The following is a 57,671-nucleotide window of genomic DNA, read 5'->3' on the forward strand; positions in this document are numbered from 1 at the left end:
TAGTTTCTCTGATTCAACGATTCAAGTTCTACTTAATCGGATGAAGTCTGCTGGACTCATTTGTCAAAGGACAGATGGAGAGGTTGACTTATTGTCTTCTTACAGACTAAATCGTCCGTTGTTTGATATAACTCTTTCAGATTTGATGATGGCTTTGGGTGAGGGATTACATCCGGTTTACGGCAACACAGAAACGATATACGACGAATATGGATTTGCAGCCAGAAGGTTAGGAGTGCTCAATGAAGTAGCCTGTGAGATGCTGGCCAAAATTCATCTTACCGATTTATAAAAGCAGATATCTGTCTTATTTTTCTTCTTTCACTTTAATATTTAAAGAAAAAACTCGTAATTTGTATTATCAAATGGCTAGGATATGGTATTGGTGCGAACTGATGCTGTGAAGTCTTTAATAATACGTATTTATGGAGCAACAAGGAAATAAATTTATCTCTCCCGGAGGATGGTTCTCTATGATTTATCCAAACGATTGGAGTGAGTTTGAAGATGGTGAAGGGAGTTTTCTGTTTTATAATCCCGAAAAGTGGACTGGTAATTTCCGTATTTCTGCTTATAAACCTAGTGGTAAGGAGGCGGGCAACATGGATTACGGTCGTGAGTTCGTGAAACTGGAACTGAAAGAAAATTCTGCTGCGTCACTTGTTACAGTGGGACGTCTGGAATGTGCCTATTCCAAAGAAATGTTTCTGGAGGAAGAGGCGTATTACGTTACGCATACATGGATTACCGGTATTCGTGATGTAGCTTTTGAATGCAGTTTTACAGTACCTAAGGGGGGAGATTGCACAGAGACCGAAGCGGTGATTGCTTCTCTTGAAGCTCGAAAAGAAGGAGAGAAGTATGAGGCAGAGCTGATACCAGTGCGTTTATCTGAGATATTTCTCATTAACGAGAGTTACGATTTTGTTGCCTCAGCTGTGAAAGATAAGCTAAAGAAGGATTTTCAAGGAATGGAAGATGACTTGGAAAACATACAGCAAATAATTACAATTGGCGATATTAAACAAAAGCAACGTGAGGTGTGGCTGTCTTTCGGGATGGTGGTGTGTACCATATTGTGCAATGAAATTGAGGGTTTTCAATGGAGAACGCTTATTGATGGTAATCGTGAGGCACCTGTGTTACTTCACTTGGAAAGCAATGTGCTGATTGACCCCATGAAACTTGTTTGGAGCAAGGTGAAGAATGGTGAACAACCCGATGTGATTGAGGAGTATAAACAGGTTATGGAACAGATTACAAAATAAAGTTTTCTTTATGGTGAGTTATTTGCAAGTTGACGGGTTAACCAAATCTTTTGGTGATCTGATACTTTTTAAAGATATATCTTTCGGCATTGCCGAGGGGCAACGGGTAGGATTAATAGCCAAGAATGGAGCGGGTAAGACTACTTTACTTAATATTCTTTCCGGTAAGGAGGGGTATGACGGAGGTAATATTGTGTACCGTCGTGATTTGAAAGTCGCTTATTTGGAGCAAGATCCCCACTATCCTGAGGAATTAACGGTTCTCGAAGCTTGTTTCCATCATGGAAACAGTACGGTAGAACTTATCAAGGAGTATGAAAAGTGCATGGAAACAGAAGGTCACCCGGGGTTGGAAGAACTTTTGATTCGCATGGAACACGAAAAAGCGTGGGACTATGAGCGTCAGGCAAAACAGATTCTATCACAGCTTAAGATTCGTGATTTCAATCAGAAGGTGAAGCATTTATCGGGTGGGCAACTAAAACGCGTTGCTTTGGCGAATACGCTTATCACTGAACCCGATTTACTCATACTCGATGAGCCCACTAACCATTTAGACCTCGATATGACGGAGTGGCTGGAGGAGTACCTGCAACGTGCCAATTTGAGTTTGCTCATGGTTACTCACGACCGTTATTTTCTGGATAGGGTATGCTCGGAGATATTGGAGATTGACAATCGTCAGGTTTATCAGTACAAAGGCAATTATACTTATTATCTTGAAAAGCGTGAGGAGAGAGTCAATGCTGTAACGGTTGAAATTGAACGGGCCAACAACTTATATCGTACGGAGCTTGAGTGGATGAGGCGTATGCCGCAGGCTCGCGGACATAAGGCTCGCTACCGTGAGGATGCTTTTTATGAATTGGAGAAAGTTGCTAAGCAGCGCTTCAATAATGACAATGTAAAACTCGACGTGAAGGCTTCTTACATTGGTTCCAAGATATTTGAAGCAGAGCATCTTTTCAAAAGTTTTGGCGACTTAAAGATTCTGGATGACTTTTCATACATCTTTTCGCGATATGAGAAGATGGGTATTGTGGGGAACAACGGTACGGGTAAATCGACTTTTATCAAAATGTTGATGGGCGAAGTACAACCCGATAGTGGTACCATTGATATTGGTGAAACGGTACGCTTCGGGTATTATTCTCAAGATGGCTTGCAGTTTGATGATCAGCTCAAGGTTATTGATGTGGTGCAAAACATAGCCGAAGTCATTGAGCTGGGCAATGGCAAGAAGCTTACAGCCAGTCAGTTCCTTCAACATTTTCTGTTTACGCCCGAAACTCAGCACAGCTATGTGTATAAATTGAGCGGCGGCGAAAGGCGCAGACTTTATTTGTGTACTGTGCTTATGCGCAATCCCAACTTTTTAGTACTCGACGAGCCTACCAATGATTTAGACATCGTAACACTTAACGTGCTTGAGGAGTATCTGCAAAACTTCAAAGGGTGTGTTATTGTGGTTTCGCATGATCGCTATTTCATGGACAAAGTGGTTGATCATTTGCTGGTATTCAATGGGCAAGGTGACATTCGCGATTTCCCCGGTAACTACAGCCATTACAGAGATTGGAAGGAAATGCGTGATTTGCGTCAGAAGGAGGAAGAAAAGCCCAAAGAGGAGAAGACAGATCGCGTTCGCTTGAATGATAAGCGAAAGATGAGCTACAAAGAAAAGCGTGAGTTTGAACAGTTGGAGAAAGATATTGCTGCTCTTGAGGGAGAAAAAGAACAAATAGAACTGGCCTTGTGCAGTGGGGCTTTGTCTGTCGACGAGCTGACTGAAAAATCCATTCGTTTGCCGGAGGTCAATAACCTGATTGAGGAAAAAACAATGCGTTGGCTCGAATTAAGTGAAATAGAATCATGAACCTAACCAATTACCATAGCCATTGTTCCTTTTGCGATGGACGTGCGCCGCTCGAGGAATTTGTCAAAGAAGCAATTAGTCAGGGCTTTTATTCTTACGGAGTGTCCTCGCACGCCCCGCTACCATTTCCAACACAATGGACAATGGAGTGGGAGCAGATGGAGGCATACCTTGATGAGTTCAAGAATCTTCGTAGTAAATATGCCGATGAAATAGAACTTTATGTTGGCTTGGAAATTGATTACTTAAACGAGGAGAGTAATCCGTCGGTTGCCCGTTTCACGGAACTACCTCTTGATTATCGTATCGGTTCGGTGCATTTATTATACGATGCCGCTGGTGAGGTGGTCGATATCGATTGCAGTCCGGCTGTGTTTAAGGAACGTGTTGACCGACGCTTTAACGGAGATGTTTTACGGGTTGTCCGCATGTATTTCGATCGCCTTTTCCGAATGGTTGAATTGGGTGGCTTCGATATTTTGGGACATGCTGATAAGATGCATTACAATGCATCCTGTTATCATCCCGGGTTACTCGATGAACCTTGGTACGAAGCCTTGATGAAAGATTATTTTTCTTTGGTTGCTTCTCGCGGTTATCTTGTTGAAATCAACACCAAGGCATATGATTCTTTGGGGACTTTTTACCCCAACAGCCGCTATTGGGAATTAATGAAAGAATATCAAATTAAGGTTCTTGTCAATAGCGATGCTCATTACCCTGAGCGCATTAATGCAGGCAGGATGGAAGCCCTGCGCTTATTACAAGCAAAAGGCTTCGCTGCCGTGGCTGAATTACATCAGGGAAGTTGGAGAGAGGTTCCCATTGTAGTTTAATTTACCTGTTTGCATCCGTAGGCTTGCAGAAACTCGTTGATCTCGTCTACATAATTGCCTTGAATAACCATGTGATGATTACCCAACGGATTCTTCAGGAAGTAAGACACATCAGTGTCGAGCTTTACTCTGATTTGCGTGCGACACATATTGATGTAATTAGTGTTTTCAACTAACCGGCCGGATGCAACAAAGTACTCGTCCAGACTTTCTCCGCCACATTTAACCACTGTTATATCTCCACTGGGCAGTATTCCCTGAATGCCAATTCCTTTTTCGGTTTCAAAGTGACTGCGGATAATGAATTTCTCCGTTAATTGAGTGCCAACGGTACAATGTGCCAATATTATTTCATTTTCTTTCGCATTGATAAGAGACGGATTGGCCATAAAGCCCGTTTTACCGGTTAGCTTCTTCAGAAAGATCAGGGTGAAAATAGATTGCAAGTCGCCTTCGCATCCGGCTATAATACCATCATCATTCAATAAGGATAAGGCAAGGCAACCCGTGGTGCCCGTTTTCTCTATCAGCTTAAAGCAGCTTAATGTTATAGCACTGAACTTTTCTTCATCACAAATCTCTTTGATGGCACGATACAGGCGCATTGCCTTCAGTAAATCTTCCGGTGAAGCTTCTCGGCAAGCCAATGCCCGTGAAGCAAATTGCGCACAAGCTTCGCCCACTTCATTATCAGTTATTCTGTTGTATTTCTCGTATACTTTTTCCAGCTGCACATCGATGTATTCAACTCCCCACCTGCGTTTGGCAAGCAGATAGTCAACACTACTTGCTATCAGCCACGAAGACGGAGTGCCTATGACACCAATCCGAGCACCGGATAATTGTTGCTGTGCTATGAAGTTCTTATGCAACTTCATAATGCGTGTGGCAATGTGGCCCGGTTCTCCGTGCAGTATTTCACTTTTCAGTCCCCGACCGCGTAACCAGCTTGATATTTCCAAGGCTGCGGCCAGTGAGTTTTGCATACCGTCGGCCAGCATAATAGTGGGGCGGGGGAGTTGCTCTATGCAGTGTGCCACTAGCTTTTCTACTCCACCGGTAGCAATAAACAATACACTGAGGTGATTTTTATCAACATTGTTTATTTGAGTATAATCAATAATGTTCAGTGAGAAATATCTCTCCAGCTCATTCACGATGGCCTCGTGCGAGTTGCGTATGTTTGCATCTTTATGGAGTACGGATGCAAATGTTATGAGGTTTATAGTCATTGATGCGAAATGTTTTCTACTAATTGTGCACAAATGTATATATTTCTATTGAATATGCAGCTCTGAGAACACAAAACTTCTATAAGGAATTTAATTGCAGCATTTTGTTAAGTATTTGTTTGTTTGGTTAGTCTCTAAACTCTATCTTTGCAGCTTCGAATATAGTATTTTGTTAATAGTCATTCGTAATATATAATAAAAAAACCATGCCAACAATTTCAATCCGCGGTATAGAGATGCCTGCATCTCCTATCAGAAAACTCGCTCCGCTGGCAGATGCTGCCAAACAACGTGGAGTGCATGTATTTCACCTGAACATAGGTCAACCCGATCTTCCAACTCCTCAGGCCGCGATTGATGCGATACGTAACATTGACCGCAAGGTGTTGGAATACAGTCCGAGTGCAGGTTATAGAAGCTATCGCGAAAAATTGACTCATTACTACAAGAAATTCAATATCAATCTTACTGCAGACGATATCATTGTTACCACAGGTGGATCGGAGGCTGTTCTTTTTGCTTTCCTGTCATGCTTGAATCCCGGTGATGAGATTATTGTTCCCGAGCCTGCTTATGCCAATTACATGGCGTTTGCCATCTCTGCGGGAGCCAAGATACGTACCATTGCAACCACTATTGAAGAAGGCTTTTCATTGCCAAAAGTCGAGAAGTTCGAGGAGTTGATCAATGAACGTACCAAAGGGATTTTAATTTGTAATCCTAACAATCCTACCGGTTATTTGTACACTCGTCGGGAAATGAACCAGATACGCGATTTGGTGAAGAAGTATGATTTGTTTCTATTCTCGGATGAGGTTTATCGTGAATTCATCTATACCGGTTCGCCTTATATTTCAGCTTGCCATCTGGAAGGCATTGAAAACAATGTAGTACTCATTGATTCGGTTTCCAAACGTTATTCGGAATGTGGAATCCGCATTGGTGCGTTGATTACAAAAAACAAAGAGGTGAGAGATGCCGTGATGAAGTTTTGCCAGGCACGTTTAAGTCCGCCCCTGATTGGTCAGATTGCTGCTGAGGCTTCACTTGATGCTCCCGAAGAATACTCACGCGAAACGTATGATGAGTATGTGGAACGACGTAAATGTTTGATTGACGGCTTGAACCGCATCCCCGGTGTTTATTCGCCCATCCCGATGGGGGCATTCTATACGGTGGCCAAGTTGCCGGTTGATGACTCCGATAAGTTTTGTGCTTGGTGTCTTTCTGATTTTGAGTACGAAGGGCAAACCGTATTTATGGCTCCGGCATCGGGCTTTTACACCACGCCGGGTTCTGGATATAACGAGGTGCGTATTGCCTATGTGCTGAAGAAAGAGGACTTGACTCGTGCACTTTTCATTTTGCAGAAAGCGTTGGAAGTATATCCGGGTAGGGTAGAGTAATCATTTTATGTACAGTTACGTTTCGTTAGCCAAGGGATTTGGAATTTTGTTGGTAATAGCCGGACACTTTACAACAGTGAAGTATGCCCCCGGTTTTTATAATGCATTCAGAGACTGGATTTATGCTTTCCACATGCCTTTGTTCATGAGCTTGTCGGGGTTTCTGTTTGCTTATTCGCTGAAGCGTTCTTCCGGGCAATTGCCTTTTTGGAGTTTTGTCCGTAAGAAGTTTACCCGACTCATGGTACCTTATTTCTTTGTGTCTGCCGTGATTGCACTCATTAAGTGGTACTTTCCCAAGGGACGAATTGTGAACTATAGATATCTCACTGATTTGCTGTACATGAATGTGGGGGGAGTAGCCGTATTTTTGTGGTTCTTATACGCCCTGTTTCTTATATTCCTCATTGCAGCGGTCTTTGTACAGTTTAAACGTGGACACATGGCCATGGGATTAGTGGCGTTACCCCTTTTCTTCATGACCCTGCCCGATACGTTTTTTCTGTCGTACGTCAAAGTCTATTTGCTTTATTTCTGGCTAGGCATGAGTTTGTTCATGGCTGCTGATAAAAAGGTCTTGCACCTTTCACTCAAGGAGATGTGGGTTGCACTGCTTTTATTTATACCCGTTTATGCTTGTCGCACGATGGGACACGATGGCTTTCTTCGTAATTTGGAGAACCTTTTATGTGGTACTTTATGCAGTTACGCCGTTATTTGCTTCTGTAATTACCTCAATCGTTATACTTCTATCATTCAAAAGAGTATCTTGCATGTGGGTAAACAGAGTGCAGCTATTTATCTGATGCACATGGCGGGAGTTTCGCTGGTTTGTGTATGGTATGAGAAGTTGGCTGTCTTTACTCCTCTAACTTATCTGGTTGCATTGATTGTGGCTGTGATTATGGGGGTGGGGCTCTCTTTGCTGGCAAACAAATACCTTGTTTCTTCAAACAAATATGTAAATTGGCTCATGGGAGGAAATTGATATGAATCTGCCTTTATTTTTGTCTAAACGAATATACAGAGATACATCGGATGGGAAACAGGTTTCCCGCCCGGCGGTTCTTATTGCCATGATTGGCATTGCCATCGGACTGGCTGTGATGATTATAGCTGTGTCTGTGGTTATCGGCTTCAAAACAGAGATACGCAACAAAGTGATTGGTTTCGGGTCACACATACAAATCAGTAATTTTGATGCGGTTCGTTCCTACGAAACTCGTCCCGTGCTGGTTAATGACAGCATGATGGCTGCGTTGTCTGACTATGAGGAGGTAAAACATGTGCAGCGTTACAGTACCAAACCCGGTATGATAAAGACCGACGACGCCTTTCAGGGAATGGTGCTCAAAGGGGTGGGACCCGAATTTGATGCTTCTTTCTTTCGTGAGCATTTGCTGGAGGGTGAAATTCCCATGTTCAGCGATTCGGCTTCGTCTAATCAGGTCGTTATTTCAAAAACGTTGGCCAATAAGTTGCACCTCAAGTTAGGTGATAAGATATACACTTATTATATTCAGGATGATGTGCGAGCCAGACGCCTTACTATTAAAGGCATTTATCAAACAAACTTCTCGGAATATGATAACCTGTTTCTGCTTACGGATATCTGCATGGTGAATCGTCTCAACGGATGGGAAAAGGGGCAGGTTAGCGGTGTGGAAATAGCGGTGAAGGATTATTCCAAGTTGGAAGAAACAACTTACCGGATTGCTGCCGATACGGATAATCAGTTGGATTATATGGGAGGGGTTTATTATGTTAGAAACATAGAGCAACTCAACCCTCAAATATTTGCCTGGCTTGGTTTGCTGGATCTCAATGTGTGGGTTATATTGATTTTGATGGTAGGTGTAGCCGGGTTTACCATGATATCCGGACTACTGATCTTAATCATTGAACGAACCAATATGATTGGGGTGTTAAAGGCTTTAGGGGCCAACGACCTTACTATTCGCAAAGTATTTCTCTGGTTTTCAGTGTTTCTTATCGGCAAAGGGATGCTGTGGGGAAACCTTATCGGACTGACTTTTTATTTCATACAGATGCAGTTTGGCGTTTTCAAACTTGATCCGGAAACCTATTATGTTGACACCGTGCCTGTTTCATTTAGCTTGCTGCACTTCGTCTTAATAAATGTAGGAACCTTACTGGCAGCCGTGCTGATGCTACTGGGTCCTTCATTCCTTATTACTAAGATCAATCCGGCAACATCTATGCGTTACGAATAAAGAAGGTAGTTTTATCTTCTCATAAAGTCGCTCTTACCTCTGTAAAGTCTGTACAACTTGACCTTGAAGTTTTGCAAGGGCAGCAAAAGGTCGAATAACGGGAGAGTCAGATAATACTTCCAGTCTTCACCTTGCTCTTTAGCCGTGCGGTTGATAATAACTGCTTGCATGACCTCGCGTATCATCCAGAGTAAAAAAGCCAAGCCGGCTACCAACCAATGGAAATTAAGTATAGCCAATAGGGTAGTGCCTAAAAACAAAGCATGAAAAAGCAGTCGGCTCATTGTTTCCAGTCCGTTCACGGCCTGTTGACTACCTTTGTAATATCTTGATGTAGCTATGTAGCTGATCTTTTCTTCTATCCAGTCCTTTCTCCACTCAACAGGCTCTAGTCTAACGGTGGCATCGAGGGCGGTTTCAACTTTGGTATTGAATCCCTTAGCAACTTGATTGATAAATAGATCATCGTCTCCACGTTGTAGGTTCAGGTGTGCCGAAAAGCCTTTTTGTTCAAAGAATAAGGATTTACGGTAAGCCATGTTGCGCCCTATTCCCATGTAAGGACTACCGGCCAGTGCCCAACCCAGATAACGAAGCGAATGAAATAGCGCGTCAAACGATACTAAACGGTTAAACCATCCTTTTGCATATTCATAGCCGTAATAACCTAACACTACATCGGTGCGCGGAGTGAAATTACGTGCCATTAATCGTAGCCACTGATTGCTCACAGGTTTGCAGTTGGCTTCGGTAAACACCAGCCATTCGTGTTTGCTGGCTTTGATTCCCAGCGTAAGGGCCAGCTTCTTTCGGCTGATGTATCGAGAATTCTCGGGTGTGAAGCTATGGTAAAGATGGTCGTATTTTTCTTCCAGGGCCGACAGTAAATCTTCGCTCTCATCGGTGGAACCGTCATTGATTACAATGACTTCATACTGCGGATAATCTTGCTCCAGAACCGCAGGAAGGAATTTCCTCAGATTCTCGGATTCGTTTTTGGCACAGATAATGACCGACAGGGGCGGAAGCTCTTGCGTAAAGTGTAACTCTCCGCTCTTCAAGGCTTTATTGCGTGCATGAATACGGTTGTACAAACCGAAATAATAAAAGGACTGAATAATCAGTACCAACAAGGTTGCCGAAAGCAGAATCACCTCGACACTATTGAATGCAAATGCTTCCATGTATATATGAACTGTTTTTTGTGTCGCAAAGGTACATGTTTTTTCCTTTTGCAGGAAATAAAAACATAAAGAGGTTTTCAGAAAACATAAAGAGGTTTTTAAAAAAGACAGTTATGTTTTCAAAAAACCTCATTTTAGCATAAACTGGCTATAATAATACCTAATTTGTGCTATATGGCGTTAGGTTCATTGATTGTATCTTTGCACCAGATAAAGGATAATAATAATGATTCGCATGAGAAAACTGTTTTTAGCATTGCTGTTTGCCTCGCCGTTTATGGCCTCAGCACAGAATAAAATTACATTAAAGCCCGGTAAATGGTATGCCGAGTTTGCTGCTCAGACAGCGGCTATTCCTTTTGTTTTTGAAGTAACCAATACCGCTTCGGGTACTGAGGTGACTCTCATCAATGGCAAGGAATGGGTTGAATTGAAAAAAGTTGTCTACAAGGGCGACAGCGTATATATTTCAATTGAGGATTACGATACGCAATTGAGCGCGCGTTTTGAGGGTGATAAGCTGAAAGGAGTTTTCAAACGTTTGTTTGCCCATGCAGATGCAGGCGTACCGTTTGAGGCATATCACGCTGATCGTGCTAGGTTTGATACCAAAGGAAAAGCGGATTATTCACTTCAGGGGAAGTGGGATGTTGTTTTCCAGAGCGAACAGGGCGATAAGAAAAACGTAGGTATCTTCAATGAAGAAGGTGGCTTGCTGACCGGTTCTATCTTAACAAATTCAGGTGATTTGCGCTTCCTCGAGGGGGTAACGGATGCAACGGGATTTCGCCTTTCAGCGTTTGCCGGACTAAGTCCTTATCTGATAGAAGGTAAATTCCTGGATGCCAACCATTTTGAGGGGTATTTTATTACCGCCAAGGGGCGTCAGTCCATTAAAGGAGTACGTAACCAACAAGCGGCACTTTCGGATCCTTACCGCCTCACGCAACTTCGTGACGGTTATACATCTTTGAACTTCAAATTACCTAATTTGAAGAATCAGTTGGTGTCGTTGACCGATGACAAATACCGCGGTAAAGTAGTTGTGGTGTCTATCTTAGGTAGCTGGTGTCCCAACTGTTTGGATGAAATGTCTTTCCTTTCTCCCTGGTACAAGGCAAACAAAGAGCGCGGTGTTGAAGTCGTGGGCTTGGCTTTTGAACGGAAAACTGAACCTGCTTACGTGCAGAAGGTGCTTTCCAATCTCATCAACAAGCATCAAACAACGTATGACATACTTGTAGCGGGAAAGATTGGTGATGATAAGAAAGTTCTTCCCGAAATTGACGGATTGAAGAGTTATCCCACCACCATTTTTATTGATAAAAAAGGGAATGTACGCAAAATACATACCGGTTTCAATGGCCCTGCAACCGGTTTGTTTTATGATGAGTTCAAGTCGGAGTTTAACAAATTAGTAGACGAGTTATTGGCAGAGTAATTCATTAACATAACCTTATTTTTTCATTTGTTCTGAATTGTGCCACACAGGTACAACAGCCCTTCCTATACCCTGACGGATGAGGCGGGCTGCAATAGTTACAACTTAAAATTTAATCAGTCATGCAGTATTTAAACTTACATATCAAAAAGATTCTGGGTCTGGCTTTCTTCCTTTCCATAGGCTTGTTTGCCATACAAGCTCAAGCGCAGACCGTTATTCACGGTGAAGTCAAAGACGTACAGCAAGTGGGTATTCCCGGTGTTAGCGTAGCATTGAAAACTTCCGCCACTACGGCAGTGGTAACCATTAGTGATATCGATGGTAAATTTACCATTAACAGCAACTCTACTTATCCGGTCACCATCGTCTTTAACATGGTAGGCTTCAATACCCGCGAGGTAGTTGTGACCCGTCCCGGTCAGCCACTGGTTGTTACCTTGGAAGAGAACATTCGTCAACTCGATGAGGTAGTGGTTACTGCTTTGGGCATTTCTCGTGAAAAGAAATCATTAGGCTATACCACGCAAGAGCTCAAGAGCAATGAACTCTCTAACACGAAAGAAACAAACTTGCTGAACAGCCTGTCGGGTAAAGTAGCCGGAGTACGTATCACTAATTCGCAAGGTGATATGGGTTCTTCACGAATTGTTATTCGCGGTGAGACTTCCATAGCCGGTAATAACCAGCCACTTTTTATTGTTGATGGCATTCCGGTTGACAATTCTCAATTGAATGCCGGCGGAGCCACGCGTGATTTCCGTAATGCTATAGCCGATTTGAATTCAGAAGACATTGAATCAATCAGTGTTCTCAAGGGACCCAACGCGGCTGCTTTGTATGGGTCACGTGCTGCACATGGAGTTATCCTGATTACAACAAAAACAGGTAAAGGTCAGAAAGGCTTAGGCGTAAGCGTCAATTCGGGCATTAGTTTTGCTACGGTAGCAACCCTTCCTGACTTTCAGAATGTATTTGGTCAGGGATCTAACGGTAAGTTTAGCTATGTAAACGGTAAAGGTGCCGGTGTGAATGATGGTGTGGATGAAAGCTGGGGACCCAAAATGGATGGTCGTCTTATTCCTCAATTCTATTCAAACGGAGAAGCGGTTCCTTTTGTAGCGCATCCGGATAATGTGAGAGACTTTTTTAAAACGGGAGTGACGTATGACAACGGTATCTCTATAGCCGGTTCGGACGGTAAATACGACTTCCGTTTGGGAGCCAACAACCAAACCCAAAAAGGTACAGTGCCCAATACGGAAATAAAGAAGAACAATTTTAGTTTGAACGCCAACTACCAACTAACAGATCGTATAAAGATAGGAGCTACCGCCAATTACATTGTGACCGATGCTCCTAACTTGCCGGGCGGTCCTTCGGGCGGGCGTGCTGCAGGTGTTATGTTGCAGTTTCTCTGGTTTGGCCGTCAGGTAGATATCAATGAACTGAAAAACAACCGCAATGTAAACTGGAATAACAGTTATTACAGCAATCCTTATTGGAATGCTTACTACAATACAACTAGTCAGCAGCGCAACCGTTTGATTGGTGATATTCATCTCGAAGCTCAGCTGGCACCGGGTCTTGATTTTCGCTTCCGTTCGGGAACCGATTATTATAACGACCGTCGCAAGTATAAAATTAAGTACGGAACCAACGGTACACCTTTTGGTTCGTATGCGGAAGATGGATATACAATCAGTGAAAACAATACGGAGGCTATTTTGCATTTCACTCGCAATTTGACTAGTGATTTTAGCCTTGACGCGTTAGCCGGTTTCAATGTGCGTAACCGTACTTACGAGAACAATTATCAGAAGGCACCCCGTTTGGCAGTCCCTGATTTGTACACCTTAACCAATTCACGCGATGCATTGACCTCTTCCAACTATTATTCAAAGTTGAGAGTTTACAGTGGTTTTGCTTCTGCTCAACTGGGTTACAAAGGTTATGCTTTTGTCAATGTAACGGCACGTAATGATTGGTCGTCAACTCTGCCAAGCAGTAATCGTTCGTACTTTTATCCTTCTGTGAGTGCCAGTTTGGTTCTTTCCGAAGCTTTTCATTGGAAAAGTGATGTGCTCGACTTCCTTAAAATCCGCGGAGGATGGTCGGAAGTAGGTAGTGATGCCGATCCTTATCAGCTGGCAACGGTCTATGACTTTCAAACTGCCTATGACGGGAATCCCATTCAGACTTCATCTAAAAAGAAACTGAATCCCGACTTGAAACCGGAAACAACCCGTTCTACTGAATTGGGACTGGAATTGAGTCTTTGGAGAAACAGAGTTCGTTTGGACCTAGGGTATTACAACACCAACAGTTTTAACCAGATTCTGGAGATCAAAACATCTGCCGCAAGCGGATATACTTCGCAATTGCTCAATGCAGGTAAAATAAACAATAACGGTATAGAAGTACAGTTAGGTCTGGTTCCGGTTAAAACAGCTAAGTTCAGTTGGGATGTCGATTTGAATTATGCACGCAATAACAGTGAAGTGAAAGTGCTGGATTATGACGGACAGATTCAAAATTACACCATTGGTTCGTCGGGTGGAGTAGAAGTACTGGCTTCGGTTGGTCAGGCTTACGGTGCCCTATACGGCACGGCATACTTGCGTGACGATGCCGGCAACATTGTAGTTGGTGCCAATGGTTTACCAAAAGCCGATCCTCAGAAACGCGTGTTAGGACACTTCACTCCCGATTGGTTAGGAGGTATCTCTAATACGTTGACTTACAAAAATATCAGCCTATCATTTCTTATTGATGCAAGTATAGGTGGAAAAATATTCTCAGGAACCAACCGTACGGGTAATTACACAGGCGTACTGGCACAAACCATGACGGGACGCGATGCTGAACATGGGGGACTGTATTATTACTATCCGGGCAATAGCACCGCAAACGGTAAACAACTGGCTAATGGCGGGGTTGCACCTAACGGAGAAACGGTTTACGAAGACGGAGTTGTCTTTAAAGGCGTTTATGCTGACGGAACCGCTAATGCAACTGTTATTAGTGCACAGGAGTACTATAAAGCGTCGTACAACATTAGTGAAGCTTACATCTATAGTGCTTCATTCGTGAAACTGCGTGAAATAAAGTTGGCATACAACTTCAACAAAGCGCTAATAAAGAAAATCGGTTTACAAGAGGCCACTATCTCTGCAGTAGGACGAAACTTATTCTTCCTCTACAAAGATGCACCCAATATTGATCCTGAAACAGCGTTCAATACAGGTAATGCGCAAGGACTGGAAAGTTTGTCGCTGCCTACCACGCGTACCATCGGTTTCAATCTTAATTTCAAATTTTAAAACGTACACTCATGAAGAAGAATATAGTAGCAGCTTTTGCATTGGTCTTTGCACTTGCTTCTTGCAACAGCCAACTCGATGATATCAATACCAACCCTAACGCAACGGAACATCCATTGCCAGCCTATTTGCTTACCGGTACGCTGAAGCAGGGTGCCGATGTGTATTGGGGAGCGGATAACAATTTTAACTCGTCATTGCTTTTTGTACAGCAATGGGCCAAAATTCAATATACAGAGCCCGATCGCTATGACGTGTCTAACACTAGTTTTACAACTCTGTGGAATACAGGATACGCTACCTTGATCACTGATTTGAATACGATTCTTAATTTTACGGATCAAGAGGCACACTCCAATTATAAAGGAGTAGCGTTAGCCCTTCGTTCTTGGGTATTTCAGTTGCTGACCGATGCGTATGGTGATATTCCCTATTCGGAGGCGGGACAAAAAACAACTCCCAAGTATGATGCGCAACGCGATGTTTATTTGGGCTTATTGAATGATTTGAAAACGGCACAGTCACTGTTATCTACATCGGGCGAAAAGATTGAAGGAGATGTTGTTTATGATGGTAGCATTGCTAAATGGAAAAAGTTTGTGAACTCACTGCGTTTGCGCATCGCTCTTCGTATTGCCGATCGTGAATCTGATTTGGCCAAACAAGAAGTGACAGCTGTTGTGGCAGATGCTGCCGGTCTTATTGATAGTAATGCTTCAAATTTTCAATTTATATACACCAGTTCGCCTCAGCAGAATCCGGCTTCTGCCTGGTTTGAAACGCGTGACGACTTTCGTGTATCCAAAACATTGGTCGACAAGCTTAAAGCACTTTCTGACCCACGCTTAGCCGTTTACGCCCAACTGCCTACGGACGAAAGCGTTACCACTTATGTAGGAGCAGCCAATGGCTTGTCAAACAGCGAAGCGAACAATCAGGGCTTTGCCAAGACATCCAAACCGGGAACTTATTTTCTGACTTCAGAATCGCCTGCGGTTATTTTAAGCTATGCAGAAGTTCAATTTTCCTTGGCTGAGGCTGTAGCAAGAGGCTTTATTTCGGGCAATGCCGATACCTATTACAAAGAAGGTATAGCCGCTTCGTTGAAGCAATTTGGTGTAACCGATGCCACAGTGATTGCAACCTACTTGTCGCAACCGGCTGTTTTATACAATGCAGCAAATTATAAAGAATCTATCGGATTACAAAAATGGATCGCCTTCTACGGACAAGGGTTGGATGCATTTGCCGAGTGGCGCCGTCTTGATTATCCGCAGTTAACTGCAGGTGTATCTACCGTACTCGATGGCGAGATGCCTTCTCGTTTCTTCTATCCCGGCACCGAGCAATCATTGAACGGAATTAACTATCAGTTGGCAGTGTCCAGTCAGGGCCCCGATTTACTTACCACGCGTCTTTGGTTTGATGTGAATTAGAGAGAGTATATATTGTTAAGTGCAAGGACAGGCAATCGTTATCGGAACGGTTGACCTGTTCTTTGTGCTTTTCAGGAAGTATGTTGTTAGCGTTAACTTGAATTAAACAAAAAGACTTGCTCACTGATGACATTATTTCAATAATCATTTGTACTTTTGCCCCGAATATGAGTTCCAAGTTTAAAGCCATATTATTGTTAGCTCTCTTTGCTGTACTATTTCTTGCAGCAGGAGATCAGATCAGCAAGGCGTCGTCTTGTCATGATCGTGTTTCCTCTATGGAGGTGCACCCTAACTATGATCAGGAAGATACTTCGGCACATTTATCGGTTGCATCCGATTTGCAAAACTCATCTCATTCTACCTATGAAACATCTGCTGCTGGGGGTGATTGGAACGTGTCCAAAGGCATTCTTTCTCAGAATAGCACTTTTATTGGTATAAGTTTCCAGAAATTTTATAAATCTGCACTAACAATTCTGGCTATTCGCCAGCTCGATACTTTGCTGACTCAACGCAAGAGTACCCTCTTAAATACCAATAATAAATTTATCAGGCAGGGAGGTAACTACTATATTTATACCCTGCGACACATCCTTATTTAGTTTCCGATTTATTTTTCATTTCGTGCAGCCTGTCATTATTGATGGGCATACTCTTCGTATATCCATTTGTGTTAACTCAAAAATATTACTTTTTCGCTGTGATAGCGGGAATTAGTCTGTTATGAAGAAGCGGGAGTGAAGTATAACGTGTGTCTAATAATTAGTTTTGAAGATTCATCCCGCTTTCATAATAAGTGTTTTTTTTAGTTTATATTGGCGTACATTTAGCGTGATGTTAAGTGTACGCTTTCTTATATAACTTGTTCTTCTCTTCTCATTGTTCAGCTTGCCACTGTTGAATTGATGCTTGAAAACAAGATCTACATAAAGTCATAAAAATGAAACATAGTATTGATCGCTCCAAATTCATTCAGTGGGGCAATTGAATCAAAGAATGCTCAGTCTGTGTCTCTAGAGTTGGTTTAAGTGTACTTTTATTGCGAATAGCTTATGCTATAGTTAGTTTTTTGTGATAACTAAATATACCTTTATTCAGACTTAAAAGATGTAAATAATGAATTTTGTATTAATATACTTCGTAATTTTGCCCATGAAAATCCGAATTGCTAAAAGTGATGAAGTTTATGCTTAGGTGTCTTTTGTTAATTGCGTTGCTGGTACTTCCTTTGAGTGCTGGTGCAAATACTGTATGTGCAGTACATGCATGCAATGAAGTAGCTGAATCGTTTTCATCGGAGGATGAAAGTGCTAGCTTATATTCATCGCTGAATATGGATATGCTCTATAAAACACTGACCGTATCATATGCTGATTTAAGTATAAAAGGAGTTTCAGAATCTCTCTTACATGCAAATCATTATCGTGCACGTCGTGCTGCTGAGTATCTTAGTGCGATAAGAGATTTATTATTGCATTTGAGTATTAGAGAAAATCAGTTAGTTACTGACAGAAGCAAATTATTCTACTCAAATACCTCACACCATTGTCTTTCAGGTGTGTGCGATTATTACGTCTACCTCTTAAGACGAATTCTTATTTAGTTTCAAGACTTTTTTATCTCTAATATGTTTAGCAGGCTTGTATTATCTTGTCTGCTAGGAGATATTATGCTTATCAGAATTATTTTATTTTTAAACATATCTTTTTATACTTACACATTATGGAAACTAATCAAAAAAAAGCTTATTCATTTACAGGTATTAGATCTGCAGGTTTGGTAATTATCTTCTGCTTTATAATTGCAGTATGTATTTATCAGTTCTTATTAGGTAATCCGGCTAACTTTATGAACAATGATCCTAACAATCACCCTCTACCAGGAAATTTTTTAGGTACTATTTATAAAGGTGGTTTTATTGTTCCGATTATTCAAACCTTGTTACTTACAGTACTTGCGTTAAGTATTGAACGTTACTTTGCTCTTCGTTCTGCTTTTGGAAAAGGTTCTCTTGTGAAGTTCGTTAAGAATATCAAAGAAGCTTTGACAGCAGGTGATCTTAAAAAGGCTCAAGCTATTTGTGACAAACAAAGAGGTTCTGTTGCAAATGTAGTTACGTCTACACTTCAGAAATATGATGAAATGGAACGTGATGCGACTCTCTCTAAAGACCAAAAACTATTGGCTATTCAAAAAGAGCTGGAAGAAGCTACCGCTTTGGAACTGCCAATGATGGAACAAAATTTACCTATTATCGGTACTATCACGACTTTGGGTACTTTGATGGGATTGCTTGGTACGGTTATCGGTATGATTCGTTCATTTGCTGCTTTGGCCGCTGGTGGGGCTGCTGATTCAATGGCATTATCGCAAGGTATTTCTGAAGCGTTAATAAATACAGCGTTCGGTATCTTAACAGGTGCTTTAGCAGTAATAGCCTATAACTATTATACTAATAAAATTGATAAACTGACTTATAGCCTTGATGAAGTAGGCTTTTCAATTGTACAAACATTTGCAGCAACTCATAAGTAAGAGTTCATTTTAAACGCTTAAAATTATGGGTAGAGCCAAAATTAAGAAAAAAAGTACTTTCATAGATATGACAGCTATGAGTGATGTTACTGTGCTGTTGCTTACCTTCTTCATGTTGACTTCAACATTTGTAAAGAAGGAACCGGTACAAGTAACAACTCCAGCGTCTGTCTCTGAAATTAAGATCCCTGAAAAGGACATCTTGCAAATATTGGTAAATCCCGATGGCAAGATCTTTATGAGCTTGGATAAACAAGCTGATTTAAAAGCTACTTTAGAAGGGATGGGGCAAGAGTATGGTATTACATTTTCTCCGGAACAAATAAAGAAGTTTATGGTTTCAACTACATTTGGTGTACCAATCAAAAGTATGAAAACATATCTTGATTTACCGGCAGAGAAACAAGATGCCGTGCTAAAGAATGAAGGAATTCCTTGTGATAGTGTAGATAATCAATTTAAATCATGGGTTAGGAATGCACGTCTGGTTAATTCCGAATTGCGTATTGCTATCAAAGCAGATGAGTCAACTCCCTATTCGGTAATTAAGAAGGTTATGAATTCACTTCAGGATCTCAGAGAGAATCGATATAACTTGATTACTTCGTTGAAAACAACTTCTGAAAATTAAAAATCGAATAAACTATGAGTGCTGAAGTACAAAAGAGTGGCAATAAAAAGAAAGGCGGAAAGGGTAAGCAGAAAAAAATGACCGTACGTGTCGATTTTACTCCTATGGTTGATATGAACATGCTTCTTATTACTTTCTTTATGTTATGTACCTCGTTGAGCAAACCTCAAACGATGGAGATAAGTATGCCAAGTAATGATAAAGATATAACTGAAGAACAACAAACTAAAGTAAAAGCCTCACAGGCTATAACTTTACTGTTAGGAAGTGATGATAAGTTATATTATTACGAAGGCGAACCAAACTACAAAGATTATTCTTCTTTGAAAGAGACATCTTACAAACCCGATGGAATTCGTTCTTTATTGCTTAAACGTAATAAAGAAGCTGTACGTAAGGTTAATGAGCTGAAACAGAAAAAGTTGAATATGGAAATATCAGAAGAAGAATATACCCAACAGCTCAGTGAAATAAAAAATGGTAAAAATACTCCGGTTGTTATCATTAAAGCTACTGAGAAATCAAAGTATGTAAATCTTATTGATGCGCTTGATGAAATGCAAATATGCAGTATAGGTAAATATGTGATAGTTGATATTACTAGTGGTGACGAATTCTTGCTGAAGAATTTTGAATCAAGAGGTGGACTTTCACAAAATGTAGCTGATTAACACCTAAAATTAAAGTAAAAAATGGCAAAAATTGATTTGACATCTTCTGAGTGGTGTGAGCTGATATTTAATGGCAAGAATAAAGCCTATGGTGCATATAAAATGCGTGGAGATTCTTCTAAACGTCATAATATGGCTATGATTATTGTTGTCGTCATTGCTTTGATTGGTTTTAGTATACCAACTTTGATACGGTTGGCTACTCCTAAACAGAAAGAGGTGATGACGGAAGTAACTGCTTTGTCGCAATTGGAAGAACCCGAAGTTAAGCAAGATGAAATGAAAAAAGTAGAACCTGTGGCTCCGCCACCTCCTGCTCTGAAAAGTTCTATCAAGTTCACTGCCCCAGTTATAAAAAAAGATTCTGAGGTAGCTGATGAAGATGAGATTAAGAGTCAGGAAGAGTTAACACAGACTAAGGTAAGTATTTCTATTGCTGATGTTAAGGGTAATGATGAAGCTAATGGTAAAGATATTGCAGACTTGAAACAGGTAGTTACACAAGCTCCTGTTGAAGAAGAGAAGGTTTTTGATATGGTTGAGCAGATGCCAACTTTCCCCGGAGGACAAGCTGAGTTGCTCTCTTTTATAGGGAAGAACCTTAAATATCCTACTATTGCACAAGAAAACGGAACTCAGGGTAGAGTTATCTGTCAGTTTATCGTAGGGAAAGATGGTACGGTGCGAGATGTTCAAGTCGTTAAATCTCTTGATCCATATTGTGATAAAGAAGCGATTCGAGTTATTCGTTCTATGCCAAGATGGATTCCTGGTAAGCAAAACGGTAAACCCGTTACAGTAAAATATACAGTACCTATTACATTTAGATTGCAGTAAATATGAAGAAACAGTTTTGGCTTGGCACTTTTGCGCTTGTTATGTTAATTTCAGCGTGTAATAATAAACCGAAAGACGGTTTTACGGATACTTATACTTCAGGGGTAATTGCTATTGCTGCAGATGAAAGTTTCCGGCCAATTATACAAGAGGAAATTGATGTTTTCGAAGGTACTTTTGCCTTGGCTGGAATTGTTCCCAAATTTACAACAGAAGTAAATGCTATTAATCTTCTGCTAAAAGATAGTGTACGTTTGGCTATTGCTACACGTACACTATCGGCGGAAGAAATGAGTTCGTTCCATAGTCGTAAGTTTTTTCCTCGAGAAATAAAATTGGCAACGGATGGTTTGGTTCTGATTATTAACCGAGCCAATAAAGATTCATTAATTAGTCTGCGTGATATAAAACGTATGCTGACTGGTGAGGTGAAAACCTGGAAAGAAATTTACCCTTCTTCATCTTTAAAAAACATTCAAGTTGTATTTGATAATAAAAACTCAAGTACGGTTCGTTTTGCAGTAGACTCTATCTGTAAAGGCAAACAACTTTCAAAAGATCTGAAAGCTTTGAATAATAATCAAGAGGTTATTGATTTTGTTGCTCAAAACTCCCATGCAATAGGGGTGATAGGAGTTAATTGGTTAGGTAATCGGAGTGACACAACGAATTTATCATTCAGAAACGAAATCAGGGTAATGTCTGTGAGCGAAGACGATATTGCAACGAAGGATAATAGCTATAAACCTTATCAAGCTTATTTGTTTTATGGTGATTATCCGTTAACTCGTAGCATTTACATTTTACTCAACGATCCTCGCAATGCTTTACCTTGGGGATTTGCGTCTTTTCTAACATCAGATAAAGGACAAAGGATTATATTGAAATCAGGCTTAGTGCCTGCTACCCAACCAGTACGTGTGGTAGATATTAAAGATGAATAACATAATAACTTAAATACATAGTAATGAAAAGACTTTATATTTTTTTATTAGGACTTTTTTTAGCCGCCGGTACACCTTGGGCGCAGTCGGCCGATAACGATTGGCAAAATCGCTTGGATCGTATAAAAGAATTAATTACGACTAATCCACAACAAGCTTCAGATGAGTTGGGGCAACTTATTAAAGGGAAGAATAAAAAAGATCCTGCATTACTTGTTGCTGTCGCTCGTGTTTATTTTGATGCGATGCAGATAACTGAGGCTCAGAAATACGTTGAATATGCCAAAAAAGTAAATAATAAATTTCCAGGTATATATGTACTTGAGGGCGATATTGCACTAACAAAACAAGATGCTGGGGCTGCATGCCAGTTCTATGAGCAGGCCATATATTTTGATTCAAATTGCAAGGAAGCTTATTTAAAATATGCTCAAGTATATAAGGATGCTAGTCCCGAACAAGCTATTGACAAACTTCTTCAATTAAAGGAGATGGCTCCTGATTATTTACCGGTTTATAAGGCTCTTGCCAATATCTATTATAGTCGTAATCGTTTTTCTCAAGCTATAGAAGCTTATTCATCTTTCATTCATACGACCGAGGCCAAGGAAGATGATATGGTTAAATATGCATTTGCGTTATTTTTAAACCATGATTTTGAAAAGTCACTAGAAGTAGCACGTATGGGCGTAGAGAAAAATGCAAAAAACACTACTTTCTACCGCTTGATAATGTATAACCTTACTGATTTAAAGAAATATGATGAAGGGATTGTGGCTGCTGATTCTTTCTTCAATCATCCAGAAAAATCAGACTTTACTTATTTGGATTACATGTACTATGGTCACCTGCTCAGTGAAAGTAAAAAATATAATGAGGCAATAGTTCAATATCAGAATGCCTTGAAACTTGACACTACAAAGACCGATTTGTGGAGAGAGATTTCATCTTCTTATGAGAACCTAAACGATTATACAGGCTCTATTGAAGCTTATACAAAATATTTGAGTTTACAACCTTCGGATAAACAAACACCGGATTTACTATTTCAATTAGGTAAGCTATATTACGGTGAAGGAACTACAAAATCAGTAAGTAGTGCTGATAAAATGACAAGTTTACAAAAGGCTGATTCTGTATTTACAATTATTACCCAGAAAGCTGCTGATAGTTATTTGGGCTATTTTTGGCGTGCGCGAACTAACTCGGCGTTAGATCCGGAAACAACTCAAGGGTTAGCGAAGCCTTACTACGAGTCGGTAATTTCATTGTTGGCTAGTAAGAATGAAGCTCGTTATAATTCTGTTTTAGTAGAATGCTATAGTTATTTAGGATATTATTGTTTAGTTAATAATGCTATAGCTCGATCAAAAGAATATTGGAATAAAATATTGACTATCGACCCTACTAATGCTACTGCAAAGAAAGCGCTAGAAGGCATCAAATAGGAATTTTTAGTTGTTTATCGTTGTTAATGAAAAGGTTGTTTTAGAACAGCCTTTTCTTTTTTGTGTTGGGGTGATCCATCTTTATGCTTCAGATTTTCAAAAAGAGATCAGGCATATGGAGTGGCTCTCGCTATATTTACTTGGCGTATACATAAGCTTTTCATTTGAATATAATTTCTTTTTTCTTAATATTTTTTGTTTATCTTTGAAGCGTTAAACTTCAAATCAGTCTCATGAAAATAAATAGCGTCTGTTTAGAAGAAAGTAAAAGCTCACCCGGCATCAGAGTCTTTGATATAGCAGAGCTATCCCGTTATGATGGCCCGGGTATTCGTACTGTGGTATATTTGCAAGGATGTAATGCCGGTTGTGAATGGTGTCATTCCCCTCATTCCCAATCATCGGTATCGCCGCTCATGTTCCTCTCTTCTCTTTGTACCGCTTGCCACCGTTGTGTTGATGCCTGCAAACAAGGTGTACATAAATTCATAAATATGAAACATTGCATTGATCGCTCCAAATGCATTCAGTGCGGCAATTGTATCAAAGAATGCCCAGCCAGTGTTTCAGGAGTTAGCGGAAGTGCGCTTTCATTACCAACGGCTTATGCAACGGTTGATTCTTTATGGGAACAAATATACCCTTACTTGCTTCTGACAAAAAAGAGCGGAGGCATTACTCTTTCGGGTGGAGAGCCATTGTTACAGCCTCAGGCGTCCATTGAGTTGCTGCGTCGTTGCCGTGAGGCGGGTATTCATACCTCCGTTGAAACCTCTGGATTACTACCTGTCACTATTTACCGTAATGTTGCTCCTTTGGTTGATACATGGATGTTTGGCATGCGTGTCATTACCGGTAAAAACCATCCTCGCCATGATGATCACATCAGGCAGGTGATGACCGAACTGGCCAAACACAAATGTAGTATATTGCCTCGAATTCCTATGGTACCGGGGTTCTATGATTGCGATGATGTATTGCACAGCATTCTGTCCCTTTTACAGCAATATCATATTGACTCTATTTATTTGAATCCTTGGAATCGGAATTTTGATGTAAATTATTACAATAGTGGAATTCCATTGAAAATGGCTGTTCCCTCTGCTCGTGAAGTTGCAACTTGTGAATCAAAAATAGTTTCCTTTTTTACTCACTTTAAATTTGATCTGTATGAATAAACCAGTTTTTAAAACTGATTGGGACCGCCAGACAAGTCCCAGAGTACGTAACCTGTATGACACCCTGATCCGAAAGGCGTTGGGAGACCGTTCTGCGGAATGGTTTACTCAAGAAATGTTTGATGATGTCATTAAGAGCAATTCTTCTTCGGATGATAAATATCCGTTGTGGAAATCTATTGAAAACTGTTCTGTCATCGTGAGAAGAGCAGTTGCCATTGATCGTATGTTAAAGGCCATGACTGACCCAAAGTGTAGTGAAAGTACACATACAGCCGTTATTCTGCCGGGAGATTTGTTATTGGGAGTGATGCCCATGGGATCAAACGGACTGGGTAAAATGTTTCCTCGCTTTCTGACAGATGATGAATTGCGTGCCGGTTCTATTACTAATCGTAATGCAGCATCTCTTTTTGGTCATAACTCCATGGATTATGCCGAACTGTTGCATGACGGATTGAAGAAAAAGATTCAGGCATGTTCAGCCAAATTGGATGAGTTGGCCCCGCTTATAACTCGTGGAAAGATAACGGTTAAGAAATTGTATGATAGGTACGAAGATGAAAAGGACAATTCCCCCGATTCTTCCGAAACAGATGAATTGCTGAGAAAGCTCAGACTAGAAGAAGGAAAGCTTATCAGTATGAAAAAGAAGTTTGATTTCTACTGGTCGGTAAAGCTCGCTTGCAAAGCTGTAGTCGATTATGCACGGCGTTTTGCCGTGTTGGCCGAAAGAGAAGCCGAAGCCAACCCCGATCGTAGAGACGAACTCCTGGAGTTAGCTCGCATTGCCCGGAAAGTACCTTATTTGCCGGCAGATACTTTTCACGAGGCTATGCAAAGCATTTGTTTTTTTCACATAGCATTGCATGCATCCATGAACTTTATATCATTGGGCAGACTGGATCAGGTACTTCAACCGTATCTGGATAAAGCCGGTAGTCATAATGAAAAGTTCAGCCCTCTTGAAATCTTCGAGTGTTTTATTTTAAAGTGTGCCGGTCGTTTGAATTTAACATCCAAATACCTGGTACAACAAGATCATGTTGACTATGCCACAGTCTTGGGTACTCACCCTTATTACATAGATCAGAAGGCAGGAGTGAACAATTTCCTCCAAAATATTATTGTGGGTGGTAAAAAGCCCGACGGTACTGATGCGACTAATAGTTGTACCTTCCTGATTCTTCAAGCCATTGAAAATTTGAATCTTCCTGCTCCGGGCATTTATGTACGCTTGCATAAAAACAGTCCGGATGAGCTTTTCCAGAAAGTAGCCCAGTCCATATACCAAACCAAGAATAACCCTTCTGTGTTGAATGATGAGATTATGATTCCCGCCATGTATAATGCATTGATGCAGGACGAAGAAAATACGGATGAAGCAAAAGCTACTATGATGGCATTGGCTAACGATTACTGTGTTGACGGATGTTGGGAACCTATTCTTAATGGAAAGTCCGATTGGACTTTTGGCATGATGGTAGGTATGCAGGCTGTTGAATCGGCATTAAATCAAGGTGCTTCTTTGAAGAAGGACGATGAATTGTTTCGTGGAGCCAAGGTATCACCGCGCACTCCCGTGCCTCAAACCTTCGAAGAACTGATGACTTATCTTAAAACGCACATGCAGTTCTTTGTTGATCAAAGCGTGATGGGACTTTTCATGTATTATATGATTGACGAGAATGCTGCGCCTTCTCCTTTGTTCTCTGCTTATCTGGAAGGATGTATGGAAAAAGGACGAGATAAGGCCGCCGGAGGTGCCAACCACAATATTGGCGGATTGGTATTGGGCTCTGTTCCCGATATGGTGAACCAATTGGCAGCTTTGCGCCGATGGGTTTTCAATGAGAAAAAATATACGTTAAGTGAGGTTTGTGAGGCGATCAAAGAAAACTTTGCAGCTGATGCATCGGCTTCATTACCTGATGATAAGAAATTGCTATATGAACGGATTCGTGCCGACTTTGATACCAACTCGCCTAAGTTTGGGAACAATGACCCGGAAGCAGATGAGTTGACTTGCAGAATACTCGATATCTTCTATCAATGTGTACAAAGCTCTGCCAAGTTCGGGAAATGGCTATTCCAAGACGTGCATCCCGAAAGAGAATGGCGCAAAGTGGCTGCACTGCGCAGTTTGGCCGGATACTATGGATTGCCATTGGGTATGACCTACGATATTCGTATGAAGATTACTGCCGGATTGGGTACTTTTGAACAGTACAACTGGCAGGGAAGAGGCATGGCGGCTTCGGCCAACCGACTGGATGGTATGCCTATTGCACCCAATTTTTCTCCGGTGCCCGGTACAATCAATCAAGGCATCATGGGCACCATCAGTTCACTTTCCAAGTTTAATCTGAATCGTTTCGCAGCAGGTGTAATCACAGATATCTGCCTGAAAGACGAGAATGTAACCCCCGAAGTTGCAGAGCAAGTGGTGCGTGAGTTTGTTGGTCGGGGAGGAGGCATGATGACTATGGCTATCGGAACCGTCGGCTTATATAAAGAAATATACGAGGTAGCCAAAGAATCGATGTTGCTTCCGGAGAAAGAAGCTGCTGCTTTGCTGCTTCCTTATGCTAACGTAAATGTACGTATTGGCGGTTGGCAAACTCCGTTTGTAACCTTACCACTCGATCACATGGAAAATTACATTCTCCGGCCCGTTGGAGTGTTATAATCATATAAAACAACGTAATGTTTGCTGATATTAAATTAAAATTCTATGCTATTGTAGTCGTGTTGTTGAGCGTCTTTTCGCTCAATGGCACGGCTCAATATAGCTTGCAATGGAAATATACCACTCAAAGCGGTATTTATTCATCGCCGGTTGTTGATGGCAATGCCGTTTTTATTGGCTCTAATGATTCCTGTGTGTATTCACTGGATGCGCAAGAGGGACAACTTAACTGGAAATTTAAAACCGGCGGAGAAGTTAAGTCAACACCGCTTGTTTACAAAGAAAACCTCATTTTCAATAGTACAGATGGTTGTATTTATTCCGTTAATAAACATACAGCCCGCGAGAATTGGAGAATGCATACTGCTGGTGAAAAAAAACATGATATGTGGGACTACTATTTGTCTTCTCCTGTTTTGGCCAATGATAAAGTGATTGTAGGTAGCGGTGACGGTTTTATTTATGCGTTGAATCCCGAAACCGGTAATTTGTGCTGGAAGTTTCAAACAGGAGGTATTGTGCATGCCACTCCGTTAGTTGTTCATGATAGGGTTTTTGTGGGTAGTTTTGATGGCTTTTTTTATGCGTTAAATCTGTCAGATGGTGGTTTGATATGGAAATTTAAAACAAAAGGGAACGAATACTTTCCCAAGGGCGAAATTCAGAAAGGGGCTACTTCTTACAATCAATCGGTTGTCTTTGGGTGCAGAGATTACTTTATGTATTCGCTCAACATGCAATCGGGCGAACTCAACTGGAGTAAGGAAGAAACCAATAGCTGGATTATTGCTACACCACTTTTGGTTGATGGTTTGCTGTACTACGGAACGTCAGATTCACACTGTTTTCGGTGTATGAAGGCTGCAACCGGAGAAATAAAAACAAGTTTTCCATTAAATATGAGGGTATATGCAGAAGCGGTTTTGTTACGTAATCAGATACTATTTGGTTGTTTTAACGGCAAATTATATCAGATAGATCCTGCTTCGGGCGCTATACGGGAAGTATTTCAGACGGATGGCAGCAAATCTAATTATCATCGGGTGTACAACGATGATGGAATTTTTAGAGATGATTTCAAACTATATGGCGATGACCTAGCTGCATCCGAGAGACAAATACTTGCATTGGGATCTATTCTCTCTACTCCTTGTATAGCCAATGGAATGATTTATCTGGGTGACTCCAACGGGTGCTTTTATGCACTGCGGTTAACAGAATAAAAAACCCATCACCTGTGCCACCTTACTCATGCACGAGTTATACCATTTTAGTTTCTCACAGATGCCTTCATTGGTGATTGTTGGAGCTCCGTTAAAAGGAAACACAAACACATCATCGTGTTGCAACTCTTCCAGTTCACTGATTACCCGTTCCATCTTTTTATTTTTATTCATAAAAAGCAGTGAGTTGCGCGTGCCGCTGCGATACCATATTTTTGTTTTGTGCACATCCTCCTTCTTTAAATCAATCACATCGAGCAGGCTGATGCCGGGTGCATAGTGTAAGAACAGCCATGTATACTTCCCTATATTCATTGATAAATCATTTTGAAAATCGGAATAAATCAACCGGTTTAGCTCCATGTCCGTCAATCCGGTCACGGGCCGAACGGCATACTCGCAACATACCTCCCGGCAAGGACAGAAAGGTTTTGCATTCATAGCAGTGGCAGGTGCCAGCAAAAGACTTTCTTTGTACATTTCATACAGCTTCACCACATCATGCACCGTATAATCCGTTGTGCAGGTATCTAGTAAGCTGGCCACATACCTTAAGTTCATTTCCTCTTGCTGCACATAAAGACCTACTTCCTGAAGCGCTTCGTTACTTGCACACCCGGTTATCACCAGGTTCAGTTCTTCTTCCGTCAGGCGATAAGGAGTGCTTATTTTCCGCTCTTCTACTTCGCAGCAAATGCTTATCAGTAAGGGATAATGCGTTTTATCGGGTTGGCAGGCAGCACCCAGTGTCCAAACTATAACAAGGTTATCCATAGCTATTTTTTCATTAGTAAAAATCAAAAGTTACCATTCTGCTTTAAAATAGTTCCCCGCACACACTCGTGCGGGGAACATACAAACAAAACAAACAAAATACCGTGATTCACATCATGGGCTTTTTCTTCCAGTTTATTCTTGCGCGCACCGCACAGAGAATGCGTAGCCCCGATAGTTGTAACTCAGCGGGTATACACTGCTGCTGACGAAGTACAGGTAACCGACATCCATATAGCCACTGGCGTATGACGACGAAGACCAATAGCCACCGTAAGAACTAACACTCGCCAAAGCCCCCGTCGATTTATCTCGGTAGCCCAAAGCAGGCCAATAAGAGGTAGTGCCGGACAGATAGGTTTGCGTATAGAACGTCCAACCATAAGTCCAGCCCAGTGCAGATACATTTCGGGTTCCTCCGTTGGCTCCGTTCTGGGTAAAGATCTGGTAACTCTCTTGCGAGGGTACTCGCCAGCCCGGCGGGCAGGGGTCGTATATGGATTTGCTTCCCTTTGCGGAGTTGGGCTGTGTAGCCGTTGCATTGGGGTTACCCCATAAATTATCCCGTTGGGCGGTATAAGCCGTTGCATTTAACCAATCATTTGTAGTTGAGGCATTCAGAATAAATTTAGTCGGATTCTTAACCGAATAGGTGATGGATGCCGCGGCATTGGCTCCTGCTGTGGCATTAGCCGTCGTTCCGTACGCATAACCGGATGCATACGTAACCGTAACGGGTGTGGTATCCGACCAACCGGAAGCCCCCACAAACGGGTCTTTCCGTCCCCATTGGTAAAGCAATCCCATATCGCCTGCATTGGTGGCTGTGCTGCTCCAATTGCTGATTCCGGTAGCCCCCAGGTTGTATTTCATCATTTTGAAAGTAGAGCTGCCCGCCGGGTACCTGGAATAGGTATCGTAGCTGGTTGCCGGGTCGTAATTCACCTTCCAGATGTGCCAGCTCCAAAGGATGTTGGTTCCGTCTGTTACCGCTATCAAGGCATTGCCCGGGGTGCTGTTGTTCGCTGTTTTAAAAGTAACATACCCGTTAGCCAGGGTTACGCTTCCGTCTTCAATCACACCACCCTTGGTACCGCCTGTTTCCCACACCACAAAAGCAGCCGTTGGCGCCAATGCAGTGGGTGTAATAGCCGGTGCGGCTTGGGTACCGTTTGAAGCCGATACAATGGTAGATGCGGGTGTGGTAGCCCCGTTACCCATTACCGTGGCATTGAACTTATAACTCTTTCCGCCCTCTTTGACGATATAGCAATTCGCCGTGGCAGAGGCGCTTAAATTTTCACCCAGTCCACCCACCACCACACGGCCGTCACTGGTATTGATGCCTTTCAAGGTAATGGTTATACCGTATTTGCGGTTGCGCATCAGGTTAAAGTCGGTGGTGTTGTTGACACCCGGGTAAATAAAATAGCTTACTTCCTGTGCCGTTCCTCCGTTGGGGGTGTAGGTTCCCGATACCACCAGACAAGTACTGTAAGCCGGCGCGTTGGCGGTTGTTTTTTGCCAGGACCCGGTTATAGTGCCTACGGTTCCCCTCAGGTTTTCGGGTACATACCAGGTCAGGGTGGTTCCCGCTGTATAACTCGTTACCGGGTTGTAATCCGTATATTTGGAAGCATCCCCCGCCGTGTTGGGGGGATAATTGCCTGCGGGCGCAGCGAGCTGCGTCACGTTGGGCACGCTTTCCAAGGTGATGGAGGTAAAGGCAAAGCTGTCTCCCGCGGGCAGGCTCAGGTTGCAGGTCAAATCCAGGCGGGCCGCCAGCCGGGTCAGCGTTACGGGGATGGATGCCACGGCCGTTGAACCGGTGTAGTAACCGATGGCCGGCACATCACTTCCCGCCACCAGCGTGCTTTCGGTAAAGGTAAGCACCGATGCCCTGAAGGCTGCCAGCGTGGTGGTGTTCACCGTAAAATCAGCCGTGCGGTCACCCGCGTTGGCCACCACATAGACCGTCTGGTCGGTACCTATTAATAAAGAAAGAGGCGTGCTGTTACCGCTTATGCCGGCTACATAGCTTTTATAGACCAGCAGCGCCGCGTCCCCCGTACCGTTGAACTGGTACAGGCACACCTCATTGACCGTTTGTTCCTGTGTGGTGGTCAGTGCGGCACGGGTACCGGTGCCTTGTTCCTTTGGGTCTGCTGTTGTGGCTGTGTGCACCTCTACCGCTTCCACGCCGGCAAGAGCCCGGGTGGTGGCAGCAGCCGCTCCACTTATATTCCCATCGGGCAGCTCCATGGCCGCGGTGTTAAAACCGAAGCTGACCTCTTTCATCTCACCCGTGAGGGTGCCTGTTTGTACCGGCTCTTCCTGCTGCTGGCAAGAAGCCAGTAAAATGAGTGTCACCCAGGCTAGTATTGCATATTTTTTCATAATCATATCCTTAATCGTTTTGGGATCATATCATTCCCCCACATTATCATTCCAGTCCGTAATCACCCAGGTGGCAATCAGAAACTCCGTTTGTTGGTGTTGACCCGCATCATCGTTCCAGTCAGTTTCACCCCAGGGGGCCATGGTCAATATCAATCCGATGGCATTTCCTTTGAGTACCAGGTTAAAGGCATAGTGATACCCCTTTTGGAACATCATGGCACCAACCGGTGCCGTGAGCTCGGTCACATCCGTTTCCTCGTTGAAAAGAACCTGCATCTCCAACGCATACGCCTCCTCTGTTTTGGGCAGCACGTTCACCCCTGCCGAGGCCTCCCACGGGTTGGCCCCGGGGGTAAACTCTGCGGCTGTCAGGGTGAGGGTTGTCCCGTTGGCTGCCGGTGCCAGATCCCCTGCCGGTACCCCTTGCAGGGGCGCATCCGCCATCCGGGTGAGCTGCACCTGTTGCACCTGTACCCGTGTCACGTTACCGAATTTGCGGGTCACGGCAAAAGATACCCGGGCACACCTGCGTTCCAGTGTGGACAGGGTGACCACCTGCTTATCGGTACCCAGGGTGGCAGGCTTCTGAACAACCACGGCCTCGGTTCTGCCGGTAGCATAATCCGTGCGGTGCGGCACCCTGACCACCGTGCCCGAGGCTCTGTCCACTGCCAAAGCAGGAGTCACGGCATAAAAATCATAGGTATCTTCCCGCAGGTACAGCTCCCCGGGCGTACCGGCCGTCAGCACTCCGTCGGCATCGGTCACACAGGGAGAGAGCTCCCCGGCGGCATCCACCACGTAGGTGTTCTCACCCGCATAGGTGTCCACGGTGATATCCGGGCCGGCTCCCAGCCGTTTGTAAGCCAGCACACGCACGGTGGTTCCCGCCGCCATGTTTTCAGGAATAAGGGCCCGGGTGTCCGCCTGCGAGGTGGTAGCCCCCAGCATGCCGGGGGTGCTGAAATGTACCGCATACGCATCCCCCGGCAGGTCGGGCAGTTCCCGGTACGAACAACCTCCTAACAGCAACAACAGCAACGGCAGTGCCAAGGCACAGCGCCTGCCCGGTATGGCGGCGTATGTTTTTATTCCTTTTCTCATACTTTCGTCTGTTTCTATCACTTTTTATGGGCTACAATTCTATATCGGGCAGGGGTATGACTGTCCACTGACCGATCTGCGCCCGGGCGGTAATACCGGTTGCGGTAAACTTCAGGTTAATGGCATACGCCTTCCCGCTTTGGTAATTCTGTGCATCCAGCCTCACCGTGCGGGTGCCTCCGTACTGGGTGGTTACATCCAGTTCCAGCACCGCAGGCAGTTCCACGGGGTCGGTCATGGCATACCCGCATTCCAGTGCATTGCTTTCGCCCGCGGGCAGGCTCAGCGGATAGGCAATGGCGGCATCGGTGGCCACCGTACGTTCTACCAGCGGCAAATCGGCCGCCGTTCCTTCAAAGCTCACCGTGGCAGGCAGGGTCACCCGGCACACAGGCAGGCGGTTCTTCACCCGGACGGATGAGAGGGTGCCCCATGCCGTGGCGGCCGCCGCATCAGCGGCATACGCTTTGACGCGCAGCTGGGTGAGCAGGTGGTTGAAGGTAAACTCCTTGCCGGCATCACTGAACTGGTCACCCGCTACTTTGGAGCCTTCCACTTCCTGGGTGAGCATCACATCGGTGGAGCCGTCAATACCAAAGGAGAGTACCCCCGAGGAGAGGGAGACCGTACCCCCGTTCACCCGCGGATACCATCCCACCAGCCTCACCTTGTTGTGGGTGTCTCTGACCGGATAGTACTGCTCGCTGCCCGCCTCAAAGCTCACCCCCGTGTAACCCGCACCCCCCGTTCGCACGGCGGGCAATTGCATGCCCCCCGAAAAAGAGGTGTACGGAGGATAGGCGCCCGTGGAGGCGTTTTGCTCGCAGAGCAGGAAATTCAGCGGCAGGTCGGCCGTATAGCCGGCATCAATAACCCCGCGGGTTTCGGACTGTACGGACATACCGGCCGACAAACGGATCCGGGGGCCTTGCGCCGAAGGGTTATCCAGGTCTGCCTGTGTGCAGGAGCACACAAGCAGCAGGAACACAAACCACAAAGAGTTATTTTTCATTGTTGAATCAGTTTATGTATCAAATGAAGCAGATTACTTGATCTCCGGGCTGGAGGTTCCGTCCAGTACCCACGGGCTGACAGTTGCTTTGGCTTTTATCTCGGTTGCTTTGAAGGTGAGTGTTACCTCAAAAGCTTTGCCCTGAGTTTCACCTGCGTAAGCGGCCGATAAAGTGTTCAATAATCCCACCGGCACATCCATACCTGCGGCCGGTGCCTTGTCGGTATACACCTTGAGTTCAAAATCGGCGCTGCCCGCCGTACTGTTGCCGTCAGCCAGGATCGGAGCCACCAGGGAGTAGGCAGTCACGGTGGAGGTGGTTGTCAAAGCCAGTGTCTGTCCGGTAAATGCCGTATTGGTATAGGTTGTTCCTCCCGTTACCGCATAAAAAGGGAAAGGATTGAGCGAGATGGAAAACGCCGAAGCACGGGGAGCCGTTCCGGTAGCCAGTGTAACAGTGGCTTTGGAGTTGGGTGCGCTTCCCTTGGCTTTGACCAGTTCTATCTTGGTTACATTACCCCAGGCTGCTATGGCTGCCGCATCTTCCGCCTTGACCTTGATCACCAGCTTGGTCAGCAGGTGCGAAAAGGCCAGTGTGGGATAGGTCAATGCCTGAGCCTGTGCCTTGGTGGTAGCTACCTGAGGAGCCGCCATCACATCGTGGCTGCCGTTAAAGGTAAAACCGGCCTGTGTTCCTGTTAAATCCCATTCACCGGCAGCTGCTCCTGTTGCCGCATACGGATAGAGTCCGCAGAGGTGAAGCCCCGTGCCGTCGGCAGGATAATAATACTTAGTAGTAGCAAATCCCGTTTCGTTACCGTCTGTGAAGGTAATCTTATCATCGGCCGTGTTATACAGACTCAGGTACGTATCGGCTTGTTTTTTCACCAGCACCTTGGCTTCCAGCGGTAGCGGCACGGTGCCTGCGGTTCCTTCAAAAGGCGCGCGGGTGCCTGCATCCACAGCCAGTGCGGTTGATTTTAACTTGAGTTCCACGCCTGCATTAACAGGACTCTCGGACAGTTCGCTTTGTGTGCATCCGGCCAGCGCCAGGGTGGCCAGGAGCGGTAAATAAATCTTTTTCATACTTTTGTTTTTTTTAAATTGCTTTTTAATTGAATTTCTAATTTCATTGAGTGATGCATGAACCATGTCATCGGTATATAGTGAATGTAATGTGTTATTGTACCACGCCCTCGCCCGTGCCGTCCATGATCCACGGAGTCACGGTGGCTGTTACGGCCAGCTGTGTGAGCCCCCGGAACAGAAGCGTTACCAGGTAAGAGCGCCCGGCGGCAAAGCTGCTTTCGGTGGTGCTGCCCCCGTCGGTGCTCGAGGTGGGACGGATGCTGACCGCACCGAACGTACCTTTAGAGGTAACCACCTTCACACTGAAAGAGGCCTGCCCCGGTTGCAGCATCACCGGTAAACCCACCTCCTGAGCAGCCGCGGGAGTGCCCGTAATAGTCACAGGGGTGCTCAACCCGGCTGAGATGGCATCCGAAGGGGTACCCCAGCTACCCAGGGTACCGCTCTCCAGGTTCAGGGAAGAGGTGGTGTTCACCCCGTTGAAGGTGATGGCATTCAACGTTTCGCCCGAGAAATTACCCGTTTCGTCCACGATGCGGAAACGGATCTGTGTCAGCACGTGGTTAAAGACCAGCGTGCCCGGAGTCACCGACTTACTGCCCGTAACGGGGGTGGCATGCATCACATCCTCGCTCCCGGTCAGGGTGAAGTAAAGTTCCGGAGCCCGGCCGGCGGCCGGAGCCACCACGTAGTTGCTGCCGCTGAGTCCTACCGGGGCATAGGGGTGGTAGGCACAGAACCGCACGTAGCTGCCCTCCTCTACCGGATAGGTGTAGCTTCCCGCCCAGCCGATGGCGCCTGTTGCCCCGTCGATGGAGGTGGTACGCACATTGTCCATCAGGGGAACCAGAGACCACCCTTCCCCCAGCGGTGTGGCGGACGAGGATTGCGTGGTTACCATGCCGTAGAGACCCACGTTACCTCCCACGGCAGAGAGTCCCGCCAGGTCATTGATCGCTGCCCGGCTTGGCAGGCGTGTGGCAGCCCCCAGGCGGATACGCAAAGAGGCATCGGCATCCTCCCCGGAGGTGCAACCGCTTAGAAACATAGTGCTAATCCAAAACAGGTTCATGACCTGTATAAATCTTTTCTTTTCCATATATACATCCTTGATTGATTTAGATTTCATTATTTAACGCCGCCTTCCCCCGACCCGCTCTGCCAGGGTTTCACGCTGGCCACCAGTTGGGCATCGATCAGCCGCAGCTCCACCTCAACGGGCAATTCCAGGGGAATGGTACCGCCGTTGGCCTTCAGCACCTCACTCAGCAGCCGGGTCAGGTCAACCTCTGTGGTCTGTACGCTGCCGTCCTTCAGGGTCAGTGTCAGGTCCATCAGGTTGCGGTAAGGAAGGTTTCCCAGCGGATCGAGCAGCCCCAGCACGCCCACCCGCGCGGTGGCCCGGTTGCCCGATACCGAAGCAGTAAAGGAGGTGACACCCGCTTCACCCCGATAGGTTTTGGTGGCAATCAGCACAGTGGGTTGTATGCCTCGCATGAGTCCGCTCAGGGAAGAGAGGGATTCCCCTCCCAGCAGCAGAAAGCTCAGGTTCACCCTGCGCGAGAGCGTATCGGGAACCGAGGAGGTTTCCACCACATCCTGCAGGGGAACCCTCAGTTCACTGATGTGCAACGCATAAACCCCCGAAGGCTGGGCGTAGTAACTCAGCGAGCGGCTGTCTGTGGTGGTAACGGCGGTTACCGAAGCCGTGGAGTAGCTCTCCATGCCTTCATACACCGCCCGGCTGGCATCCGTGCTGCAGGCGATGACCCGGTAGCTGCCCGCGGGCAGATTACCTTCAAAACCTGTGGAAGCGGCATCATACGTCAGCGCACTGCCCCCACTCAGGGGATAGAAGTAGAAACGCAAACCCGTTGCGGGGGGCGAGGCGCTGTTCCAGGAAGCGTGAATGACAACGCGACCCTCTGTGGGCGGGTTATCAAGGGTACCCTCTGTGCAGGCGACCGCACACACAATCAGGGCCGCCGGCAACAGGAGGGTAGAAACAAAGCTGAACCATGAGTTTCTGCTGAGAAAACGCTTTTTATATTCTTGTTTCCGTATCTTCATAATGGTCTGTTTTATTTAATAGTCTTCTTACCCAGACGGTAGCCTATGTTCAACCGAATATCCGTCAGCCGCAGGCGGCTTTGGCTTTGATTACGCACCAGGTAGTGCTTGTCCTGCTCCACATCATACACCTTGTCTGCCACACGGCGGTACCCTCCGCTCACACCCGCCTCCAGATACCAGTGGCGTGACAGGGGCAGGACATAGCCCAGTGAGGCCCCCGCCTCGTAATAGGTGCCCGTGCGGTTGTCGGTGGGAACCCCTTCCACCACGCTGCGCCGGATGTCAAAATCTCCCGTGCGGGCATACAGACCCGTGTAAAGACCCCGGCACAGGCCCGTGGGGCTGAACCAGAAGCGAGGCTCCAGGGTATAGGAAGTAACGCCCCAGAACTCACCCTGTGCGAAATCCCAATAGGCATAAAGAGCCGAAGCGGACAGGGACCAACGCCCGAAAGCAAAATATTCAATCTCCAGGTTCGGCATGAAGGTGGTGCGTTCTCCCTGCGGAGTCAGCCCGGCAAGCGCGTAGAGGTTGGTCTTCACACCCCATAACGGATAGAGCTTGCGATGCTCGGTGCGGGCAGCCGAAGCTTCCCGGGCGGCTTCCCGCCTGCGGCGGTAGGCAGCGGCGGCAGCTTCATCCGCCCGGCGGGCCGATTCCTGTGCACCCGCTTGCTGAGCACGCGCTTGCTGTGCACGGGCGGTCTCTTCCACCGCCAGGCTGTCTGCCTGCCACTTCTCTTTCAGGGCACGCTGCTCAGCGAGCAGGCGCTCTTCCCGGCGCACTTTCTCACGCTCCTGCTCCAGCAGCAGGGCAAACTCCCGGTCATTGAGCTTGCGGCGGTAACGCTCTTCAATGATCCGGTGAAGATCGTACTCCACCGTCAGCTCCACCCGCCGCAGAAGCGGGAAAAAGAGTTGCTCCATCATCCGGTACGGGGCGCCGCCGTTCAAATCCATCAACAGCTTTTCACGTCCCGAGAAGATATCGACCCGATCGATGATCTGAAGAATCTCGTCCCGTTCGTTCAGCGTGGAGGAGGCCACCAGCGAGCGAAGCTGGTCCCAGTCTTCGCCCACCCAGTCGGCACGAATGCCGTAACGCCGAAGAAAAGGGTATTCCGAGAGTATAAACTGCATAAAACCCAGGGAGCGTTTGCGTGCCAGCTGTTCGTTGGAGGTATAATTGCCGTCCACCGAGCAGTAACCGCATACACGCACGCTGCGAACGTAAATCAGCGTATCCGAAAGGGCGGCACGGATAAACTCACCCAGTTTGCCCAGCTCGTAGGCGTTATGGCCGTAACCCCGCAGAACAGAAGAACCGCCCTGGGGATAAGAGAGGTAGCAGCTTAAACTGGTGCTTCCCTGACCGATCACCCGGCGATAAACCGAATCGCGGTACAGACCCTCACGCCCCGCCACCCTCTGGGCGTACACCTGGGAGCTGGAAAGTACAGACACCAGAAAAGAAAAAATAAGCGCTATGATAGCCGATATAATAAGGGCGGCAATGGCTTCGAGCAGGCGGTGGGTCTTTTGTTTCATAATCCTTTTATCGTAGGTTTCGTTCATTCTATCCATTATTTGTTCTCTCTGACTGTTACTTTGAAGGTAACAGTAATCAGTTGATAAATCAAGGAATGAAGCCCGTAGCCGTACTTACATACAGATTGCTAATTTGCGGATAAGGTTATTTGGGAGCAATAGAAATAGTCGTTTATGAGATAATAGTGCCGATTGGTATATTCATAAAGTTATTCTTTTTAAAAAAAAGCAAAACAAACTGTGATACAAAAACGTTAATTGTTTATATATCAAAAAAAAGATGTTTTGCATATTAGAATACATCTAAAAGCGTATATTTAACATATAAAAAACATTTAAAATAGAATATTAAAAAGATAAAACCAATTGATTATTTGATTTTTTCATGATTTTATTTTGTTTATAATTAAAATATTTCAATATTTGTGCCGTCAACTGATTACTGTTACCTTCAAAGTAACAGTCCCTGAAAGCACTCTTTAATCTTTTCATATTCAATTAGTTGCATTCAATTTTAGCTGTTTTCATATTCCTGCCTTTGCGGTCTTTCCAAAGAACGCCATCTCTGCCCCGAAAGTCCGCCGACTTTTTTTAATCGTAGCCCGACTTTTGAAAATTGCAGGCCGACTTTTTAAATTTGTTCGCTTGCGATTGGGGATTACTGCCCGGTAATACCAGGTCGATGATTTTACGGTTGGCCCGGCTGAGCGTGCGGTTGTCGAAGGAGGCCAGGTAGGTGTAGGTCACCTTCTCCGAGGAGTGCCCCAGCGACTCGCTGATCACCGCCACGGGTACGCCCTGCCGGTAAGCCGCCGTAGCCCACGAGTGACGCGCCACGTAAGAGGTCAGGTGGGTTTTTAACCCCAGCAGGGCCGACAGCCGGTGCAGGTGCAGGTTGTAGCGCCGCAGGGCGTTCTGGTACTGCCGGTAACCTCCTTTGCCCTCTTTGGTAAGAACAGGAAGCAAATAAACTCCGTTTTTAACTGCATACTTGCGCAGAATCTCCTGTGCGCAGGGCTCTACGGCTACCGTCAGCAGGCGGCCGGTTTTGCTGCGGCGGTAGCGCAGCATGCCCCGGCTCAGGTCGCTCTTGCGCAGGCGGATCAGATCCACAAAGGGGATGCCTCGCAGGTAGAAGGAGAGCAAAAACAGATCACGGGCGGTTTCCAACACCGGGCTGGAAGCAAGTTCCAGTTCTCTTAACCGGCGGATAACGGCAGGGTTCACAGCCCGCTTCTCCGAACTGTCCGTGCCGGTAAAGACCTCATCGAACAGTCCCGCGGGAATGCGGGTGATGCCCCGGCTCACAGCCTGATTACACACCGAGCGTAGCATGCGCATATAAAGGGAAACAGTGTTGCGCTTGCACCCTTGAACCAAAAGGGTTTGCTCGTAGCGCTTTAAAAGGCCGGGAGTCAGATCGGAAAAGGTGAGCTGCCGGTTGCCCGTAAACTCCAGCAGACGATTCAGGGAGCTACGGTAAGCACGCGCCGTGCCGTGACGGCCGCTGACCTCCAGCTCCCCCGTTAATAAGGATACAAAGGGGGTGAGTGTTCTCATTTGTTTGTTTCGTTTGCTTGTTTGACGTGTCAAAGTTTTCATTGTAATTTTATTTGCCATTGAATATTAATTACACAATGATAGCAACTAATATCGGGGTGGCAAAATCATTACAAATTAGCATTTAACACAAAATAATTTAATTAAAATCACTGAAATGTTTGTTTTTTGTTGATTGTTTTGTCTATATTTGCAGAGTCGTGTTTGACCGAATAACAAAGATAGAAAAAATAGAATATCTGCATAAATATTAGCGATATTTTCATTTGAAACAATTTCCGAAAACATGAATGGTAAAAGAATCTGCCGCAATAGATTGCGTCGGATGCAAGGTTTGAGGAAGCAATTCTTCAAAAATGAACTATTATCTTTAAAATTTATATTTAGTTATGTTGTGGCCGGTTGGGTGGTCGTTTTTTTACCCGGCGGGTTGCTTAAGGAATTGAAAAACAAGTAGATAGCAAAAAGAGGGGGTGGTCGCCTGAAGGGTCGCCCTTAACAGCCCGGATAAACGGGTATAATACTTAACAAAAAACCAGAAAAACATGGAAGAAGACTTCTTAAAGAATCTGTTGGCCAAAGGGTACATACTGCTGCCCAAGGCGATGTTGGAAAACTCACTCACTCAGGGCACGCAGCCCCTGAGCGAGTTCGAGGCCACCCTGCTGCTCATCTGCCGGGTGAACTACCGCGATGCCACCTGTGTGGTGGCGGGCAAATCACAGCTATGCCCCCGGGGCGAATCCCTGCAAAGCGTGAACACCTGGGCGGAGCTGTTTCGCTGGAACAGAAGCCGCACCCGCCGGTTCCTGAGCAAGCTGGCGCAGCAGGGCATCATCGAGCTGCTGCCCCACAGTCACACCACCCACCTGCGCGTGCCTCATTATGAGGCGTGGACGGGCTTTATCAAACAATCCCGAAAAGGAGCTTACTCCGCTGAGAAGGAGTTCGACGACTTCTGGGAACACTACCACCTGACCACCGGCACCCGCAAGGTCAACGTGGGCAGGGCCCGGCGCGAGTGGAACCGCATGAGCGCCGAGGAACGCAAACAGGCTTACGACTATGTAGATAACTACTATTACAACCTCAAGGACGTGCGCTACTGCAAGCAGGCGGCCACGTATCTCAAAGACAAAACGTACCTGGACGAGGACTAAAAAAACAAATGAATGACCATAAAAACTAAAAAAAATACCATGATTCAACCTCAAGCCATAGAAATAGAGCAGGCCGTACTGGGTGCCTGCCTGGTAGAAACCACCGCCATGGCGGCTGTAAGTCCCCGGTTACGGGAAGAGATGTTTTACGACCACAGACACAAACTGGTTTACGCCGCCATGCAGGCCATGTATGTAGCAGGCAGACAGATCGACATACTCACCGTATGCGAGGAGCTGCGTCGCCGGGGGGAGCTGGACAACCTGGGAGGGCCTTATTTCGTGACCTCGCTCAGCGCCACGGTGGCCGGCTCCGCTCACCTGATATACCACGCGCAGGTAGTGCACGAAAAGTACATTCGCCGGCGCATGATACTGGGATTCAACAAGCTCTTTGCTCTCTCGGCCGATGACACCACCGATCCGGCAGACACCCTGGGGGATGCTTACCGGTTGCTGGATGAGATAGAGAACGAGTTTGGCCGGTGTGTCCGTTTAAGGGACATGGAGCAGCTGATGAGGGATACGCTGGCACAGGCGGAGATCCGCCGGGAGGTGGGCAAGGACGGAGTGACGGGCATCCCCACGGGCTTTACGGAGCTGGACCGCATCACCGGGGGTTGGCAAAACGGGGACCTGATTACCGTAGCGGCTCGTCCCTCGGTAGGGAAAACGGCTTTTGCCCTGCATCTGGCACGAGAGGCGGCGCTGGCGGGGCATCAGACGGTGATTTACAGCATCGAGATGGCGGGTGAGCGGCTGGGCGACCGGCTGATCCTGGCACAGAGCGGCGTGGATGCCGGGCGCTGGCGAAACGGGCAGATGAAGGAGAACGAGCTGGTGCTGGCGGCCGCCGCGGCGGGTGAGCTGTCAAACGTTCCCATACGGGTGGACGACAGCGGAAGCATCAGCATGGATTACATCTGTGCCGGAGCGCGCATGTTGCACAGCAAGGGTAAGTGCAGCCTGGTGATTATTGATTACCTGCAGCTCAGCCAGATGAAGCACGAGAAGAACCGCAACCGAGAGCAGGAGGTGGCGCAGGCGGCTCATAAGGCCAAGATGCTGGCACGGGAGCTGAACATTCCGGTGATTCTGCTCAGTCAGCTGAACAGGGAGTCGGAGAACAGGCCCAACAAGAGGCCCGTGCTGGCCGACCTGCGCGAGAGCGGGGGCATTGAGCAGGATTCCGACGTGGTGTTGCTCTTGTATCGTCCGGCGCTGGCGGGGCTGCACACCGACAAGGAGAGCGGATTCCCCTCGGACGGTCTGGGGGTAGCCATCGTGGCCAAGCACCGCAACGGGGAGACGGGTAACGTGTACTTCGGGCACAACCCTTCCATGACACGAATGGGGGATTATGTGCCTTCCTTGCAGTGGATGCAGAAGAATGCGAAATAGATAAAAAAAAGGGGAGCCGTTACGGTTCCCCTAAATAGGATACAATCAATTCCACCTGACGGCGGGTGTAGCAGTGGTCATTCTTGCCCTCGTTGCCTTCATACATCTGACGGTAAAGGTCTTCGTTTTTTTGAATCCAGTTGCGCAGCTTGCGCATGGAGGAAGCTAAAAGCATGTCGGGATTGTAAAGCATCGCCAGGTCGGCCTTGTAATAGGCTTTAATACGAAAAGGTTCTTCTGTTTCCATACTGTTTTTATTGGTTTTTACTCCTATAAAAGTACGAAATTATTCTCATAAAAACAAGGGGTTAAAGTTCAAATAATAACAGGAAGCAAAGATTAGATATAAATAAAAATAGCAATTAATTATTAACCATCAAAAAACAAAAAAATGAGAAAAAAAGATTCTACTATCAAGCACTTACGTAAACTCACCCTGTCAAAAATGGTAAAAGAAACTGGAGCTACTAAGGTTGCAAACGTGCGGTTCTGGCTATTCGCTATCCCTTTTCGTATAGGGTGTATAGTCTTATTAGCTACACTAATATCGCCAATAGAACCTTGTATGTTTGGATATTACTGGTGGCTATTTGGTACAACAGGTATCTTATTATTATTATCCATTGGGTTTCTGGCATGCGCAAGTAAAAAAGGCCATGCAGATTGGTGGTATTTAAAAACCAAAGAAGGTAAAATACTTGATTTGGATGAATACAAGCAAAAAGCAATAAAGACATATTTTATAAAAAAGAAATATATCACAGAAGGAAAAAGTAATAAGGACTTTTACCTTGCACTCAAAGATTCTATTAAAGATAACATAAAGCCCGCACGTAAAATCAATGCTTCACTACAGCTTGCTATAATAGCAATTATATTATCAATTATAACTCCATTAATCAACGCCGCAAGTAACTGGGAAGATAAAATTTATATTGCTTACATGGTGTCTTTAGCATACTTCATTTTAATAGTTCTATATCAGCTCCTGATAAACAATCCCAAAAATAAAACAGAACGATATTACAAAGAACTGAACTCCATACTGGATGAGCTGTTAATGCAAGATGCCATTGATTGCGCATTAACTGTGCAACAGACCAAATCAAACGACTAAATTATTTATATAGAAAGAAGGTGTGTCAGATTGAATGACTTCATCCTGACACACCTTTAAATTGAAACACTAAAAGAAGCAAATAAAAAAAATGTTTGCCGTTTGTTATTGCCAGCTTGAAATAATCATTATCTTTGCACCCTAAAATACATTTATTCTGCTTCAAAAGCTAATGTAAGCAAAACGCGCATGAACGAATTATATGATAAATCACAATTGAACCTTGATGCCGCAACTTTTCTATATCAAAAAGGTTTATATGATTCTGTATGCCACCCTGCATATTATTCTTGTTTACAATTAATGAAGCATAAACTTATAAAAAAAGGACTGTCTCTTAATGAACAAGATTCTTTAAGCAGTGCTAAGTATAATGGAAATTCTCATAGATGCGTAATTGAAGAGATTCGTAAGCGCCTTACATTTAGTACATATAGAGATGAACAAAACTATCTCAATGGCGTTAAACAATTAAAGGAAGCAAGAGAGTTGTCTGATTATAAAGATTCTAGAATACTACCCGAACAAAGTGACAAATGCATTAAAATGGCAAAAGATGTTCTACAAAAAATAAATTCAATATAGTATGATGAAAGCAATAGATAGAATAAAATCTTTTATTATTTCCGCAAATGAATTGTTCCCTGTTTTTAAATTTAGATGTGGATTTGGTTCGACTGAGCATACGTATATTGTGGAGGTTAAACCTTTGGAAGAATTTAATAACAATGAAGATTATGCCAAGATGGAACGGGATTTTTGTGTCTCATTTCAAAAAGAATATAATGAAGATGATGTTATTTTTGTTTCTGAAGATGACCTAATAGCTGTTAAAGATGTTATTTTTGCTATTGGCGAACCGCAATATTGTGAAAGCAATATAACCTTTGATTTAGATCTATTTTTAAAAGAAACATATTCTTTTGAAAATACTGTACCTAAAGATGAGTATATTAGTACCTCATTCGTTTATAGATTAGCAGCGTAATACTAAGAATTATGGCAGAACAAATTGCGAATTTTCGTTTTAAAGGATATAAGATTATAGATTCAACCATTCGAATCTCAGAGGGGATGGAAATAAGTTCGAAGTTGGAAATAAATTTTGAACAAACAATTGGCTCAATTATCGAGGAGGGTATGTACAAGCATACTCTTACTACCAAAATAACTAATGACAATTCTTCTATGAATATAGAGGTTAAGGCTGTTGGTTTTTTTGAATTTGATAAAAGTCTGTCAAATGAATTATTACAAGATTTCTTTCAAAAGAATGCTCCTGCTATACTCTTTCCCTATGTTAGAGCATACATATCTACATTAACAGGATTGTCAGGAGTTGCTCCACTAATTCTTCCGACATTAAATTTAAGTAAAAGATAACATTATCGAATAATGTCATTTAAGCTCTGCTAAGTTAGCAGAGCTTTTTTTATATCTCACTAAATAGAATACTGACGGCGGGTGTAGCAGTGGTCATTCTTGCCCTCGGTGCCTTCATACATCTGCCGGTAAAGGTCAAATAAAAAAAATGTGTATATTTGCTGTTCATTAAGAACGATTTTAGTTTAGCTCATGAAAAGATATATTTTATTTTCGGTATTATTTTCTTTGTGGCTGTGTTCATGCAAGGAAAAACAGCCTCAGGCACCTGCTAAGCCGGTTGCTGATAAAGCGAGTCAACATACTCAGGGCTTTCCGTTACCTGACGTTCCGGCCATGCTAACCACGCCTGAGCAGCGTAGCGAATTTTTAGCCAATCATTTTTGGGATCGTTATGCTTTTGATGATTCGTTGTCGCGAAGTCAGAGCCCTCAGATAACAGAGCAGGCTTGGGTTGATTACCTGGATTTGCTCAATCGTGTGCCGCTGACTGTGGCACAAAGTGCATTGAAAAAACTAATGCTCAAGGTAGCGACTCATGGTAAAGGTGTATTCACTCATTTCACCAACTTGGCTGATAAGTATTTGTATGACCCTAATGCACCAACACGCAACGAAGAATTTTATATTCCTGTACTAGAAGCGATGTGTGAAACTTCAGTGTTCACGGAAACAGATAAGATACGGCCTCAAGGCAGGTTGGAACTGGCTCGTAAAAACAGACCGGGCAGCAAAGCCATTGATTTTTCTTATTACACGGCGGAGGGGATGCGAGGCTCGCTTTACGGAGTGAAAGCGGAATACACTTTGTTGTTCATCAACAACCCCGGCTGTCATGCGTGTGATGAATACATTGCCGCAATCAAAAGTTCGGCAGTTATTAACACGCTGCTGGCCGATGGTCGTTTGAAGATTTTATCTGTATATCCTGATGAAGAATTGGATGAATGGAAGAGGCATTTGTCTGATTTTCCTTCGGAATGGATTAATGGGTATGATAAAAATGCCACGATTAAAACTCGTGGCACTTATGATTTGAAAGCTATTCCCACTCTTTACTTACTTAATAAAGATAAGGTCGTTTTGCTGAAAGATGCTCCACTTGGGCTCATTGAAAGTTTTCTTGATGCCCAGTAGAGGGTTATTTTTTCTCATTTTTCATCTCAATTTCTTTTCCATATTTAACTAGTTGCTCGTCGGTTAGGTTGTAGCACGAAACGATGTAGTACAGCACTGCCACTAAGATGGCGGGAAATACTGCCAGTAGAAGACGGATACCGAGCAAGGCCGAATCGGTTTGAACGGCATTGTCGGCATTGAATCCTGTCATCGTTAGTACAATTCCAGGCACAAAACCACCTACGGCAAGCCCGAATTTGAAGAAAAAGCCAATTAAAGCATTGGCAATGCCTGATATGCGTTTACCGCTCTGCCATTCGCCATAAGTTATTGCTTCCGGAATTAATGACCAAATGAAAGCTCCCACTACACAAAAACCAATTGAACGGATTGTTTGTGCTACGAAAATCATTGCTGTCCATTGAGTAGGAACGACGAACAAAAGCACAAAACCGATGAAGGATATAATCAGGGAAACATAGAGCAATTGTTTTTTACCCAATGTTTTACGCAGCCATGGTATAAAAGGTAATATCACTAACGCCGGTAGTGCTGAAATAACGTTATAAATACCTACAAGTCCTTCATCTCCAAGATTATATTTCACAAAATAAGTTCCGGCAGAATTACCTATCGCCATAATTGCAAATGCAGTTATAAACATGAGTGAAATAATGCGCAGGGGCTTGTTGCGGACAATTTCCGTAAACAAATCGCTAAGCTTGACATTCGTTTGCTCTTCGACCGAAATAACAACTCGTTCTTTCGTACCCCAAAATGAGAACAGAAGTGCAACAAATCCGATGATACCATAAAGTAAAATGGTGGTGAACCAACCGTTTCGTGCTTCAGCGGAATCCATTGTTCCCGAGAAAAAGATAACCAAAGTAGGAACACCGTAAGTGATAGCCACCTGCGCTACATTTACAAGCCACATTCTAACTGTAGTCAGTATCGTAATTTCCTGCTGGTCGCGGGTAAGTGCGGCATTGAGCGCTCCGAACGGAACATTTACCGTAGTATAGAGAATGGACAGTAACACATAAGTAAGACAGGCGTAGACAACCTTGCCTGTTTCGCCTAGAGGAGGCACCACAAAGCAGAGTATCATCAGCACAGTGAGTGGTAAAGCCATTATAAGCAGCCAACCCCTGTATTTGCCGAAACGGGTAGAGGTTTTATCGACAAAGACTCCTACAATTGGATCCCAGATGGCATCTATTATCCTGACTCCCAGAAACATGGCGCTGGCAATAGCCGGATTTAGTCCGTAAACATTGGTGTAAAAGAAGAGTAGGTATGTTGTAACGGTTTGATATATAAAATTCTGGGCCATATCGCCCGATCCGAATGCAATTCTTTCGAACCATGAGAGTTTGAAGAAACCTTTGGATTCCTGTTCTTTTTGTGTTGCTACGGTCATACTGTTTTTGTTTTTCATATTTATGATATATTATTAGTTTTGTAACGGTAAAAATAGGGCATAGCACTGCCATTCACTTTCACGAATAGATATTTGATTTGTACTTTTAGATAAAAAGTGTGCTTTCTCCATATATTATATCGGACTCAGGCTAAATCATGAAATCGGTAGGCGACTTGCCAAAATGTTTTTTGAAGACGGTACTAAAATAGCCAATGGAGGAAAATCCACATTTATAGGCTATTTCGCTGATGCTGTATTCCTTTTCATTTATAAGTTTCATGGCATGCTCCATGCGCACATTGCGTATGAAATCAACAACCGATATACCTGTCAGTGCTTTTATTTTTTTGAAAAGTAATGATGTGCTGACTCCCATTTCTTTAGCAAACTCTTCCTTGCCGAATTCTGCGTCGTCCAAATAACGCACAACCACTTCAAGGGCCTGTTTCACGAAAACATCGTTCAGCATATTGACAGGTTCGCCGGACATGGTTTTTGCTTCGGTGACATTTCCTGCCGCGATGAATTTTGCGCCAATAATACGGCGGTTATGTATGATGGAAGTGATACGTTGTGTTAACGTTTTCATGTCGAACGGTTTGGTCATGTAATCGTCTGCTCCCAAACCCAAACCGTGTAGTTCGTCGGTCTTTTCTGAAAGAGCGGTGAGCAGGATAAGTGGGATGTGAGATGTCTCGAAGGTTGATTTAACCAGTCGACAAAGTTCAAAACCGTCCATACGCGGCATCATAATATCTGATACAATCAGGTCGGGGATTTCTTGCCGGATATATTCCCATGCCTCAACTCCGTTGGCTGCAGTGGCTACCTGGAAGTGTTTGCCTAACGGGCGGATCATGAAATGACGCAATTCGTCATTGTCTTCTACAATCAAAATACGCATATCATCGGTTGTGTAGTTAGCGGAGGAATCTTCCTGTAGCAGGTCATTTATAGGTTTGCTGATATTCTTTTGTATCTCGTTTTTGCGGCAGGGTACTACGATTTCAAATGTAGAGCCTTTCTCTTCTTCACTTTCCACGCTAATTTTTCCATCGTGTAGTTCTACCAGTGCTTTTGCCATAGATAGTCCGATCCCAGAGCCGGTAATCTTCGCATTGATGGCATTTTCGCTACGGTAGAACTCATGAAATAGCTTGTTTTGCGCCTTACGGCTGATGCCAATGCCATAATCTGCAACACTTAGCCGCCACTCGTTTTCGTCTCCGTGAAAACGCACGTCTACGGTTGAATGCTCGTGCGAATATTTGATAGCATTGGAGAGCAGATTGTCTATCACTCGCTCCATCATATCGATATCAATAGCCGTGAGGCATACATCCATATCGTAATGATAATTGATCTGTATGTGTTTCGTTGCCGCTATCGATTCGAACATGCTGACGCGACAGCCTACAAGAGCTACGACATCAGCCATAACCGGATAAAACGGTTCTTTACCCATATCCACTTTTTGGAAGTCGAGCAGTTGAGTGGCTACCGATGTTAGTCGTCGCGTCTGCTCTGCCGCCAGGTGAAGATACTGCTTGTCATGTTTGGAGAGACTGTTGACCTGATTTAATTCTTCAATAGGTGCCTTAATGAGCGTGAGTGCTGTACGTAAATCGTGTGCGATATTGGTGAAGAAGCGTAGCTTATCTTCGGCATGACGCTGGTTTAGGCGATTGGTATAGAACCAGAAAAGGAAGTAAGCCAAACATCCGGCAAGCAGAAGGCAAGCCAGTTTGAACCACCAGGTTGCCCAAAAAGCCGGAGTGACACGGATGATCAGCGAGCGCTCAGCAATGAGTTCGTGATTGTATAGCCGGATAAGTAGCCGATAAGTGCCCGGATTAAGGTTGGTATAATTAATAAATCTCTGGTCGGTCAGGGTATTCCAGTCATCGTCAACTCCTTCCATTTTCCAAGAGAAGCGTGCTGTGCGCGAATTATCTCCTATGGGTAGGATGTTGAGGGTTACATTGTTCTGTTGATGTTGGAGCGTGATGTTACTGATGCTGTCCAGCGGAGTTTCAGGCAAAAGATCGGGATACTGGCGAATGGACCGTCCCGACAGGAGTATGTCTTGTATGTAAATGTGCCCTGTCAATTTATGTCGGTATAAGTACTTTGGGTCCTGCATGATTACACCGTCGGAGGTTCCCCAGGCGAACATGCCGTTGCGCAGGCGGAAGCAGGCATCCGAACTATAAGAAACGATGGAGAGGTTCATTGGAGAAGGATAGGTAGTAATTGTTTTGTCAATGGTATTGAAGCGACAAAGTCCATTCTCTGTTCCTAACCAGAGATATCCGTCGGCATAAAGGAGGCTATTCACATAGTTGGATATGAGGCCGTGACGCGTATCGTATTTTTTTATGATATGCGTACGGATGTTGTAGCTAAAGAGACCTCCACCACTACTGCCTGCCCATATCTTATCCTGTACAACAGCAACATCTTGTATCATATTATCGGTTAGCAGCGTGGTTGTCTTCTTTGTTTTTTTGTCGAGCGTAAGCAATCCATAGTTACAGGCCAGTATTATCATACGGTCGCCCCATTCGGCCATGGCATAGACCGATTCCTTCGGGTAAACTTCAAACTTCCGGGTGTGGTGGTTATACTTCATGATTTCTCCGCTTGTTCCCGCAAGCCACATGTCACCGTCCTTGTCTTTGAGAATGTCAAAAACGAAGCCTGTCTTGGCAAGGATACCTGTTGGTTGCGTGTGGTGGGCGATGATATTTAAGCGTTTGCTGTCAATGACGTATACACCGTGCGCATAAGTGCCTGCCCAGATGTTTCCGTCTGCGTCTTCGCAGAGCGATAGAACGATGTAGGTTTCTCCATCTCTTTCTTCAAAATAATTGACCCACTTGTCGGTGCGAGGATTCCAGCAGCTCAGACCACTGTTGGTTCCTGCCCACAGTTGCCCGTGGCTGTCCTCAATCAGGGCATGGATGTGGTTATTGATCAAAGAGTTGGGGTTATTGATGCTATGGCGCAGCCTTACTAAGGTAGGCGATGAGAGGTCTGCTACCGACGTGCCGCCGGTGACTGAACAGACCCAAATTCGTCCGGATGGATCATAATAAATATCGTATACGCCATTTCCGGATATAGAAAATTGATTGTCCACATCCTCTTGATACGTTGTAATCTTTCGGCTGCCATCATGTGAGAGCACCCACACACCGCGCCCGTCGATGCCGCACCAAAGGGTGGAGTCGCGCACTAGCTCAAGATCCTTGATGCATTGCTGCGGGAAGTTTGGTACAGTGGCTGCATGAAGTTCCCGTGTGATGTAGTCAAAGTAATAAAGTCCGCTGGAATATGTGCCTATCCACAGTCGGTTCATTGCCCGGTCGAGCAGGAGTGATGACGGCTGTATATTCATTTTTCCACTCCAACGCTCCACATGATGTTGTTTCGTATCAACTAAGAAAATTCCCCCGGGACCGGTGGCAATTAAGTGGCGGGCGTCGTAACGTGTTGTGTGGTAGGCTTCACCGGCCGTTTGAGTTATAAGAGTGCAACGATTATCTTTATAATAGTATAGTCCCCGTGAGGAGGCTATCCACAAACTCCCATCGCGATCCACCTCTAGGTTAAAGACCCAAAGATTGGCAACGTTCATCTGCCGGGAAAAATTGAAGAAGCGTTCGAAACTGTCGTGCCGCGGATTGTAGCAAAATATTTCGCCCTTATTGGTGAAAGCCAGCAAGCGGTTTTCCTGCCAGGTTATTTCGACGGAAACCACGGCCATTGATTCGTAAGGTAGTTGATATACTCGGCAGTCACTGTCCGTCAACCTCATAATGCCTGTCTTAGAGGCTATCCAGGTAAATCCGTCAGCATCCTTGCATATTGAGGTCGTTTCGCGGTTGGCAATTCCATAGGTGTCATTGATGTTATAGAAGCTCAAGTTGCCGATGCAATAACTCGCTAACGGCAAAAGCAGAAAGACGAAGGACAGAAAACATGACTTCATATACGGTGTTTTTCAATGAATAGATTTGTAATACTTACAAAATAAGGAAAAGAATTCGACTTTACCGCTAATTCGGGATGCTTTTTTGTTTATCGGTCAACTTTCGACGGACTACGCTGATCAGCGTTTCAAATTTTAGGTATATGTTTTCTAATTTTAGATATATTTCCATTTATATCTAATAGTGAAAAACAAATATTCATTTTTAAACTCCACCATTATTCATTGCCCTTACATTTACCGCCGAAATTGTTAACTTTTAAACTAATCACAGAATGAAAAAAGTAATTTGTATCCTAACGATGCCTTTCGTGTGCATCTGGGTGTCGGTCAAACAATGTACCATCTCCGGTACGATGACCGATAAAAATAAAGGGCCAACTACTGGCTTAAATATCTTAGTAAAAAGGATGTCAAATGGTGTGCTCACTAACCTCCGCGGGAAGTTCACACTGATGGTTAATCGAAATCTATTATTCAAGTATCTTTTTTTAGAAAGAAAATGCGATTATTAATTCTTAAACTAATTGTATGAAAAATGTAATTAAGAAAAATCAGAAGATTTCTTGCTTATTTGTGCTTATGCTTTTTACATCTATGTCAGCATGGGCGCAATTTCAAGTCAAAGGCACAATCGTCTCAGGTATAGATTCTGAGCCAATGATTGGTGTGGCTATTTTAGAGAATGGAACAAACAATGGTGCTATTACCGATCTCACAGGTAATTATTCGATTCAAGTACGAAATAGTAATGCAACTATTACTGTATCTTTTGTAGGTTTCAAATCTCAGACTATCCAGGTCAATGGGCGTAATGTGATCAACATCAATATGGAGGAAGACACAAAACTTATCGACGAAGTAGTGGTAGTTGGTTACGGTGTTCAGAAGAAGAGTGACATTACAGGTGCTATTGCCTCGGTCAACGGAGACGACATTAAGAACCTTTCAACAGTAGATGCCGGTGCTGCTCTTCAAGGTAAGGCTGCCGGTATTCAGGTTTTGAATTCATCGGGCGCTCCCGGTCAAGGTGCTTCAATTCGTATTCGTGGCTATTCATCCAATTCAGATAAACTAGGTCCTCTATTAATTGTTGATGGTTTAAAGGTAGATAATATTCAGTATCTTGACCCTTCAATGATTGCGTCTATGGAGGTTTTAAAGGATGCGGCTTCAGCCGCAATTTATGGAGCTCAGGCCGGTAATGGTGTTGTTCTTATTACAACAAAGACCGGTAATAGCGCCAATGGTCGTCCGAAAATAACCTACTCTTTCAAGGCTATCAACCAAAAACTTGGCAAGACTCCTGAGATTTTCGGTGCAAAAGACTGGATCAAATATAAGGAATTGTCCGGTTACGACATGAAGACTCTTTGTCAGAGCAATGGAGTTGATTACGACAACCCTCAAGAGACAGACTGGGTCAATGAAGTATTTGGCGATAGCTGGGCAACTCAACATTCTGTTACCTTTCAAGACGGTAATGACAAAGGTCATTTCTTTACTTCTGTAAACTACTTAAACAACGATGGTATAGTACGTGGAAAGAAAGATACTTATACCCGTCTTACCGGTCAACTTAATGCAGATTATCAACTTTATAAATGGATAAAGGTTGGTACAAACACTTCAATTGAAAAATGGGCTACCCGCAACATCACTCATCAAAGCGCTTATGGCTCTATGTTGGCACCGGCTCTTTTACTCGATCCTCTGACTCCTGTATATTGGGATAGTGTTGATGATTTCACAACAGACATGAAAGAACAGTATGCTACGAATCCTGAAACCATCCTTGTTGCTCCAAATGGCAAGTACTATGCTACTTCAAAATTTCAGAAGGATGACAACGGTAACCCTCTCCTCCAGCGTGATCGCCGCAATGCAAAAAGTTCCGGTTTCACGGTTCGTGGTACTGCTTTTGCAGACCTGACTCCTATTGATGGTCTTGTGATGACATCCCGGTTCTCTTACATCATTGCACAGACCAATAATCACGACTATGCTGAACCTTATTATATGAATGGTCAAGCTAAAGCTACAGATTATACTATTTCAGCTTCAGCCAACAATAACCATTACTATCAGTGGGAAAACTTTGCAAACTTCAATAAGACATTATTCGAGAAGCACAATATCGGTGCCATGATCGGTATGTCATATACTGAATATCGCTCGGACAATGTATCAGCATCAGCTACCGGTACAGGTGGTAACAAAATACTTTCCGGTGACGCTAACAACTTTAAGTATCTCGATTATGTAAACTCAGCTGAGACTACAACAAAGAGTATCGGTAACCTTCCGGGACTTTCTACGAGCCTCTCTTACTTTGGCCGATTCTTATATACTTACGACAATCGTTATAGTTTGCAGTTTAATTACCGTGCCGACGCATTTGATACTTCCAAACTTCCTTCTGACAAACGTTGGGGTAAGTTTCCTTCTGTTGCCGTAGGCTGGAATATCGGAAATGAGAAATTTATTACAAATAACATTAGCAGCGATCTTCTTTCATTCTTGAAATTCCGTGCTTCTTGGGGACGTAACGGTAATGTTAGTGTGCTTAGCAATTATCCCTATGTTTCGCCAATCAGTTACAATTCTTCTTGGTATCAATATGGTGATGACCCTGCTCAGCACTATGGATCTTATCCATCGGGTCTTGCCAATCCGAACCTCAAGTGGGAAACATCTGAACAGTTGGACTTCGGTCTTGACATGCGTTTCTTTAACGACCGATTGGCACTTAGTCTTGACTATTTTAACAAGGATACAAAGGATCTTCTCATATCTACCAACCCGGTTCCTGAAGTGTATGTAAATACGACTATAGTCAATGCAGGTGAGATTAACAACAGGGGATTTGAATTTGAAGCCTCTTGGAAAGATCATATTGGCGATTTGAAGTATAATATTTCCGGAAACTTCTCTACCTTGAGAAACAGGGTTACTTATTTGTATGACGACATCACTCGCATCACTGGCAACAAAGGTGGCGTAGATGGTACCAATAACATGGTATGTTCCGCATTTGAGGAAGGTCACTCTATATGGTACTTCCGTGCATACGATTATGCAGGTGTTAACAAAGAAACCGGTGCAGCTCAATTCCGTAACCATGAGGGTAAAATTGTTTCCTCTTCAGAGCTAAGCGACCAGGATATGACCGATATAGGTAGCGCCATTCCAAGGTTTACTTATGGCTTGACTATAAATTTGGAGTATAAAGGTTTGGATTTCTCTGTATTTGGTACAGGTGTAGGAGGTAATAAGATTTTCAATATCCTTTATCGTGCAGATACGCCTATGCGTAACTCACTGAAGTACTACATGGATAATGCTTGGAGCGAAACCAACAAAAATGCTTCTATGCCTGCTGTTGCGAATGTTGCTCAAGACCGTTACTTCTGGAGTTCAAGTGCTTCAATGTTTAAAGGTGATTATTTCAAAATTAAACAGATACAGTTAGGCTACACATTGCCCAAAACACTCACCAAGAAAATTGCTCTTAAGGAACTTCGCTTCTTCGTTTCTTTGGATGACTTCTTTACTTTCTCAAGCTATCCTGGTATGGATCCTGAGACTGCAACGACTTCCAATAATGGTGGTGGGGGATATGATATTGGTACATACCCAACCATGAAGAAGTGTACATTCGGTGCAAGCTTTGCATTTTAATAGAGAAAGTAATTTTTGAAAAACTTTTTAAAAAGTAATTTATTATGAGAAAAATAATATATTCCCTTTTAGGTGTTGCATTCCTTTTCAGTGCTTGCGAGGATCGCCTCGACATTGAACAGAAAGGTGTCATCTCGTTTGATAGTTTTTATAAGACTGATGATGATGCACAGAATGCACTCAACAATCTCTATCAATCATTCTGTTTGAATATAGCTGGTAATGAAGGTGTTTATGTAGCCCTCCCTGTGCTTCTTGACGAAGCCGGCGATGATATGTTGGCAGCAGGTAACATGTATGGTGACAACGACTTTGGTGCACAGATTAACGAGTTTCGCTATGATTCACAAAATGAAGTAATCAAGAATACGTACTGGGGACTCTATGGTGTGATTTATGATTGCAACCTTATCTTGGACAATATAGAACCCACTACGTCTATTAAGAAACGGGTTTGTGCGGAAGCTCGTACACTGCGTGCCTGGTCACACCTGATGCTCGCTATTTGTTGGGACTGTCCACCATTGGTTGATCATATTCTTAATCCAAGTGACAAACCCGCTAATAATGCGGTTGAAGGCGGACACAACGGACTGCTGGAATGGTGTGCCATAGAAGCAGAGGCTGCAGTTGCTGACCTTGATGAACGTGAAAGTCCATCAGACAAGGTGGGTGCCTCAAAGGTAACAAAAGGCTTCGCTCTTACCGTAGCCGGTAAGGCTCGCTTGTTCAAAGGTGACTATGCCGGAGCGAAAACTGACTTGGAGCAGGTTATCACTTCAAAAAAATATGAGCTTGTACCTACTGAACGTTGGCCAAATTTGTTCCACGCATCAGGTGACCTTTGTGAGGAGATGATTTTCCAGGCCAACGCAATTGAGAATGCAGCTGTTGGTGACTGGAGTAACAAAATCCAGCGTACATCTTGGATGTGGATTCAGTTCTGGAACTGGCGTACTGACAAGTTGGCTACCAAACCTTCATTTATAGGTCCCGATGGCTGGGGTGGTCACTCTATCCGTGCTGATTTTGCAGAACGAATGTTGGCAAACGATGGTAATTCACCACGTCGTAAAGCGACATTCCTTACTGGTGACGAATTTCTTTATGAAATGGATTGGAATGGTACCAAGGGTGAAAACTTGACTCGGGCCGAGCTGGAGAAATCGTCTAAGATTGGTATCAAGGATCCAACAGGCCTTTATGGCTTTGCAGGTTATTTCGCTAACAAGTTCGTTGCGTGGCCTGAAGATAACGAGAAGGGCTGGTATGGATTCAAGAATCTCACTATCTTCCGTTACGCTGAAGTTCTCTTGATGTATGCTGAGGCTTGTGCACAAACTTCCGATCCAAATGGTCTGGGTCTGAAATGTCTTCAGGATATTCAGAAACGTGCAGGTTCTGATCACCTCTCTACTGAACTTACCATGCAGGAAGTAAAGAACGAGAAGAGCTATGAGATGTGGCTTGAGGCAGTTCGCTTCCCCGATATGGTACGCTGGGGTGATACGGATGGCGTTGTAAATAATGGTAAGAACATACCAACTACCTACGATGCTTTCTTTACTAAGAATGAGCCGATCCATCGCCTGTATGTGGAGACGTCAAATCCCAACAAGGGTCAAACAGGTTTTGTGAAAGGTAAACATGAATATTTCGCATATCCATTTGCCGCAACTTCAATCAATCCTAACCTAAAGCAGAACCCGAGTGGTGAATAAAAATAGGTTTTAAAAATTGCATTGTAACTCATTGAATGCTGGCATGTAATGCAGAATGTCCGCGCTGTAAATATACCGTGGCGCGGACATTTTTATATAATATCCATTAAACAAATAATAGAATCATGAAAATTTTATTAAAGCTTGCTTTCTCTTCCTTGTTGGCGTTGCCATTGACGGTGAATGCTCAGCAGGAGTCTTTCCCTGAAGGAACAGTTCCGAATGAACATAACCTTGAAGGAGTCCAATGGCCTCGTTTAGATGCCAAAGGAAATACTTATTTTAGAATACATGCTCCGTATGCCAAGAAAGTACAAATCAGTTTTCGTGGCCCGATGACCCGCGAAGCCGATGGATATTGGACCTACGTGTCGCCCAAACCTGAAACGGTAGGATTTCACTACTATCAAATCATCATTGATAGCATCTCTGCTGCCGATCCTGCTACCAAGTCATACTATGGCATGAGTAAATGGGTTAGTGCAATTGAAATTCCCGAAGGGTTACCTTACGATAAAGTGCAAAATGTGCCACACGGTGATATTCGCATGAAGAAGTACTGGTCGGAAATGACGCAAGCTTGGAGAATGTGCTATGTCTATACGCCTCCTCAGTATGATAAAAACGCCAATGAAAGCTATCCCGTTCTTTACCTGCAACATGGTGGTGGCGAAGACGAAACAGGCTGGGTTTTTCAAGGACGTATGGGGAATAT

45 protein-coding genes (2 of these 45 cut by a window edge) are annotated in these 57,671 nt (G+C 44.4%); 31 read left to right on the forward strand and 14 right to left on the reverse strand.

Annotated elements, in window-relative coordinates:
* From ACKPCE_RS08790 to ACKPCE_RS08805, 4 genes are all read left to right on the forward strand, one after another.
* Positions 1 to 292, forward strand: partial view of a hypothetical protein gene (locus tag ACKPCE_RS08790; RefSeq protein WP_277639839.1) — the 3' portion only. Its footprint begins 83 nt before the window's first position; the window shows 292 of its 375 coding nt (coding positions 84-375); the start codon falls outside the window, past its left edge; the stop codon is at positions 290 to 292.
* Between the two features lie 133 nt (positions 293 to 425).
* Positions 426 to 1,268 carry a DUF3805 domain-containing protein gene (locus tag ACKPCE_RS08795; protein ID WP_319504882.1) on the forward strand — a complete coding sequence of 281 codons (843 nt, stop codon included), beginning with the start codon at positions 426 to 428 and terminating at the stop codon, positions 1,266 to 1,268.
* A gap of 10 nt (positions 1,269 to 1,278) precedes the next feature.
* Positions 1,279 to 3,144 carry a ribosomal protection-like ABC-F family protein gene (gene abc-f / locus ACKPCE_RS08800; protein WP_027317926.1) on the forward strand — a complete coding sequence of 622 codons (1,866 nt, stop codon included), beginning with the start codon at positions 1,279 to 1,281 and terminating at the stop codon, positions 3,142 to 3,144.
* The gene (locus ACKPCE_RS08805; RefSeq protein WP_319504883.1) at positions 3,141 to 3,980 is read left to right on the forward strand and encodes a histidinol-phosphatase; all 840 of its coding nucleotides are present in this window, start codon (positions 3,141 to 3,143) and stop codon (positions 3,978 to 3,980) included. Before abc-f ends, ACKPCE_RS08805 begins: the two co-directional genes overlap by 4 nt.
* Here the strand turns inward: ACKPCE_RS08805 and ACKPCE_RS08810 are convergent.
* Positions 3,977 to 5,212 carry a fucose isomerase gene (locus ACKPCE_RS08810; protein ID WP_276963221.1) on the reverse strand — a complete coding sequence of 412 codons (1,236 nt, stop codon included), beginning with the start codon at positions 5,210 to 5,212 and terminating at the stop codon, positions 3,977 to 3,979. The genes ACKPCE_RS08805 and ACKPCE_RS08810 overlap by 4 nt on opposite strands.
* Before the next feature lie 206 nt (positions 5,213 to 5,418).
* Between ACKPCE_RS08810 and ACKPCE_RS08815 the strand changes: the two genes are divergently transcribed.
* The 3 genes from ACKPCE_RS08815 to ACKPCE_RS08825 are packed head-to-tail and all read left to right on the forward strand — an operon-like array spanning position 5,419 to position 8,852.
* Entirely contained in the window at positions 5,419 to 6,618 is a 1,200-nt protein-coding gene (locus tag ACKPCE_RS08815) for a pyridoxal phosphate-dependent aminotransferase (protein ID WP_276993034.1), read from the forward strand.
* Between the two features lie 7 nt (positions 6,619 to 6,625).
* A complete protein-coding gene (locus ACKPCE_RS08820) occupies positions 6,626 to 7,606 on the forward strand; it encodes an acyltransferase family protein (protein WP_319504884.1) in 981 nt (326 codons plus the stop codon).
* A gap of 1 nt (position 7,607) precedes the next feature.
* Positions 7,608 to 8,852: an ABC transporter permease gene (locus ACKPCE_RS08825; protein WP_276963225.1), complete on the forward strand. Its 1,245-nt coding sequence runs from the start codon at positions 7,608 to 7,610 to the stop codon at positions 8,850 to 8,852.
* 11 nt (positions 8,853 to 8,863) lie between these two features.
* On the opposite strand, the gene ACKPCE_RS08830 is transcribed toward ACKPCE_RS08825, so the two are convergent.
* Positions 8,864 to 10,036 carry a glycosyltransferase gene (locus ACKPCE_RS08830; RefSeq protein WP_276993026.1) on the reverse strand — a complete coding sequence of 391 codons (1,173 nt, stop codon included), beginning with the start codon at positions 10,034 to 10,036 and terminating at the stop codon, positions 8,864 to 8,866.
* A 235-nt stretch (positions 10,037 to 10,271) separates the two neighbouring features.
* On the opposite strand from ACKPCE_RS08830, the gene ACKPCE_RS08835 reads away from it, so the two are divergent.
* The 14 genes from ACKPCE_RS08835 to ACKPCE_RS08900 all read left to right on the forward strand — a co-directional run bounded on the left by ACKPCE_RS08835 (position 10,272) and on the right by ACKPCE_RS08900 (position 28,395).
* Complete coding sequence (locus tag ACKPCE_RS08835) at positions 10,272 to 11,477, forward strand: TlpA disulfide reductase family protein (protein ID WP_319504885.1); 1,206 nt, start codon at positions 10,272 to 10,274, stop codon at positions 11,475 to 11,477.
* Between the two features lie 122 nt (positions 11,478 to 11,599).
* Positions 11,600 to 14,800 (forward strand): SusC/RagA family TonB-linked outer membrane protein, encoded by a 3,201-nt coding sequence (locus ACKPCE_RS08840; RefSeq protein ID WP_319504886.1) that lies wholly within the window; start codon positions 11,600 to 11,602, stop codon positions 14,798 to 14,800.
* An 11-nt stretch (positions 14,801 to 14,811) separates the two neighbouring features.
* A complete protein-coding gene (locus tag ACKPCE_RS08845; protein WP_319504887.1) occupies positions 14,812 to 16,236 on the forward strand; it encodes a SusD/RagB family nutrient-binding outer membrane lipoprotein in 1,425 nt (474 codons plus the stop codon).
* Positions 16,237 to 16,403: 167 nt separating this feature from the next.
* Positions 16,404 to 16,841, forward strand: coding sequence for a DUF8440 family protein (locus ACKPCE_RS08850; RefSeq protein WP_319504888.1), 438 nt, complete (start codon positions 16,404 to 16,406; stop codon positions 16,839 to 16,841).
* A 584-nt stretch (positions 16,842 to 17,425) separates the two neighbouring features.
* On the forward strand, positions 17,426 to 17,842 hold the full coding sequence (locus ACKPCE_RS08855; RefSeq protein WP_319504889.1) for a DUF8440 family protein: 417 nt from the start codon (positions 17,426 to 17,428) through the stop codon (positions 17,840 to 17,842).
* Positions 17,843 to 17,961: 119 nt separating this feature from the next.
* Positions 17,962 to 18,774, forward strand: coding sequence for a MotA/TolQ/ExbB proton channel family protein (locus tag ACKPCE_RS08860; RefSeq protein ID WP_027318160.1), 813 nt, complete (start codon positions 17,962 to 17,964; stop codon positions 18,772 to 18,774).
* A 25-nt stretch (positions 18,775 to 18,799) separates the two neighbouring features.
* The gene (locus tag ACKPCE_RS08865) at positions 18,800 to 19,405 is read left to right on the forward strand and encodes an ExbD/TolR family protein (protein ID WP_024997308.1); all 606 of its coding nucleotides are present in this window, start codon (positions 18,800 to 18,802) and stop codon (positions 19,403 to 19,405) included.
* 14 nt (positions 19,406 to 19,419) lie between these two features.
* Positions 19,420 to 20,076, forward strand: a complete 657-nt coding sequence (locus tag ACKPCE_RS08870) for an ExbD/TolR family protein (RefSeq protein ID WP_319504890.1) — start codon at positions 19,420 to 19,422, stop codon at positions 20,074 to 20,076.
* A 21-nt stretch (positions 20,077 to 20,097) separates the two neighbouring features.
* Positions 20,098 to 20,913 (forward strand): energy transducer TonB, encoded by an 816-nt coding sequence (locus tag ACKPCE_RS08875; RefSeq protein ID WP_319504891.1) that lies wholly within the window; start codon positions 20,098 to 20,100, stop codon positions 20,911 to 20,913.
* 2 nt (positions 20,914 to 20,915) lie between these two features.
* Positions 20,916 to 21,857 carry a PstS family phosphate ABC transporter substrate-binding protein gene (locus ACKPCE_RS08880; protein ID WP_319504892.1) on the forward strand — a complete coding sequence of 314 codons (942 nt, stop codon included), beginning with the start codon at positions 20,916 to 20,918 and terminating at the stop codon, positions 21,855 to 21,857.
* A gap of 23 nt (positions 21,858 to 21,880) precedes the next feature.
* Positions 21,881 to 23,305: a tetratricopeptide repeat protein gene (locus tag ACKPCE_RS08885; RefSeq protein WP_319504893.1), complete on the forward strand. Its 1,425-nt coding sequence runs from the start codon at positions 21,881 to 21,883 to the stop codon at positions 23,303 to 23,305.
* Between the two features lie 233 nt (positions 23,306 to 23,538).
* Positions 23,539 to 24,483 (forward strand): glycyl-radical enzyme activating protein, encoded by a 945-nt coding sequence (locus tag ACKPCE_RS08890; RefSeq protein ID WP_319504894.1) that lies wholly within the window; start codon positions 23,539 to 23,541, stop codon positions 24,481 to 24,483.
* The gene (locus ACKPCE_RS08895; protein WP_319504895.1) at positions 24,476 to 27,172 is read left to right on the forward strand and encodes a pyruvate formate lyase family protein; all 2,697 of its coding nucleotides are present in this window, start codon (positions 24,476 to 24,478) and stop codon (positions 27,170 to 27,172) included. The genes ACKPCE_RS08890 and ACKPCE_RS08895 overlap by 8 nt, the downstream gene beginning before the upstream one ends.
* A 17-nt stretch (positions 27,173 to 27,189) precedes the next feature.
* Positions 27,190 to 28,395 (forward strand): BamB-related PQQ repeat family beta-propellar protein, encoded by a 1,206-nt coding sequence (locus ACKPCE_RS08900; RefSeq protein WP_319504896.1) that lies wholly within the window; start codon positions 27,190 to 27,192, stop codon positions 28,393 to 28,395.
* On the opposite strand, the gene ACKPCE_RS08905 is transcribed toward ACKPCE_RS08900, so the two are convergent.
* The 9 genes from ACKPCE_RS08905 to ACKPCE_RS08945 form a co-directional block, all read right to left on the reverse strand.
* Complete coding sequence (locus ACKPCE_RS08905; RefSeq protein WP_319504897.1) at positions 28,384 to 29,169, reverse strand: hypothetical protein; 786 nt, start codon at positions 29,167 to 29,169, stop codon at positions 28,384 to 28,386. The two genes, ACKPCE_RS08900 and ACKPCE_RS08905, sit on opposite strands and share 12 nt — an antisense overlap.
* A 135-nt stretch (positions 29,170 to 29,304) precedes the next feature.
* Positions 29,305 to 31,566: a DUF4906 domain-containing protein gene (locus ACKPCE_RS08910; RefSeq protein ID WP_319504898.1), complete on the reverse strand. Its 2,262-nt coding sequence runs from the start codon at positions 31,564 to 31,566 to the stop codon at positions 29,305 to 29,307.
* A gap of 30 nt (positions 31,567 to 31,596) precedes the next feature.
* Positions 31,597 to 32,673: a fimbrillin family protein gene (locus ACKPCE_RS08915; protein WP_319504899.1), complete on the reverse strand. Its 1,077-nt coding sequence runs from the start codon at positions 32,671 to 32,673 to the stop codon at positions 31,597 to 31,599.
* Between the two features lie 31 nt (positions 32,674 to 32,704).
* Positions 32,705 to 33,685 carry a fimbrillin family protein gene (locus ACKPCE_RS08920; RefSeq protein ID WP_319504900.1) on the reverse strand — a complete coding sequence of 327 codons (981 nt, stop codon included), beginning with the start codon at positions 33,683 to 33,685 and terminating at the stop codon, positions 32,705 to 32,707.
* A gap of 33 nt (positions 33,686 to 33,718) precedes the next feature.
* Positions 33,719 to 34,771: a fimbrillin family protein gene (locus tag ACKPCE_RS08925; protein WP_319504901.1), complete on the reverse strand. Its 1,053-nt coding sequence runs from the start codon at positions 34,769 to 34,771 to the stop codon at positions 33,719 to 33,721.
* 94 nt (positions 34,772 to 34,865) lie between these two features.
* Positions 34,866 to 35,903 (reverse strand): fimbrillin family protein, encoded by a 1,038-nt coding sequence (locus ACKPCE_RS08930; RefSeq protein ID WP_319504902.1) that lies wholly within the window; start codon positions 35,901 to 35,903, stop codon positions 34,866 to 34,868.
* Positions 35,903 to 36,844, reverse strand: coding sequence for a DUF5119 domain-containing protein (locus ACKPCE_RS08935; protein WP_319504903.1), 942 nt, complete (start codon positions 36,842 to 36,844; stop codon positions 35,903 to 35,905). Before ACKPCE_RS08935 ends, ACKPCE_RS08930 begins: the two co-directional genes overlap by 1 nt.
* A gap of 11 nt (positions 36,845 to 36,855) precedes the next feature.
* The gene (locus tag ACKPCE_RS08940; RefSeq protein WP_319504904.1) at positions 36,856 to 38,421 is read right to left on the reverse strand and encodes a DUF3575 domain-containing protein; all 1,566 of its coding nucleotides are present in this window, start codon (positions 38,419 to 38,421) and stop codon (positions 36,856 to 36,858) included.
* Between the two features lie 564 nt (positions 38,422 to 38,985).
* Positions 38,986 to 40,014 carry a tyrosine-type recombinase/integrase gene (locus ACKPCE_RS08945; RefSeq protein ID WP_319504905.1) on the reverse strand — a complete coding sequence of 343 codons (1,029 nt, stop codon included), beginning with the start codon at positions 40,012 to 40,014 and terminating at the stop codon, positions 38,986 to 38,988.
* Between the two features lie 485 nt (positions 40,015 to 40,499).
* Between ACKPCE_RS08945 and ACKPCE_RS08950 the strand changes: the two genes are divergently transcribed.
* Together ACKPCE_RS08950 and dnaB are read left to right on the forward strand one after the other, a co-directional pair.
* Positions 40,500 to 41,114, forward strand: a complete 615-nt coding sequence (locus ACKPCE_RS08950) for an LvrA C-terminal domain-related protein (protein WP_319504712.1) — start codon at positions 40,500 to 40,502, stop codon at positions 41,112 to 41,114.
* A gap of 39 nt (positions 41,115 to 41,153) precedes the next feature.
* Positions 41,154 to 42,515: a replicative DNA helicase gene (gene dnaB, locus ACKPCE_RS08955; protein WP_319505944.1), complete on the forward strand. Its 1,362-nt coding sequence runs from the start codon at positions 41,154 to 41,156 to the stop codon at positions 42,513 to 42,515.
* Positions 42,516 to 42,534: 19 nt separating this feature from the next.
* Here the strand turns inward: dnaB and ACKPCE_RS08960 are convergent, their stop codons facing one another.
* Positions 42,535 to 42,762, reverse strand: a complete 228-nt coding sequence (locus ACKPCE_RS08960) for a DUF4248 domain-containing protein (RefSeq protein WP_319504711.1) — start codon at positions 42,760 to 42,762, stop codon at positions 42,535 to 42,537.
* A 144-nt stretch (positions 42,763 to 42,906) separates the two neighbouring features.
* Between ACKPCE_RS08960 and ACKPCE_RS08965 the strand changes: the two genes are divergently transcribed.
* The 5 genes from ACKPCE_RS08965 to ACKPCE_RS08985 all read left to right on the forward strand — a co-directional run bounded on the left by ACKPCE_RS08965 (position 42,907) and on the right by ACKPCE_RS08985 (position 46,152).
* A complete protein-coding gene (locus tag ACKPCE_RS08965; protein WP_319504906.1) occupies positions 42,907 to 43,632 on the forward strand; it encodes a hypothetical protein in 726 nt (241 codons plus the stop codon).
* Between the two features lie 189 nt (positions 43,633 to 43,821).
* Entirely contained in the window at positions 43,822 to 44,217 is a 396-nt protein-coding gene (locus tag ACKPCE_RS08970; protein WP_276994042.1) for a HEPN domain-containing protein, read from the forward strand.
* A 1-nt stretch (position 44,218) separates the two neighbouring features.
* A complete protein-coding gene (locus ACKPCE_RS08975) occupies positions 44,219 to 44,620 on the forward strand; it encodes a hypothetical protein (protein WP_319504907.1) in 402 nt (133 codons plus the stop codon).
* 11 nt (positions 44,621 to 44,631) lie between these two features.
* A complete protein-coding gene (locus tag ACKPCE_RS08980) occupies positions 44,632 to 45,015 on the forward strand; it encodes a protein-export chaperone SecB (RefSeq protein ID WP_319504908.1) in 384 nt (127 codons plus the stop codon).
* A 192-nt stretch (positions 45,016 to 45,207) separates the two neighbouring features.
* Positions 45,208 to 46,152: a DUF5106 domain-containing protein gene (locus tag ACKPCE_RS08985; RefSeq protein ID WP_319504909.1), complete on the forward strand. Its 945-nt coding sequence runs from the start codon at positions 45,208 to 45,210 to the stop codon at positions 46,150 to 46,152.
* Between the two features lie 4 nt (positions 46,153 to 46,156).
* Here the strand turns inward: ACKPCE_RS08985 and ACKPCE_RS08990 are convergent, their stop codons facing one another.
* Positions 46,157 to 47,575, reverse strand: a complete 1,419-nt coding sequence (locus ACKPCE_RS08990; protein ID WP_319504910.1) for an MFS transporter — start codon at positions 47,573 to 47,575, stop codon at positions 46,157 to 46,159.
* A 133-nt stretch (positions 47,576 to 47,708) separates the two neighbouring features.
* Complete coding sequence (locus tag ACKPCE_RS08995; RefSeq protein WP_319504911.1) at positions 47,709 to 51,554, reverse strand: hybrid sensor histidine kinase/response regulator transcription factor; 3,846 nt, start codon at positions 51,552 to 51,554, stop codon at positions 47,709 to 47,711.
* Positions 51,555 to 52,085: 531 nt separating this feature from the next.
* On the opposite strand from ACKPCE_RS08995, the gene ACKPCE_RS09000 reads away from it, so the two are divergent.
* The 3 genes from ACKPCE_RS09000 to ACKPCE_RS09010 form a co-directional block, all read left to right on the forward strand.
* Entirely contained in the window at positions 52,086 to 55,235 is a 3,150-nt protein-coding gene (locus tag ACKPCE_RS09000; RefSeq protein ID WP_276993009.1) for a SusC/RagA family TonB-linked outer membrane protein, read from the forward strand.
* Between the two features lie 44 nt (positions 55,236 to 55,279).
* Complete coding sequence (locus ACKPCE_RS09005; RefSeq protein ID WP_319504912.1) at positions 55,280 to 56,956, forward strand: RagB/SusD family nutrient uptake outer membrane protein; 1,677 nt, start codon at positions 55,280 to 55,282, stop codon at positions 56,954 to 56,956.
* A gap of 125 nt (positions 56,957 to 57,081) precedes the next feature.
* Positions 57,082 to 57,671, forward strand: partial view of an alpha/beta hydrolase gene (locus ACKPCE_RS09010; RefSeq protein ID WP_319504913.1) — the 5' end (the start) only. Its footprint extends 640 nt past the window's final position; the window shows 590 of its 1,230 coding nt (coding positions 1-590); it begins with the start codon at positions 57,082 to 57,084; its stop codon lies beyond the right edge, outside the window.

Origin of the sequence: Bacteroides graminisolvens (genome assembly GCF_963666085.1) — a bacterium.
Lineage (GTDB): Bacteria > Bacteroidota > Bacteroidia > Bacteroidales > Bacteroidaceae > Bacteroides > Bacteroides graminisolvens.

Coding starts and splice junctions, on each gene's coding strand:
- ACKPCE_RS08925 (WP_319504901.1), bottom strand. CDS start 34,771: ATGAAAAAGATTTATTTACCGCTCCTGGCCACCCTGGCGCTGGCCGGA.
- ACKPCE_RS09005 (WP_319504912.1), top strand. CDS start 55,280: ATGAGAAAAATAATATATTCCCTTTTAGGTGTTGCATTCCTTTTCAGT.
- ACKPCE_RS08865 (WP_024997308.1), top strand. CDS start 18,800: ATGGGTAGAGCCAAAATTAAGAAAAAAAGTACTTTCATAGATATGACA.
- ACKPCE_RS08875 (WP_319504891.1), top strand. CDS start 20,098: ATGGCAAAAATTGATTTGACATCTTCTGAGTGGTGTGAGCTGATATTT.
- ACKPCE_RS08840 (WP_319504886.1), top strand. CDS start 11,600: ATGCAGTATTTAAACTTACATATCAAAAAGATTCTGGGTCTGGCTTTC.
- ACKPCE_RS08985 (WP_319504909.1), top strand. CDS start 45,208: ATGAAAAGATATATTTTATTTTCGGTATTATTTTCTTTGTGGCTGTGT.
- ACKPCE_RS08980 (WP_319504908.1), top strand. CDS start 44,632: ATGGCAGAACAAATTGCGAATTTTCGTTTTAAAGGATATAAGATTATA.
- ACKPCE_RS08995 (WP_319504911.1), bottom strand. CDS start 51,554: ATGAAGTCATGTTTTCTGTCCTTCGTCTTTCTGCTTTTGCCGTTAGCG.
- ACKPCE_RS08820 (WP_319504884.1), top strand. CDS start 6,626: ATGTACAGTTACGTTTCGTTAGCCAAGGGATTTGGAATTTTGTTGGTA.
- ACKPCE_RS08825 (WP_276963225.1), top strand. CDS start 7,608: ATGAATCTGCCTTTATTTTTGTCTAAACGAATATACAGAGATACATCG.
- ACKPCE_RS08805 (WP_319504883.1), top strand. CDS start 3,141: ATGAACCTAACCAATTACCATAGCCATTGTTCCTTTTGCGATGGACGT.
- ACKPCE_RS08990 (WP_319504910.1), bottom strand. CDS start 47,575: ATGAAAAACAAAAACAGTATGACCGTAGCAACACAAAAAGAACAGGAA.
- ACKPCE_RS08895 (WP_319504895.1), top strand. CDS start 24,476: ATGAATAAACCAGTTTTTAAAACTGATTGGGACCGCCAGACAAGTCCC.
- dnaB (WP_319505944.1), top strand. CDS start 41,154: ATGATTCAACCTCAAGCCATAGAAATAGAGCAGGCCGTACTGGGTGCC.
- ACKPCE_RS08900 (WP_319504896.1), top strand. CDS start 27,190: ATGTTTGCTGATATTAAATTAAAATTCTATGCTATTGTAGTCGTGTTG.
- ACKPCE_RS08965 (WP_319504906.1), top strand. CDS start 42,907: ATGAGAAAAAAAGATTCTACTATCAAGCACTTACGTAAACTCACCCTG.
- ACKPCE_RS08855 (WP_319504889.1), top strand. CDS start 17,426: ATGCTTAGGTGTCTTTTGTTAATTGCGTTGCTGGTACTTCCTTTGAGT.
- ACKPCE_RS08795 (WP_319504882.1), top strand. CDS start 426: ATGGAGCAACAAGGAAATAAATTTATCTCTCCCGGAGGATGGTTCTCT.
- ACKPCE_RS08930 (WP_319504902.1), bottom strand. CDS start 35,903: ATGAAATCTAAATCAATCAAGGATGTATATATGGAAAAGAAAAGATTT.
- ACKPCE_RS08910 (WP_319504898.1), bottom strand. CDS start 31,566: ATGAAAAAATATGCAATACTAGCCTGGGTGACACTCATTTTACTGGCT.
- ACKPCE_RS08940 (WP_319504904.1), bottom strand. CDS start 38,421: ATGAACGAAACCTACGATAAAAGGATTATGAAACAAAAGACCCACCGC.
- ACKPCE_RS08905 (WP_319504897.1), bottom strand. CDS start 29,169: ATGGATAACCTTGTTATAGTTTGGACACTGGGTGCTGCCTGCCAACCC.
- ACKPCE_RS08835 (WP_319504885.1), top strand. CDS start 10,272: ATGAGAAAACTGTTTTTAGCATTGCTGTTTGCCTCGCCGTTTATGGCC.
- ACKPCE_RS08850 (WP_319504888.1), top strand. CDS start 16,404: ATGAGTTCCAAGTTTAAAGCCATATTATTGTTAGCTCTCTTTGCTGTA.
- abc-f (WP_027317926.1), top strand. CDS start 1,279: ATGGTGAGTTATTTGCAAGTTGACGGGTTAACCAAATCTTTTGGTGAT.
- ACKPCE_RS08860 (WP_027318160.1), top strand. CDS start 17,962: ATGGAAACTAATCAAAAAAAAGCTTATTCATTTACAGGTATTAGATCT.
- ACKPCE_RS08960 (WP_319504711.1), bottom strand. CDS start 42,762: ATGGAAACAGAAGAACCTTTTCGTATTAAAGCCTATTACAAGGCCGAC.
- ACKPCE_RS08950 (WP_319504712.1), top strand. CDS start 40,500: ATGGAAGAAGACTTCTTAAAGAATCTGTTGGCCAAAGGGTACATACTG.
- ACKPCE_RS08885 (WP_319504893.1), top strand. CDS start 21,881: ATGAAAAGACTTTATATTTTTTTATTAGGACTTTTTTTAGCCGCCGGT.
- ACKPCE_RS08810 (WP_276963221.1), bottom strand. CDS start 5,212: ATGACTATAAACCTCATAACATTTGCATCCGTACTCCATAAAGATGCA.
- ACKPCE_RS08870 (WP_319504890.1), top strand. CDS start 19,420: ATGAGTGCTGAAGTACAAAAGAGTGGCAATAAAAAGAAAGGCGGAAAG.
- ACKPCE_RS08815 (WP_276993034.1), top strand. CDS start 5,419: ATGCCAACAATTTCAATCCGCGGTATAGAGATGCCTGCATCTCCTATC.
- ACKPCE_RS09000 (WP_276993009.1), top strand. CDS start 52,086: ATGAAAAATGTAATTAAGAAAAATCAGAAGATTTCTTGCTTATTTGTG.
- ACKPCE_RS08830 (WP_276993026.1), bottom strand. CDS start 10,036: ATGGAAGCATTTGCATTCAATAGTGTCGAGGTGATTCTGCTTTCGGCA.
- ACKPCE_RS08975 (WP_319504907.1), top strand. CDS start 44,219: ATGATGAAAGCAATAGATAGAATAAAATCTTTTATTATTTCCGCAAAT.
- ACKPCE_RS08915 (WP_319504899.1), bottom strand. CDS start 32,673: ATGAGAAAAGGAATAAAAACATACGCCGCCATACCGGGCAGGCGCTGT.
- ACKPCE_RS08845 (WP_319504887.1), top strand. CDS start 14,812: ATGAAGAAGAATATAGTAGCAGCTTTTGCATTGGTCTTTGCACTTGCT.
- ACKPCE_RS08935 (WP_319504903.1), bottom strand. CDS start 36,844: ATGAAGATACGGAAACAAGAATATAAAAAGCGTTTTCTCAGCAGAAAC.
- ACKPCE_RS08880 (WP_319504892.1), top strand. CDS start 20,916: ATGAAGAAACAGTTTTGGCTTGGCACTTTTGCGCTTGTTATGTTAATT.
- ACKPCE_RS08945 (WP_319504905.1), bottom strand. CDS start 40,014: ATGGCAAATAAAATTACAATGAAAACTTTGACACGTCAAACAAGCAAA.
- ACKPCE_RS08920 (WP_319504900.1), bottom strand. CDS start 33,685: ATGAAAAATAACTCTTTGTGGTTTGTGTTCCTGCTGCTTGTGTGCTCC.
- ACKPCE_RS08890 (WP_319504894.1), top strand. CDS start 23,539: ATGAAAATAAATAGCGTCTGTTTAGAAGAAAGTAAAAGCTCACCCGGC.
- ACKPCE_RS08970 (WP_276994042.1), top strand. CDS start 43,822: ATGAACGAATTATATGATAAATCACAATTGAACCTTGATGCCGCAACT.